Consider the following 55,718-nt stretch of genomic DNA (forward strand, 5'->3'; position numbering starts at 1 on the left):
ACAGACGGAGAGCTCCCGCTCGGCCGAGGCGAAGGGATCGTCAAGGGCATCCATGTAGAGCCGGCCCATAACGTTCAGGATGAGCACGCGGGCGCCCTTGCGGGTCTCGACCACGGTGGCCCCGCGGCCCGGCGTGCCCGGTGGATAGTTGGCCGGACGGACCAAACGGGTCTGCCGCTGGATGAAGACGAGGGCCTCGCGCTGATCGAAGGAATGGTTGCCGAGCGTCACCGCGTCGGCCCCCGCCTGGAGGAGCTCGTCGCAGATCGCTTCCGTCAGGCCGAATCCGCCGGCGGCGTTCTCGCCGTTGATAACCACGCAGTCGAGGCGCCAGCGCTCACGAAGGGACGGCAGGCGGTCCGAGATGACGGTCCGGCCGGGGCGGCCCACCACGTCGCCGAGGAAGAGAATGCGCATCGCGGGACGTCAGGTCCGTATCAGCGGGACCGGCCCCGCTTCGGTAACGAGATGATCGAGGGGCTGGTCGTGCGGCTCGGAAGGAACCGTGTCCACGGCCTGGACCGAGAAGGCGATCCCGATGGTGAGCACGGGACCGTTTCGCGAAAGGCGCTCAATGGCTTGGTCGTAGTAGCCGCGTCCATAGCCGATGCGATGACCACGCCGGTCATAGGCCGCCAGCGGCACGAGGAGCGCGGTGGGATCGAGGGGCGGCAGATCGTCGTGCGGTTCGCTGAGCCCGAAGCGACCGGCGACGAGAGCCTCACCCTCGCGCCATTCCCGGAACACCAATCCGTTGGGCGTGACCTTCGGCAGGGCGATGCGCTGGCCACGCGCGAACAGGAGGCGGGCGAGGGGGCGTGGATCGACCTCACTGCGGATGGGCCAGAAGGCCCCGACGATCTCGACCTTGGCGAGCGCCTCGATGGTCATGACCGTCTCGGCAATCTGCAGCGAACCGATGCGGCGATCCTCCTTTCGGAGAGCGTCGCGGCGGGCCAGAGCCTCGTTGCGCAGGGCCGCCTTGCGGGCGGGAACGGATGTTTCGGAGGGAGAAAGATCTAAGTGCGGAGCCACGTGAGCCGTTGGAGTGTCGATCCCGGGAAACCTACAATGTAGGTGGGCGCCGTGTTGGCCAAGTCCAGGGACAAGGCCAGGGACAGCTCCCTGGGGAGTCGATAAGGCCCCGGGGAAAAGTTCTCCTGACGGACCCGGCAGCCCCGCCTTCCCCATGTAGCGTCGGCCTGCGGCCCGCGCCAGGGGGGCGCTGGTTCGACTCGCAGAATTCATGGGCGAGATCGGCGCTGAGACGAGCCGCCGCCCAACATTCCGGCGCTCGAGATCGTTAGCCGGCCGAAATGACGTGCGCTAGGCGCTCGACCCGCTCGGCACAGCGGACGAGCTCCTCGGCAAGCCGCTCTTCCTCGGCCGCCCGGACCGCTTCGGCCGATTCCACTGTCTCCCTGAGAGCGGCGGCTTCCTGCTCCAGCGCGGCGAGACGTCCCTGTACCTCCTGCAATTCATCTGCCTGCATCAAGGCTGCCATCACGTGGAGGCGCATGTCGCCGATCTCGCCGAAGGTCCGGCGCATTTCGCTGATCCGTCCATCGAGCCCTTCCGCGAGGGCGGTCAGGTGCGCCTCCTCGCCGTCGGCACACGCCATCCGGTAATTCTTGCTGTCGATGGTGACGTTGATCTGGGGCATCGGGCGTCGGGTCACTGGAGCGTTGCGATTTCAAACTTAGCGGAGGGCGCGGGCCTGTGTCAGCACGCCCTCGACGGCGTCGATCGCTCGTCCGAGGCGATGGTCGACATCGGCCGAAGTCGCCTCGACCTCCGCGAGGCGCGCGCTGGCCGCATCGAGTTCGGCGGCGAGCCTCGCCCGGTCCTCGCCCATGATCGCGAGCTCGGTTTCCAGGTCGCTGGGGTCGCGCTCGGCCTCGAAACGTTGCGCGACCGCGCCCTCCAGCCGTGAGAGCACGGCTTCAAGACGCTGCAGCGCCAGATCGATGGTCTGGCTCACGGAGGAATGCCCTTCTCTTCTACCTGCTGCTATCGGACGAAGTCGTTCGCGCCATGCCCGGACACCTGTACGGTATCCACCGGGAAACGGTTTTCCACCCCCTGCGCCGCGCCATGTAACCTTTGCCTCGATTTGTCACCATGTTAGAGACCGGCCGCTCGCAGACCGGCTATACGGCAGCACGCGACGCACTCAGGGGAGAGGGCAGGGACCTGTCAGCCACCCTGGGTTCGTCTTGCCGCGCGCTACCTCGGTCTTCGGCTGCGATCGCGCGCCCGAGCCTGCGCGGCAGTTCATCTGTCGTTCAATCGGGACTCGCACAGAGCGGGCGACGGATCGAGGCCTGCCGTTCGGGCGAGCCGCGACGATCAAATGGCTGGAGGGTGCTGCGTGGCCGGCGCCCGATTATGGGAAGGACTCACGCCGTGTCGGTGAAGGTTGCCATCAACGGGTTCGGACGCATCGGCCGCAACGTTCTGCGCGCCATCCATGAGGCCGGCCGCCAGGACATCGAGGTGGTGGCGATCAACGATCTCGGCCCCGTCGAGACCAATGCCCACCTGCTTCGCTTCGATTCGATTCACGGCCGGTTCACCGCCAAGGTCGAGGTCGACGGCGACTTCATCGTCGTCGACGGCAAGCGCATCAAGGTCACGGCCGTGCGTAACCCGGCCGAGCTGCCACACCGCGAGCTCGGCGTCGATATTGCCCTCGAGTGCACGGGCATCTTCACCTCGAAGGACAAGGCAAAGGCGCACCTCGATGCCGGAGCCAAGCGCGTTATCGTCTCGGCGCCCGCCGACGGCGCCGACCTGACCGTGGTCTACGGCGTCAACCACGACAAACTGACCGCCGACCATCTCGTCATCTCGAATGCGTCCTGCACCACCAACTGTCTCGTCCCGGTGGCCAAGGTGCTCAATGATCTCGTCGGGATCGAGCGCGGCTTCATGACGACGATCCACTCGTATACGAACGACCAGCCGTCGCTGGATCAGATGCACAAGGACCTTTATCGGGCCCGTGCCGCGGCGCTCTCGATGATCCCGACCTCGACCGGCGCCGCGAAGGCTGTCGGCCTCGTGCTGCCGGAACTTAAGGGCAAGCTCGACGGCACCTCGATCCGCGTGCCGACCCCGAACGTCTCGGCCGTCGACCTCGTGTTCACCGCAAAGCGCCAGACCACGATCGAAGAGATCAACACCGCGATCCGAGCCGCTGCGGACGGCCCGCTGAAGGGCGTGCTGGCCTACACCGACCAGCCGAACGTCTCGATCGACTTCAATCACGATCCTCACTCGTCGACCTTCCACCTCGATCAGACCAAGGTCATGGACGGCACCTTCGTGCGCATCCTGTCCTGGTACGACAACGAATGGGGCTTCTCGAACCGGATGGCCGACACGGCCGTGGCCATGGGCAAGCTTCTCTGAGCCGCATCGCCGTATCCTGACGGATCGAACGTTCCCGAGGACGAAGCGAGACCAGCATGGTGTGCTTGACATGACAGAGACCTCCCCCTCCGAACGCGGCTTCATTCCAGGCACCTCAGCGCTCCCGCCCCCGGCGTCCGCGCCGGCGGCAATCCCGGCCGCTCCGACCACCGCACCCTCCGTGGTGGTCGGGAAGGCGGAGCCCCTGCCGTCGTTCGGCAGTACTCCGGGGAGCGATCAGCTCGCCCGGATCGAGGACAAGTGCTCACGGATCGAGGACAAGTACGCCCGCTCCGAGGCGTTGCTGTCGCGCGTGGAGGAGAAGGTCGAGGGCGCCGCCGGCCGCATGAACGAGGCGGCCCGCCAAAGTGATCTCTCCGCTCTGCGAAGCGAGGTCCGCGCCATCGCGGACCGCACACGCGGCCTGCCCGGCTCCGGCGCACTCGTGCTCACCGCCGTCATCACCGCCGTTCTCACGGTCGCGCTGACCATCGCGGCTCAGCGCTTCCACCTGGATGCGATGCTGCCCCCGCGCTGATCGCCCCGTCCCGCCCGTCTAATGTCAAGGCCCCGATGACCGCTTTTCGCACCCTCGACGATGCCGGCCCGCTCCAGGGCAAGCGCGTGCTCCTGCGCGTGGACCTGAACGTGCCGATGGAGGGTGGGCGTGTCACCGACGCCACCCGCATCGAGCGGATCGTGCCGACCATCAACGAGATCGCCGGCAAGGGCGGTCGCGTCGTGCTGCTGGCTCATTTCGGACGCCCGAAGGGCAAGCCCGTCGCCGCAGAATCGCTGAAGCCCGTAGTCGAAACCTTGAGCCGAAAGCTCGGCCGTCCCGTCGCCTTCGCGGAGGATTGCGTGGGCTCGGCGGCGGCGGACGCTGTCGCGCGCCTGCAGGACGGGGACGTCGCCCTCCTCGAAAACACCCGCTTCCATGCCGGAGAGGAACAGAACGACCGGGCCTTCGCCGAGCAGCTCGCTACCAATGGCGACCTTTACGTCAACGAGGCCTTCTCGGCCGCGCATCGCGCACACGCCTCCACCGAGGGCTTGGCCCATCTGCTGCCGGCCTATGCGGGTCGCCTGATGCAGGCGGAGCTCGACGCTCTGACCAAGGGGCTCGAAGCCCCGACCCGCCCGGTCATCGCCCTCGTCGGCGGTGCCAAGGTCTCCTCCAAGATCGACCTTCTCCAGAACCTCGTGGCGAAAGTCGACATGCTCGTTATCGGCGGCGGTATGGCCAACACCTTCTTGCACGCGCAGGGTAAGGCAGTCGGCAAGTCGCTTTGCGAGAAGGATCTCGCCGACACCGCCCTGCGCATCGTCGAGGCGGCCAAGGCGGCCAAGTGCCGGATCATCCTGCCGGTCGACGCGGTCTCGGCCTCCGAGTTCAAGGCCAACGCTGCGCACGAGACGATCCCGGTCGACGCCGTGCCGGAGACCGGCATGATCCTCGATGCCGGTCCCGCCTCAGTGGCTGAGATCAACGCGGCCATCGACGAGGCTGCCACCCTGGTCTGGAACGGCCCGCTGGGGGCCTTCGAGCTGACCCCGTTCGATGCCGCCACCGTAGCGACCGCCCGGCACGCGGCCGAGCGGACCCAGGCCGGCAAACTCGTCTCGGTGGCCGGCGGCGGCGACACGGTCGCGGCGCTCAATCATGCGGGCGTGGGCGAGACCTTCTCCTACGTTTCTACCGCGGGCGGCGCCTTCCTCGAGTGGCTCGAGGGCAAGGAACTGCCCGGCGTCGAGGCCCTGCGGGCCAGGGGCTGATCGCATCCGCGACGCGGTCTTTTGCGGGATGATAGCCTCCGTCACGCGACGCGGCGTCCCCGGAATGCTGTCATGCGAGAGTTGCAACGGATCCGCAAAGGTCCGAAAAGACGAACGAATTCGGAAGGCTCGCGTTTTCTGGCGCGACGATTGGTGGATCGCCTTGGCGGCGATCGTATCTGAGGAGAAACCCATGGCCCGCATCACCCTGAGGCAACTCCTGGACCATGCCGCCGAGCATGAATACGGCGTGCCGGCGTTTAATCTGAACAACATGGAGCAGGGCCTCGCCATCATGGCGGCGGCGGATGCGACCGACTCTCCGGTGATCCTGCAGGCGAGCAAGGGCGCGCGCGCCTATGCCAACGACATCGTGCTGGCCAAGCTTATCGACGGCCTCGTGGAGATTTATCCTCATATTCCCGTCTGCATGCACCTCGACCACGGCAGCGACGAGGCCACCTGCGCCACGGCGATCCAGTACGGCTTCACCTCGGTGATGATGGACGGGTCGCTGAAGGCCGACGGCAAGACCCCGGCCGACTACAACTACAATGTCGAGATCACCCGCAACGTCACCAAGATGGCCCACTGGGCCGGCGTCTCGGTCGAGGGCGAGCTCGGCGTGCTCGGCTCCCTGGAAAGCGGCCAGGGCGAGGCCGAGGACGGCCACGGCGCCGAGGGCGTGCTCAGCCACGACCAACTCCTCACCGATCCCGACGAGGCCGTGAAGTTCGTGGAGGCCACCAAAGTCGACGCGCTCGCGGTCGCCATGGGCACCTCGCATGGCGCCTACAAGTTTACCCGCAAACCCGACGGCGACGTCCTGGCGATGAACGTCATCGAGGAGATCCACCGCCGCCTGCCCACGACCCACCTCGTGATGCATGGATCCTCATCGGTGCCGCAGGACCTTCAGGACATCATCAACCAGTATGGCGGCGAGATGAAACCGACCTGGGGCGTGCCGGTCGAGGAGATCCAGCGCGGCATCAAGCATGGCGTTCGCAAGATCAACATCGACACGGACAACCGGATGGCGATGACGGGCCAGATTCGGAAGATTCTGGCCGAGAACAAGGCCGAGTTCGATCCGCGTAAGTACTTGAAGCCTGCCATGGAGGCGATGACCAAGCTGTGCAGGCAGCGCTTCGAGGAGTTCGGTACCGCCGGCCAGGGTTCCAAGATTCGCCCGGTTTCCGTGGCCACCATGGCCAAGCGTTATGCCAACGGCTCCCTCGATCCGAAGATCGGCGCATTGAGCTGAGGCGCCGGAAGGACCCTGTATGTCGGAACCCCGCACCCGCCTCGCCCTGCTCAGCCCCCACCGGGTCGAGGCCGGTGATGCCGACGCGCTCGGCGCGGCGATCACGGCCGCCTGTGCGGCCGGCGACGTCGCGGCCGTCATCCTGAGGCTGGCCCCGGTCGACGAGCGCAGCCTGGTCAATCTGGTCAAGCGCCTTGCCCCGGCTGCGCACGAGGCCGGCGCGGCCGTGGTCGTCGCCTGCGCGCATTTCGACGGCGACCTCGTCAGCGTCTCCGCCCGCGGCGGTGCCGATGGTGTTCACCTCGACAAGGCTCGGGATGGCGACCTGCGCGACCTGCGCGAGCGCTTGGCCGACGGACGAATCCTGGGGGCCGGCGGTCACGAGCAGAAGCACGCCGCGATGGAGGCCGGCGAGGCCGGCGTCGACTACGTCATGTTCGGTGGCCTCTACCCGGATGGGATGTCTCCCGATTCCGAGACAGTCCTGGATCGCGCCGTTTGGTGGACCGAGATCTTCGAGACGCCCTGCATCGCCGTTGCAGACGCTGTCGACCAGATCGGTCCACTTCTGGCGACCGGCGTGGAGTTCCTCGGCCTGGAGAGTGGCCTCTGGATCGGCGAGCACGCCGACGTAGCCGGAATCCAAGCACGGGTTGCCGCCGCCGGGGAGACGGCCGCGTGAGGGTGGCGTTCAGCCTGTTGGCTCTGATGCTCGGCCTGTCCGAGGTCCGGGCCGCGTCGTCTCTGTCGCCGGAAGCGGCCAAGCCTGCGACACGCGAGGTCTTTTCCGCCCCGCTAAAGGAATTGCCGACTCCCTATTCGCCTAATGCCATGCGGGCGGTCCCCTTCACGGCGAAGCCCAGCGACAAGGCAGCCGATACAGCCTTTGGCGCCTACCAGCGCGGGCAATACACCACCGCGTTTCGTGAGGCGACGAAGCGGATCGCGGCTGACCCGAAGGATGCGGCGGCGATGACGCTGCTGGGTGAGCTTTACAATCAGGGCCTCGGCATCAAGCAGGATCCGGTCAAGGCGGCGGAGTGGTACCGACTCGCGGCGGCCCAGGGCGACGTGCACGCAATGGCGTCGCTGGGCCTGATGTCGATCGACGGGCGGGGCGGCGCCAAGGACATGAAGGCCGGCCGACAATGGCTCGAGAAGGCCGCCGGGAACGGTGACACGACGGCAGCCTACAATCTCGCCTTGATTCTCCTCGGGACGGGCTCCGAGCCGGATCAGGCCCGGGCCGCCACCCTGTTCCGCAAGGCGGCGGACGGGGAGATCGGCGCGGCCCAGCACGATCTCGGCGTCCTCTACCTGCAGGGGCGCGGTGTGCAGAAGGATCCGACCCAGGCCGCCGAATGGTTTCGGCGTGCGGCGGATAACGGTGATCTGGCCGGCGAGGTCGAATTCGCCATCCTTCTCTTCAACGGGACGGGCCTCCCGAAGGACGAGACCCGTGCGGCGCGCTACTTCCAGCATGCCGCTGCCCGCGGCAATGCCATCGCGCAGAACCGGATCGCGCGGCTGTTCGTGGTCGGGCGCGGCGTTCAGAAGAATCTGGTCGAGGCGGCAGCCTGGAATCTCGCGGCATCCGCACAGGGTTTGTCCGACGGCTGGCTCGACGAGAACCTGAAGGGCCTGGAGCCAGCCGAGCGACAGCGCGCCGAAGCGCTGGCCGCGGATCGCGCGAAGGTCAATTAGCTGCGTCCCGTGGGGCAGACCCGCTTTCGATAGGGGTGAGCCGGCGCGCAAACGTGCTATGGCCGCGCCGAATGTTACGTGAATCGACGTTCTTTGAATCGGCCTGGACCTGAAGATCGATGATCAGCTCACCTCTCATGACCGTCATGGTCGACGCCGTGCGCAAGGCGGCCCGCGGTCTCAAGCGCGACTACGGCGAGATCGAAAATTTACAGGTCTCTCGCAAAGGCCCCGGAAACTTCGTCTCAGCCGCCGACCGCAAGGCCGAGGAAGTCTTGAAGGATGCCCTGATGAAGGCACGTCCGGGCTATGGGCTCATCTTGGAAGAATCCGGCAACGTTGAGGGCGCAGACAAGAGCCACACTTGGCACGTCGACCCCCTCGACGGGACTACGAACTTTCTTCATGGCATCCCGCACTTCGCGATTTCCGTCGGGCTGGAGCGTGAGGGGCAGATCGTCGCCGGCGTGATCTACGATCCGGCCAAGGATGAACTGTTCGTGGCCGAGCGCGGCAAGGGTGCCTATCTCAACAATCGTCGCCTGCGCGTCTCCGGGCGCACCGACATGGCCGATGCCCTGGTCGCCTACGGATCACCCTATCTCGGCCGCGGCGATCATCCGAAGCTCCTGCGGGAAGTCGCCGCCGTGATGGCCGTGACCGGGGGCGCCCGCCGCTTTGGCTCCGCCGCCCTGGATCTTGCCTACGTCGCCTGCGGCCGCTCGGACCTGTACTGGGAGCGCGATCTGCAAACCTGGGATATCGCCGCGGGGATCATTCTTGTGCGCGAGGCCGGCGGCTTCGTCACCAGCGCCGATGGGGGTGCCGAGCCCCTGGCAGCCCGCTCGGTCGCCTGTGGCAATGAGATTCTGCACGGTGAGCTCGTGAAGCTCCTGCGCCGCGCCAACGCCTGAGGGGCGCCCTCGCGCGCTTCCTCGCCTCCACTCTCCTCGACAAGGGCTCCCCCATGGAAACCCGCCGCCACATCGCGTTGAAGGACTCGATCCGGTCCATCCCGGATTACCCGAAGCCCGGCATCGTGTTTCGCGACATCACCACGCTTCTCAGCGACCCGCGCGCGTTCCGCCGGGCGGTTGACGCGCTGGTACATCCGTACGCGGGGGGACGCATCGATCAGGTGGCAGGCATTGAGGCGCGTGGATTCATCCTAGGCGGCGCGGTGGCACACCAGCTCTCGTCCGGCTTCGTTCCAATCCGCAAGAAGGGCAAGCTTCCGCACACGACGGTATCGATCGCCTACGCCCTAGAGTACGGCACGGACGAAATGGAAATCCACGTTGATGCCATCAAGCCGGGCGACCGGGTGCTTCTGGTGGATGACCTGATCGCCACCGGGGGGACGGCCTGTGCCGCGGTGAATCTGTTGCGCCGGATCGGCGCCGAAGTGGTGGCAGCCTGCTTTGTCATCGATCTGCCGGAAATCGGCGGCGCGCAGAAGCTGCGCGACCTCGATGTACCGGTCCGGACCCTGATGGAATTCGACGGCCACTGACCTTCGCCCCTTCGGGGACACGCGCGGGGCAGGTGGGTGAGGGTACGGGACCTATCCTGACCCCTCACCCACCTTGACCCAGCGTCAGCCGTCGGCGGGCAGCCTCTCTCTCCGAAGAAGAAAAAGGCGCGCGGACGCTACGCCGCTGCTAAGCTCGTGAACAGGCCGCGCCCGTCGGTCCCGCCGACGAGATCCTCTACGAAATTCTCCGGGTGCGGCATCAGGCCGAGCACGTTGAGATTCTCGGAATAGATGCCCGCGATGGAATTCAGCGAGCCGTTACGATTGGCGTCTACGGTGAGGTTGCCACCCGCGTCCGCGTAGCGGAACGCCACCCGGCCATCGCCTTCGAGACGCGCAATGGTATCCGGGTCTGCGAAGTAATTGCCTTCGCCGTGGGCCACGCAAACGTCTATGACCTGATTCTCGGCATAGGCCGAGGTGAAACGGGTGTCGGCACGCTCCACCCGGAGCAGCTGGCGATGGCAGATAAAGCGCCGGTCCACGTTCCGCATCAGGACGCCGGGCAGCAGGCCAGACTCGCACAGGATCTGGAAGCCGTTGCAGATGCCGAGCACCAAGCCGCCCCGCGCGGCGTGCGCGCGGACGGCATCCATCGCAGCTGCGCGACCGGCAATGGCGCCGCAGCGGAGGTAATCGCCGTACGAAAATCCCCCAGGCAGCACGGCCAGATCGGTACCGGCCGGTAGCGCGGTATCCGTGTGCCAAACCTTCACGACCTCCGCACCCGATTGGGTCAGGGCTCGGGCCACGTCCGCATCGCGGTTGGAGCCTGGAAAAACGATGATGGCAGCGCGCATCAGGCGATCTCGATGGCGTAATTCTCGACGACCGTGTTCGCGAGCAGCTTCTCGCAGGCGCTCTTCAGCAACGTCTCTGCAGCCGCGCGGTCCTCCCCCACGATTTCGATATCGAAGACCTTTCCCTGGCGGACGCTGTCGATACCGGACAGGCCGAACGAAGTCAGGGCCGCCTCAATCGCCTTGCCCTGCGGGTCCAGCACGCCGGTCTTCAGGGTGACGATGATGCGTGCTTTCATGGGTGCGAACTCGTCTGGTGTCGGGGCACCCTGCCGATAATCGGGAAATGCCAGGCAAGCAACGCGAAATGGCCCAAGAGCGGCCGCGCATAGACGTCGAAGCTGTGGTTTTCCGATCAGCGTGTTGTGGGATCTGGTCCCCGCAGAGGCTCGATGCTCGTCGCGCGCCGCCAGAGTTGCAGCATCACCCAAGCTGCAAAGAGGCTGAACAGCGCCATCAGCACATGCCCCACCGTGTCGCCGAGGTCGAAGAGGCCGGCTAGAGCCCAGCCCGCCGCGATGGCGACGGCGAACACCTCTGTGCCGACGAGAACCATCATGCTCAGGATGGTGATGAGATTGCGCGTGTTCACTAAAGCGTCGCCCCGTTACCAGCTTCACGCGCGGGAGACCCGGCGCAAACATGATCGAGGGCGACGTAGCGCGAACCGGACGGGTCGCGCAACGTCGCCCTCGTTTCGACCCCGACCTTCAGCGTGGGGCGCGCTTGGCCAGGATACGCTGAAGCGTCCGGCGGTGCATGTTCAGGCGACGCGCCGTCTCGGAAACGTTTCGTCCGCACAGTTCGTAGACACGCTGGATGTGCTCCCAGCGCACCCGGTCCGCTGACATCGGGTTCTCCGGCGGGTCAGCCCGCTCGCCCGGCTGCGCCATCAGCGTCCCATGGATCTCGTCGGCGTCGGCTGGTTTGGCTAGATAGTCGAACGCACCGAGTTTCACGGCCGTGACCGCCGTCGCGATATTGCCGTAGCCGGTGAGAATAACCCCCCGTGCGTCCGGGCGGCGCTCCTTCAGGCGAGCGATCACGTCGAGCCCATTGCCGTCGCCGAGTCGCATGTCGATGACCGCGAAGGCCGGCGGACGGACGTCGACCATCGAGACGCCTTCGGCGACGCTTTCGGCAACTTGCACCTCGTAGCCGCGCATCTCCATGGCACGGGCCAGCCGGGTCGAGAACGGCTTATCGTCATCGACGATCAGCAGAGTGCGATCCTGGAAAGCGGCAAGGGGATCATTGTCGGCGAGCTGAGCGATCTCGGCACTCGGCGCCGTGGTTCCAGTCTGCGTCAGCATCCGACGCTCCTCCGTAGTTCACGAACCATCTTCGATAGGGTTCTGCTGTGGTCCTCATATAGGTGTCGCACCCGTTTCCGTCAGGGGTTGCCCACTACTCAATTGCGCATGATCGACCGTCGAGGCGCCTCGCTCAAAGATGTGACGCGCCCAGCTGACACGAACCACGGCGCCCGTCGCCTCGTGTTGCGAGACGTTCGACAACGTCAGCTGCGCGCCGGAACGTTCGATCAGGGTCTTGGCGATGAAAAGTCCGAGGCCTAGACCGGCGCCGGTGCTGTCCGGGCTGCGGGAGCGATCCGGGCTCCGGGTCGTCACGTAGGGCTCGCCGGCCCGGAGCAGGACCTCACTCGAGAAACCGGGTCCGTCGTCCCGGATCTCCAGCCAAACCCGCTCGAGGGTCCAGCGCGCCTCGATGATGACCCGCTCGGTGGCAAAGTCGACTGCGTTATCCACGATGTTGGCCAGGCCGAACATCACGCCCGGATTGCGCCGGCAAACCGGCTCCGGACCCTCTCCATGGTTGGAGACGTCGAGGATGATGCCCATGGCACGCTGCGGCTCGACGAGCTCCTCCACGAGGTGGCTGAGACTGACCGTCTGCAGGAAGCCGGCCTCGTCGCTGTCGAGCGACGTCAGCTTCGAGAGGATACCACGGCAGCGATCGACCTGGTCGCGCAGGAGCGCAAGGTCCTCCCGCACCGAAGGGCTGGCGGTCGTCGCCAATTGACGGGTCAACTCCTTGGTGACCACCATGATGGTGCCGAGCGGCGTACCGAGTTCGTGAGCGGCTGCGGCCGCGAGCCCGTCGAGCTGTGACAGGTGCTGTTCGCGGGCCAGCACCAGTTCCGTGGCGGCCAAGGCCTGCGCCAGTTGGCGCGTCTCCTCCGCGACCTTCCAGGCATAGACGCCCGTGAAGGCGGTTCCGAGCAGGATCGCGGTCCAAATGCCCGAGATGTACAGGAAAGGCAGTTCCAACCGCCCGTCGGCAAACCAGGGCAGGGGGCGGTGCACGAGGGCGAGCAGGGTCGCGAGGCCGATCGCCAAGAGACCGAGCGCCAGGGTCCGTTCGGGCGGCAGGGCGGTTGCCGAGATCAGCACAGGCGCAAGGAACAGCAGCGAGAACGGGTTCTGCAGTCCGCCGGTCAGGAACAGCAGGGCGGCGAGCTGGATGATGTCGAAGGCGAGCAGCAGGGCCGCGGAATCGTCGCTCAAGCGGTAGCTCGCGGGAAAGCGGATGCGCAGCGCGAGGTTCAGCCAGGACGATGTGGCGATGACGAGGAAGCACCAGCCGAAGGGCAACGGCAGGCCCAATCCGAATTGCGCCCCGACCACCGCCGCACTTTGCCCGGTGATCGCGAGCCATCGCAGGCGCACGAAGGTGTCGAGACGCAGATGCCGTGCGTCGCGGACGAAGCCGTTGCTGCTCATGTCGATCATGTCAGGGGAACGATAGGGCCCGACTGTCTCGCGTCTATCCCTCCGGGTTCGGACATCCGCTCTTGTCGACATCGCTTTTGCGCTAAACCGAGGGGAGCGAATCCGCAGAGGTCGATGTGGAGCGCCGAGCCGACGGCGCATTTCGCAGGCAGCTCGGGGAAGCGACGCCCGTGAAATGGGGAATGGTCCGTGAACTTGTCCTACCTCTGGTACGAGGCCGCCCGACTGATGACGACGCCGGCGCGACTTGTCGTCGACGTCGCCAGGCACGGCCTGCAGAACCCCGCCAATCCGCTCGCCTACTCGCCCTATGCCCGCTCGTTGGCGGCCGCCTGCGAGATGTTCGAGCGGGTCACGCGGCGCTACGGCAAGCCGTCCTTCGGCTTCACCAGCGTCACCATCGACGGAACGAGCGTCCCGGTCAGCGAGCGAGTGGTGTGGGAGCGTCCCTTCTACCGGGTGATCACCTTCGATCGAAGCTTCTTACGCGGCCCCACGGCGCCACAGCCGAAGCTTCTGATCGTCGCGCCGATGTCGGGCCACTACGCCACGCTCCTGCGCGGCACCGTGGAGGCCATGCTACCCGACCATCAGGTCTTCGTCACCGATTGGGCCGATGCGCGCATGGTGCCGATCGGAGCCGGGCGGTTCGATCTGGATTCCTACATCGACTACCTCATCGACATGTTTCGCGACCTCGGACCGGAGCTTCACGTCATGGCCGTGTGTCAGCCGGCCGTGCCGGTCCTGGCGGCGGTCGCCGTGATGGAGGCGCAGGGCTACGCACCGGTGCCGCGCTCGATCACGCTGATGGGTGGTCCCATCGACACGCGGCGTTCACCGACCGCCGTGAACTGTGTGGCTCAGGAGCGCGGGACGGCTTGGTTCGAGCGCAACTGCATCACCACCGTGCCCGCCGGCTATCTCGGCGTCTGGCGCAGCGTCTATCCGGGCTTCTTCCAGCTCTCCGGATTCATGGCGATGAATCTCGACCGTCACGTTAACGCCCACGCCGAGATGTTCGACCACCTCGTGACGGGGGATGGCGATTCGGCTGAGAAGCACCGCGAGTTCTACGACGAGTATCTCGCCGTGATGGATCTGACGGCCGAGTTCTACCTGCAGACGGTGAAGACGGTCTTCGTCGATCACGCCCTTCCGAGGGGATCGATGATCCATCGTGGCGCCCGCGTCGACCTCGGCGCGATCCGTAGCTGTGCCATTCTCGCCATTGAGGGCGAGAACGACGACATCTCCGGCGTCGGCCAGACCCAAGCTGCCCTGGACCTCACGCCGAACCTTCCTCCGCAGCGAAAAGCCTATCATCTTCAGCAAGCTGTCGGACATTACGGGGTGTTCAACGGGTCGCGCTACCGCACCATCATCGCGCCCCGTATCGCCGGCTTCATTCGCCAGATGGGGGATTCCGAGGGGGGAGGAGTGGCAATCAGCCATCGGCCGGAACCCGACCTGTCGGGGGCGCCTGCCTGAGGATGGGGGCGCTCGGGTCGATGGCGAAGGGGCGCGACAGCGGCTAAGCTGGCGAGATGCGATTGGCGTTGCTGCGCGGGGCGGACCCGGATCACCTCGACATCCTGCACGAGGGCGAGACCCTCCGCGTCCTGCTGCGTCGCCGGCCGACAGCACGTCGTCTGACCCTGCGCGTCTCGAGTGCTACCGGCGAAGTGGTCATGACGCTTCCGACGCGCACCTCGGTCGGTGTCGCCCGAACCTTTGCCATCAGCCACGGGGGATGGATCGCGGCTCGGCTGGCGCGCATGCCCGAGCGGGTGCTGTTCGCGGCGGACGCTGTTCTGCCGATCCGAGGCGTGCCGCACAGGGTCCTGCATCGCGACCGACGAAGCGGGCTCACCCGGCTCGAGACGCTTGCCGAGGAGCCCGTCCTCTCGGTTGCCTGCGACGCGCCGCACATCGCGCGAAGAGTCACCGATTTCCTGCAGCGGGAAGCCCGGCGTGATCTGACCGAGGCGGTGGCGCGCTACACCGAGAAGCTGGGGCAGGGGCCGACGCGCATCACCTTACGCGACACGCGAAGCCGCTGGGGCTCCTGCACGGTGCGTGGCGAGCTGAACTTCTCCTGGCGGCTGATCTTCGCGCCACCGATGGTGCTCGATTATCTGGTGGCGCACGAGATGGGGCATCTCCGCGAGATGAACCACTCGGCACGATTCTGGACCCTGGTGGGGTCGCTCTGCCCGCATGTGGACGAAGCCGAGCGCTGGCTGAAGCGCAACGGCGCCACCCTGCACCGCTACGGCTGAGGTCGGCTCAACCGCGGACGCGGATTCCTCGGCCGCGTACGACTTGCTCGGCCGGCCAGGTCGGGCGGGGATCGACATCGCCCGGGTTCAGGGTGCGCGGCGCGACGCTGTCGCAGACTTCCCGCTGGCGCAGGATCACCGGCCGGCCGAACTCGTCCCGACGGCGGATGATGCCGCCGTCGCGGCAGAAGCCCGCGATCTCGGCCGAGCTTCCGCCGCGCCGGCCGCCGGGCGTGCGTGCCACCGGGCGATGCTCGATCACGAGGGGACCATCCCGGTTGAGGGAGCGCTCGACATAGGTCGTCTCGCCCACGGGGAGCGGCTCCGCGAGGGCTGGACCGGCGAGGGCGAGGGTGGCGAGGAGGAGGGGGGCGCGCAGTCGCATGGATCTGTCCGTTGTCGGGCAAGCGTGGCTGTCAGCACTAGAGGCTGTACGCGCGGCGCGATAGTCGGTTCCCGCAGGCCGGCCTTCGCTTGACATTCGATGGCCCAGCATGGTCGGAACACCCGTGTTTTCCGTTAACGGTTCGCGGGGCGGCGGGCCATGCGAAAGGGTCGACGCGTGGGGTTTCGAGGAATGGTGCAGCTTGCACGCGGCCTGGTCGCCCGGGGCGTCGCGGTGGGCCTGCTCGGTGCAGGGATCCTGCTCGCCGGCTTCGGGCCCGAGGGCGCAGCCGCCCAGGGGATGGTTCGCAACACGTTCGGCGATTGGCAACTGCGGTGCGAGACCCCGGCGGGCGCCAAGGCCGAGCAATGCGCCTTGGTGCAATACCTGGCCGCCGAGGACCGGCCGAACCTCACGCTGGTCGTCATCGTCCTGAAGACGGCCGACAACCGCGGCTATCTCCTGCGGGTGGTCGCGCCGCTCGGTGTCCTGCTGCCGTCTGGCCTCGGCCTGAAGATCGACAAGACCGATGTGGGCCGCGCCGGCTTCGTGCGGTGTCTGACGACGGGCTGTGTCGCCGAGGTCGTGATGGATGACGGCTTGATCAAGCAGTTCAGCGGGGGGGCGCAGGCCACCTTCATCGTGTTCCAGACGCCGGAGGAGGGTGTCGGCATTCCTCTGTCGATGAAGGGATTCGCCCAGGGCTTCGATAGCCTCAAGTGATGGGCTTCGCGGTGTGCGGGTGAGACGGTTGGTGCGAAGAATGCGGGATCTCGGCATGAATCTCAGCAGGGCGAAGGGCTGGCAGCGTTTGGGGCTCCTCCTGGCAGCAACCCTTGCGGCGAGCGGCGTCGGGGTCGGCCCCACCTCCGCGGAGGAGGGCAACGTCTTCATGAACATGCTGAAATTCGGCGGGACCACGGTGCCGCCGTCCCAGCCGGACGACACCGATCCGCCCTATTGCCCGACGGTGGCGGTCCCGGAAGGCGGCGCAGCGATCCAGAGCTATGCGGGCCGGGCCGGAGACGGCACCAGCCTCCGGCACCAGGTCACGATCGGTCGCCTGGCCCGGGAATGCGCCAAGCTTCAGGACGGCTCCGTGTCGGTGAAGGTCGGCGTCGAGGGGCAGGTTCTGCTGGGACCCGTCGGTAAGCCGGGTCGCTTCGAAGCTCCGGTCTCGATCAGCATCAAGGCCGGCGACAAGGTCGTGCTGTCCCGGGTCCGCCGGGTGCCGGTGACGGTGCCCGCGGGGGCGGCGCAGGGACTGTTCTCCTTCGTCGAGGACAATCTCGTCGTCCCGGCGGCGATGGCCCGCGACTACGACATCGAGGTTCGTCTCGGGGCTGCGCCGCAGAAGACGGCGCCGCGGAAAAAGAAGAAGCCCGCGGTCTCCGCCACGTCGGAGGATCGCGTGGCGGCGCCCGCCACGGATGCGGCCGAGTGAGCGGTGGGTCTGCGCAGGTGATGTCCTGACCGCATCCGGACGCCCCGTCGCCTTCTCGCTCGACGCCACGGATGATCCCCTCTTCGGTCACCGGCTTCGCCTCGCCGAGAATGGGCGCGGTCGCTGGATCGTGTTGATGTATCGAGCAAATCCGGTCGTACGTCCGCTGCGGCCGCTCCTGCGCCTGACCCGCGACGACGGCCGGCGCGAACTTTTCGTCCTGCCCGGGGCGGGGCAGGGGGCGGCCTGCTGGCTCGGCTTCCTGCCGGCGGATGCCGCGGCGATCGACCTCGCCATCGACGAACGCAGCGGCTTCGTGTTGGAACGGGTCGGCCTGCGTTCGGAGGCGAGCGTGTTCGCCGAATGCCTGCGCGTACGTCCGCTCCGGGCGATTTCCGCTTGTTATCAGAGGCTTAGGCGCAACGAGCGCCGCACCCGCGACATCCTCCGGGGGAGCTGCGGGGTAACGCCGGTCGCGGATTTCGCGGATTGGGCGCGCCAGCGGACCCGCGCCGATGCGGCTCCGGTGCCGGCCGGGCCGGCGGTTCGGCTGGTGATGCCGGCCGGGCCGGCGGACGCGGAGCGGGTCGCCGCCACGATCGCGAGCCTGAAGGCCCAGCGTTACGGGGTCTGGCGCCTCGTCGTGGGCTGGTCGGAGGCGGGGATCGCCATCCCCACGGACGATGCGCGGATCGCGCAACGCGTCTGGCCGGCCTCGGCCTGCCTCTGTGATTTGCTGAATGGTGACAGCGCTTTGGCGCTGCTTGCCCCGGGCGACACCCTCGATCCGGACGCCCTGGCGATCCTGGTCCGCGCCCTGGCGGAGCCGGACCGTCCGCAGATGGTCTATGCGGATGCCCAGGGCGAGGGCCCGGACCCGACGCCGGCGCTCAAGCCGGACTGGAGCCCGGACCTGGCGCTGACCACGGCCTATCCCGGCACCCCGACCCTCTATGCCGGGGGCCTGCTCGAACGCCTCAAGGCCATCCCGCTCGGCGCGCCGGACGCGTTCGCGGTTCGCCTCGGGCTCGCCGCGGTATACCACGCGGGTCGCGACGAGGTCGCGCATGTCCCGCGCGTTCTCGCGCGCGTGGCGCCTCCGCCGCCGGATTCAGCCGAGCGTCACGCGGCGATTCTCCAGACGCACCTTGCCGAGACTCGCCGTCCGGCGCGGGTCGAGGCACATCCGACGGGGTTCGACCTGCTCTGGGCGTTGCCGGAGCCGCCGCCGCTCGCCAGCGTCGTCATCCCGTCCCGGGATCGCCTGGACCTGATCCGGGTGGCCGCCGACGGGGTGCTCAACGGGACGGACTACCCGGCGATCGAGCTCGTCATCGTCGACAACGGCTCCACCGATCCGGCGGTGCTCGCCCATTACGAGACGTTGCGGCGGGATCCGCGGGTCCGCCTCCTGTCCTGTCCGGGGCCGTTCAATTTCTCCGCGATGATCAATGCCGGCGTGGCCGCGTCGCGGGGCGACGTGGTGGTCCTTCTCAACAACGACGTCGCGGTGCTGCGCGAGGACTGGCTCAGCGCCCTGGTGCGCCAAGCTTGCCGGCCGGAGATCGGCGCGGTGGGGGCGAAGCTCCTCTATGCGGACGGAACCCTGCAGCATGCCGGCGTGGTGGTGGGGCTCGGGGGCCGGGCCGGGCACATCCTGCGCCGGCGGCCGGCCGACACCCCCGGCATGCTCGGCCGGATGCGGGTCGCCCACGAGGTCTCGGCCGTCACCGCGGCCTGCCTCGCGGTCGGGCGGGCCAAGTTCGACGCGGTGGGCGGCCTCGACGCGGACAATTTCGCCGTCGACTTCAACGACGTCGATTTCTGCCTGCGTCTCGCAGCGGCCGGCTACCGGACGCTCTGGACGCCGCGGGCCGTGATGGCCCACCTCGAATCGACCAGCCGCGGACCGGCGGTCGGAGCGGCGCGGAAGCGCTTCGAGGCGGAGGCCGACCGCTTCGTGGCGCGCTGGCGCGACACCATCCGGCACGATCCCTACTACCATCCGGACCTGTCGCTGACGACGTTCGGAGAAGATCTAGAATAGGGAAGATCTTGACGAGGCAGGACCGTGAATAGGAGGCCCGACCCGGCGCTCGCCTTCGCGGGCGTGGCCCGGAGCCCGGTCTGGCGGCGCTGGGCGCTGGCCGCTGGGCACCTGCTCCGCCACCGGGGGGAGGGGATGGCGATCCTGCGGGCGCGGCTGGCGGGCAAGCGCGTCCGCGCCGGCCAGGCCGCGGCCGCTCTGTTCGGCCTCGACCATGCGGGACTCCTCTGCGGCCCGGCGGCGCAAGGCCGGCTGCTGCGGGCAACCACGACCACGACCACGACCACGACCGCGGGCGCGGCGCGTCCGCGCGAGACCGTCGCGGTCCTGTCCGTCGCGGATCTGGGGAGCGACCCGCCCTCCGGCGCCGACCTCCTCGTCCTCGCGGCGCCGGGTCATGCCCTGCTGCCGGGCGCCACCGCCCTTCTCGCCGCGGCGTTCGCGCGGTCCCCGGCGCACCAGCTCGCCTACGGCGATGCGCTGCTGGGGCCCGAGACCGGGCCGGCGATGCCGCTGCTGCGTCCCGCCTTCGACCCCGACTACGCCCGGGCGGTGCCGTATCTCGGCCCCGTGCTGGCGGTCCGGGCCTCGGCCCTCGCCGCCATCACCGAGACGGAGGGGCCGCTCACCGATGCCCTCGACCTCACCGAGCGGGTGGCGGAGCGGTTCGGGCGCGGGGCGATCGGGCACCTGCCGCGCCTCCTCTCGCGCAGCGAGGCGGCGGCGGACGGGGCGCAGGACCCGGCGGCGCGCGCCGCCACCCTGCGCCGGGCCCTGGACCGCCGGGGCGACTACGCCGTCGCGATCCGGGTGGAGGCGGACGGCGTGCTCACCCTGGCGCACCCCCTGCCGGAGGTGCCTCCGCGCGTCAGCCTCATCGTGCCGACCCGGGACCGGGTCGATCTCCTGCGGACCTGCATCGCCAGCCTCGTCGCCTGCACCGACTGGCCGGAGCGGGAGATCCTGATCTGCGACAACGACAGTCGCGTGCCCGAGACCCTGGCGTATTTCCGGGAGCTGGAGGCAGCCGGCCTCGCCCGAATCGTGCCCTGTCCCGGCCCCTTCGATTTCGCCGGCATGAACAACCGGGCCGCCGCGCAGGCGCGGGGGACGGTCCTGGCCTTCGTCAACAACGACGTCGCCGCCCTGCATCCGGACTGGCTGGAGCGCCTGGTGCGGGAGGCTCTGCGGCCGGATGTGGGAGCGGTGGGCGCCAAGCTCCTCGATGGGCAGGGTCGCATCCAGCACGGCGGGGTGCTGCTCGGGCCGGGCGGGCTCGTCACCCATGCGCACCGGTTCTTCCCCGGCGACGCGCCGGGCTACCTCGGCGGGCTGCGGGCGACCCGCGCGGTGGCGGCGGTCACGGCCGCCTGCCTCGTGGTGGAGGCGCGCAAGTTCGCGGCGGTCGGGGGCTTCGATGCGGGCGCCTTCGCGGTCGACTTCAACGACGTCGACCTGTGCCTGCGCCTCGGGGCGGCGGGCTACCGCACCCTGTTCGTCCCGGGGGCGGTGCTGCGCCACGACGAGGCCGCGAGCCGGCGCTGGACGGTCGCGGCCCGGGCGCGCCACGGGCGCGAAGTCGCGGCCTTCCACGAACGATGGGGGCCGCTGCTGGCGCAGGACCCCCATTATCACCCGGGGTTCGACCCCGATCTCGGCACCTACGCGCGGTTGCGCCCGGACTGGCCGGAGGCGGGCGCGGTGGATCTGCGATGAGCGTCGTGCCGGCTTCAGGTCCGGAAACCCACACGCAGCACCCCGTCATTCTAAGGCCGCGCAGCCGAGTTCAGGATCCGGACACGCAGGAAGTGCCGGATATGACGCTGCGTCGGCGGTTCTGGATTGCACGCCGCTGGCGCGCCCCTCCGGGGCCGGGCTCGCCTGCGGCGGCGCGGAATGACGGCGCGGTGCCATCCGCCAACGACCGCTGGTTCAGGAGTCGCCGTTCGAGAAACCCAGCCGGCCCGCGCGATCGAAACCCGCGGGGCCGGTCGGCGCGTCTTACTGGACGAGGCGGGGGCCGCCCGTCTGGACCTTCTCGTTCTCGGACATGATGCCGAGGCGCTTGGCCACTTCGGTATAGGCCTCGATCAGGCCGCCGAGGTCCTTGCGGAAGCGGTCCTTGTCGAGCTTGTCCGACGACTTGATGTCCCACAGGCGGCAGGAATCCGGGGAGATCTCGTCGGCGACGACGATGCGCATCATGTCGCCTTCCCAGAGGCGGCCGGTCTCGATCTTGAAGTCGACGAGGCGGATGCCGACGCCGAGGAAGAGGCCGGACAAGAAGTCGTTGACCCGGATGGCCAGCGCCATGATGTCGTCGATCTCCTGGGGGGTCGCCCAGCCGAAGGCCGTGATGTGCTCTTCCGACACCATCGGGTCGTTGAGCGCGTCGTTCTTGTAGTAGAACTCGATGATCGAGCGCGGCAGCTGCGTGCCTTCCTCGAGGCCGAGGCGGGTGGCGAGCGAGCCGGCGGCGACGTTGCGCACCACCACTTCGAGCGGGATGATCTCGACTTCGCGGATCAGCTGCTCGCGCATGTTCAGGCGGCGGATGAAGTGCGTGGGCACGCCGATGTCGTTGAGGTGCTGGAAGACGAACTCGGAGATCCGGTTGTTCAGTACGCCCTTACCGTCGATGACATCATGCTTCTGCGCGTTGAAGGCGGTGGCATCATCCTTGAAGTGCTGGATGAGCGTTCCCGGCTCCGGACCCTCGTAGAGGACCTTCGCCTTGCCCTCGTAGATGCGACGGCGGCGGTTCATAGGCGTGTACCGTGGTTTGAGGAAGTCCATGGGCCGTGACTCCTTGCGAGCGAACGATGCGGAATCCGCGGCGTGGCGGCCTGTGAGTGGGGCCGGGCCGAGAGACACGTCGTACGTCGAAAGCCTCCGCGACCGTGGCGCAAACTACCCGAAGGCGGCTGGCAGCACAACGCGCTGGCCGGATGGGACCCATGCCGTTCAGGGAGAGGCCGGGTGATAACGGGGAGTCCGTGCCGGAGGCAAGGGCGCGGCGGCCGAGGCCGGCCGGAGGAAGCGCCGCCGGGAGGGGGCGCGCCTTCGGGTCAGGGCGCCGGCGTCTTGGCCGGAAAACGGCAGAGGTCGGCGATGGGACAGCGATAGCATTCGGGCTTGCGTGCCTTGCAGATGTAGCGGCCGAACAGGATCAGCCAGTGATGGGCGTTGAGCCGGTAGGGGGCGGGCACAAGGGCTTCGAGCCCGGCCTGGACCTTGTCGGTGGTGGGGGCGACCACCAGCGGGATCCGGTTGGAGACCCGGAAGATGTGGGTGTCGACCGCGATGGCCTCCTCGCCGAAGGCGACGTTGCGCACCACGCTCGCGGTCTTGGTGCCGACGCCCGGCAGCACCTCCAGGGCCTCGCGGGTGCGGGGCACTTCGCCGCCATGCTCCTCCACCAGGATGCGCGACAGGGCGATCACGTTCTTCGCCTTGGTGTTGAACAGGCCGATGGTGCGGATGAAGTCGCGCACCCGCTCTTCCCCGAGGGCCAGCATCGCGGCCGGCGTGTCGGCGATGGCGAAGAGCGGCGCTGTGGCGAGGTTGACGCTGCGGTCGGTGGCCTGGGCCGAGAGCACCACCGCCACCAGAAGGGTGAAGGGGTTCTGGAATTCCAGCTCGGCGCGCGGCTCCGGATTGGCCGCGCTGAGCCGCGCGAAGATCTCCGACACCGCCTCCGGGCCGACGGGATCGGGCGTGGCGGGCGCCTCTGCGACGATCGGCGCGGCGAGGCGCGCGGAGATCGGCGATTTCCGGGGTCGGGTCGGCTGTCGGCTGGGCATCCCTGCGTTATATTCCCCGCATGGCGAGCGGCAATGACCACGTCCCTCCGATCGGCCGGCATCCGGACGGCCTCGATCCCGACAGCATGGATCGGCCTGTCTTCCAGGCCACCATCCGGCCGCACCAATCCCTGAGCCCCGACGGCTTCCGCAACGTGATGATCGGGTGCTGCGCCGTCTCCCTCGTGACCTCGATCGCCTGCGTCCGGGCCGGGTTCTGGCCCGTGGCCGGCTTCTTCGGCCTCGACATGATCGCCCTCTACGTGGCGCTGAAGGCGAGCTTCCGGCGCGGTCGCTCCTTCGAGGAGGTGGCGATCACCCCGATCGAGGTGATGCTCGCCCGGGTGACCCACCGGGGCGAGCGCCGGGAATGGCGCTTCAACCCCCTCTGGACCAAGCTCACCCGGGTCGAGGACGACGAGTACGGCATGCAGACCCTGACCCTCGAATCGCGCCGGGAATTCGTGGTGGTCGCCCGCGACGCCTCGCCGCCGGAGCGCGAGGTGATCGCCGAGGGCCTGACCCGCGCGCTGGCGCAGGTGAAGAAGGGCTATTGAGATGAGTCGGCGCGGGCGCGGATGGCTGGCCGTGCTGATCGGCGCGGGGCTGGCCAGCGCCGGTTTTTCGCGGGACGGCGCGGCGGCGCCGGCACAGGTCACCGTCCGCTTCGTGGCGCCGGAGCGCTACACCGACGCCGACGACCGCTACGGCTCGGGGCCCGGCCTGCGCGGCACCCTCGCGGAGATCCGCCGCATCATCGAGGCCTCGGCCCTGCGGGTGATGGGACCGGACGAGACGCTGGTGGTGGACGTCCTCGACATCGACCGGGCCGGCTTCGTGCGCCCGGACCTGAACATCCCCTCGGGCCTGCGGATCGTCAGCGACGTGACCCCGCCGGCGATCCGCCTGCGCTACGACCTGCGGCGGGGCGGCCGCCGGATCGCCGGGGGCGAGGAGCGCCTGACCGACATCAACTTCCTGTTCGGCGCCCGCGCCGCCGCGGCCTTCGGGAGCTTCGGCTACGAGGAGGCCCTGCTGCGCGACTGGGCCCGCACCCGGCTCTCCGGGCGCGCCGGCGGTCCGGGGCCGCGGCCCGAATAGGGGCGCCGCCCCGTGGCGGCGGGGGCCGCCACATGACCAAAACGTCATGTTTCCGCCAGCGTCGCGCAACCCGCCGCTTCCCATGCTCCGGGCCATCGACCCGGCGAGGAGGGATGCGGCATGAGCGTTGCCGGACAAGGCGGTTTCGCGCGGACGGGCGAGCCCCTATCACTCCGTCCCATGCGTCTGCTCATCATCGAGGACGACCGCGAGGCGGTCGCGTACCTGCTCAAGGCGTTTCGCGAGGCCGGCCACGTGCCGGACCAGGCGTCCGACGGCCTCGACGGCTACGCCCTGGCCCAGGAGGGCGACTACGACGTGCTCATCGTCGACCGCATGCTGCCCAAGCTCGACGGCCTGTCGCTGATCCGCTCGCTCCGCGAGCAGGGCGTGACCACGCCGGTCCTGATCCTCTCGGCCCTCGGCCAGGTGGACGACCGGGTGAAGGGCCTGCGCGCGGGGGGCGACGACTACCTGCCCAAGCCCTACGCCTTCTCCGAGCTCCTCGCCCGGGCCGAGGTGCTGGCCCGCCGCCGGGCCGGGCCGGGCACGGCCGCGGAGGCCACCGCCTACCGGGTCGGCGACCTCGAGCTCGACCGCCTGTCCCACCGCGTCACCCGGGCGGGCCACGAGATCGCGCTGCAGCCGCGCGAATTCCGCCTGCTCGAGTACCTGATGCGCCATGCCGGCCAGGTCGTGACCCGGACGATGCTGCTGGAGCATGTCTGGGACTACCATTTCGACCCGCAGACCAACGTCATCGACGTCCACGTCTCGCGCCTGCGCGCCAAGGTCGACAAGGATTTCGAGCACCCGATCATCCACACCGTGCGCGGCACCGGCTACGTGCTGCGCGTCGACGAGGCGCGCGGCCCCGGCCCGGCGTCGTGACGAATCTCGACGACGCCCCGGCCGGGCGCCTCGGCAACCTGTTCCGGACGACGGCCTTCAAGCTGTCCTTCGCCTATCTGGTGGTGTTCGCCACTTTCGCCCTGCTGGCGCTCGGCTACGTCGCCTGGAACGCCAGCCGGGCGCTCGACGACCAGATGGTCTCCACCATCGAGGCCGAGATCAACGGCCTGTCCGAGCAGTACAAGGTCGGGGGCCTGCGGCGCCTGATCTCCGCCGTGGAGCGGCGCGCCGGCGAGCCCGGGGCCTCCCTCTACCTCGTCACCAACGCGGCGGGCGAGCGCCTCGTCGGCAACATCGACGCCCTGCCCACCGGGCTCATCGTCGATCCCGGCCAGACCGAGGCCAACTACGCCCGCATCGGGGGCGCGCGCGACGTCGAGCACCGGGCGATCATGCAGATCTTCGTCCTGCCCGGCGGCTTCCGGCTCCTCGTCGGCCGCGACGTGGCCGAGCGCGACCGGCTGCGGGCGGTGATCGGGCGGACCTTCGGCTCGTCCGTGGGGCTGGTGGTCGTGCTGGGCGTGATCGGCGCCTGGTTCATCGCCAGCCGGGTCCTGAAGCGCGTCGACGCCATGACCGAGACCACCCGCCGGATCATGGCGGGCGACCTCGACGGGCGCCTCGCGGTGGCGGGGACCGGCGACGAGCTCGACCGGCTGGCGCGCAACCTCAACGCCATGCTGGAGCGCATCGGCGAGCTGATGCGCGGCCTGCGCGACGTCTCCGACAACATCGCCCACGACCTCAAGACGCCCCTGACCCGCCTGCGCAACCGGGCCGAGGAGGCCCTGCGCACGGCCGAGACGCCGGACGCCCTCCGGGCCGCGATCGAGGGGGTGATCGAGGAGAGCGACGGGCTGATCCGGATCTTCAACGCGCTCCTGATGATCGCCCGGCTGGAGGGCGTGAACGCCCGCGAGGACTTCCAGACCTTCGACGTCGCCGCCGTGGTCCAGGCCGTGGCCGAGCTCTACGAGCCCCTGGCCTCCGAGCAGGGCCTCGCGCTGCACGTCGAGACGGAGGGCGCGCCCCTGACCCTGCGCGGCAGCCGCGAGCTGATCGGGCAGGCGCTGGCCAACCTCATCGACAACGCGGTGAAGTATGGCGGGGCCAGCGGCGAGATCCGCCTCAGCGCCGCGCGGATCGGCGACACCCTGCGCCTCGGCGTCGCCGATTCCGGACCGGGCATCCCCAGCGAGGCCCGCGGCCGGGTGCTGGACCGCTTCGTCCGGCTGGAGGAGGCGCGCTCCCGGCCGGGCTTCGGCCTGGGCCTGAGCCTCGTCAACGCGGTGGTGCGCCTGCACCAGGGCACGCTGGCGCTGGAAGACCATGCCCCCGGGCTCGCCGTCGTGATAACCCTGCCGGCCGGAGATCCGACGGGAGGGTAGGGCATGAACCAGGCCGCCGACGCGCAGAGCCGCCGCCTTCGGGCGCGCTTGTCCGCCGCCCCGGTCCTGTCCGATCCCGACGGGGCGGCGGCGCGCCTCGCCGAGGTGGCGCCCGCCTGGCCGGCGGGCTTCCTCGACGCGCCCCTGCGTGCCCTGCTCCTCGGCCTCGCCGACCATTCCCCGTTTCTCTGGCAGCTGGTCGCCCGGGCGCCCGAGCGCCTCGCGGCCCTCGTCGAGGCCGAGCCGGAGGCGGCCCTGGCGGCCCTCGTCGCCCGGCAGCGGGATGCGGGCCGCGGGCCCGACCTCGACGCCGTCGCCCGCGCGCTGCGGCAGAACCGGGCGGAGCACGCGCTCCTCGTCGCTCTGGCCGATCTCGGCGGGCTCTGGCCCCTGGCCACGGTGACCCAGGCCCTCTCGGACTTCGCCGACGCCTCGGTGCGGGCGGCCGTCGACGCCATGCTGCTCCAGGCCGCGGCGGCCGGGCGCTTCCTGCCCCGCGATCCGAGCGCACCCCAGGCCGGCTCCGGGCTCATCGTCCTGGCGCTCGGCAAGCACGGGGCGGGCGAGCTGAACTATTCGAGCGACATCGACCTCGTGGTCTTCTTCGACCCCGAGACCGCCCCCCTGAAGGCCGACCTGCCGCCGACGCCCTTCTTCAGCAAGCTGGCGCAGGGCATGGCCAAGCTGCTGCAGGAGCGCACCGCCGACGGCTACGTCCACCGGGTCGATTACCGCCTGCGCCCGGACCCGGGCTCGACCCCGGCGGCCCTCTCGCTCAACGCCGCCTACGTCTATTACGAGAACCTCGGCCAGAACTGGGAGCGGGCGGCCTACATCAAGGCGCGGGCGATCGCGGGCGACATCCCGGCCGGGGAGGCCTTCCTGGCGAACCTGCGCCCCTTCGTCTGGCGGAAGTACTTCGACTTCGCCTCCATCGCCGACGTGCACGCGATGAAGCGCCAGATCCACGCCGTGCGCGGCCACGACACGATCGCGGTGGCGGGCCACGACATCAAGCTGGGGCGCGGCGGCATCCGGGAGATCGAGTTCTTCGTCCAGACCCAGCAGCTCGTCTTCGGCGGGCGCCGGCCCGAGCTGCGCGGGCGCGGCACCGTCGCCATGCTCGACGGCCTGACCCGCGACGGCTGGATCGACGCCACCGCCCGCGACGACCTTACGGCGGCCTACGGCTTCCTGCGCACGATCGAGCACCGCCTGCAGATGCTGCGGGACGAGCAGACCCAGCGCCTGCCGAGCGAGGCCGACGAGCTCGAGCGCTTCGCGCGGTTCGCGGGCTTCGCCACGCGGGACGCCTTCGAGGCCGCCCTGTTCCACCAGGCCCGCCGGGTGCAGGGCCACTACGCCCTGCTGTTCGAGGCCGAGCCCGACTTGTCCTCCGATGTCGGCGACCTCGTCTTCAGCGGCACCGGCGACGACCCGGCGACCCTCGCGACCCTGGAGAAGCTCGGCTTCCGCGAGCCCGAGCGGGCGGTGGAGACCGTGCGCGGCTGGCATTTCGGCCGGCGGCCGGCGGTGCGGACGCCCCGCGCCCGCGAGGTGCTGACCGAGCTGGTGCCGGTGCTGATGCAGGCGCTCGGCGGCACCGCCCATCCGGACGCCGCCCTCGACACCCTCGACCGGGCCTTCGCCCGGATGCCGGCGGCCCTTGAACTCCTCACCATCCTGCGCTCGAACGAGCGCCTGCGCCTGCTCTTCGCCGACCTCCTCGGTACGGCGCCGCGCCTCGCCGAGACCGTCGCCTTCAGCCCGCACGTCCTCGACGCGGTGATCGACCGGGATTTCGCCGATGCCAGCGCGGATGCCGAGGCCCTGGCGCAGCAGGTTCGCGCCCGCCTCGGTCAGGCGAGCGACCACGAGGACTTCCTCGACCGGATCCGCGACGCCGCCCGCCAGCTCCGCTTCCTCACGGGTGCCCGGCTCCTCTCCGGCATCCTCTCGCCCGAGGAGGCCGGCCGCGCCTTCGCGGGCATCGCCGACGCGGTGATCGCCGTGACGGTGGAGCGCGTCTCCGCGACCTTCTTCTCCGAGCACGGGGCGGTGCCGAAGGGACGCCTCGCGGTGCTCGGCCTCGGGCGCCTCGGCGCGCGCCAGCTCACCGCGGATTCCGACCTCGACCTCGTGCTGGTCTACGACTTCGACCCCGACGACCGCACCAGCGCCGGCCCGAAGCCCCTCGACGCGGCGGTGGCCTATAATCGTCTCGCCCAGCGCATCGTCGCCGCCCTCACGGTGCCGACCCGGCGCGGCCATCTCTACGAGGTCGACCTGCGCCTGCGGCCCGGCGGCGGCCAGGGCCCGGTGGCGGTGCAGTGGCGCAGCTTCCGCAGCTACCACGCCGAGGAGGCGGAGCTCTGGGAGCACATGGCCCTGACCCGCGCCCGGGTGATCGCCGGCGATGCGGGCCTCGGCGCCGAGCTCGACGGCGAGATCCGCGCCGTCGTCGCCCGACCGCGGGACCCCGCCGACGTGCGGCGCGCGGTGCGGGAGATGCGCGCCCTCGTGGAGCGGGAGAAGGGCCATCGCGGCCCCCTCGACCTCAAGCTCGCCCCCGGCGGCCTCCTCGACCTCGACTTCCTGGCCCAGGCCCTGATGCTCGGGCTGGCCCACCGGCGGCCGGACCTCGTCGGTCTCGGGGCCTGCGCGGTGTTCGCGAAGGCCGCCGAACACGGCGACCTCGCCCGCCCCGCGGCGGAGCGCCTGATCGAAGCCTACCGCCAGTTCGACGACGTGCTGCACTGGCAGCGCCTGATGGTGGAGGGCGACCCGGCCGAGGCCTCGCCCGTGGCCCTCTCGCGCCTCGCCGTGGCCATGGGTTCACCGGATTCGAACCGGCTGGTCGCCGGGCTCGACGAAGCGCGCATGGAGATCCGCGCGCTGTTCGAGCGCCTGATGGCGGGGTGAGGACGAGGGGGCGGGCCGATGCCCTCCGTCCCGGCAGCGCGATCACCGACGGCAGCGCACCGTCATTCCGGGGCGCCACAGGCGAGCCCGGAATCCAGAGCCGCAGACGATGGAAAGTCCTGCACCACCTGTGTCTCTGGATCCCGGACTCCGCTGCGCGGCTCCGGGATGACGTGGTGCTGCGCGTGGGTTGCCGACGAGCGGATCGGTCCCTTCAATCCCCCTGCCTGCCAGAGGCCTCCGCCCCGAAAAGACCTCAGACCGTCTCCGGCACCGCCTCGGGCGAGCGCGGGGTGGCGCCGGCGGCGTCGCGAAGGGAGGCGACGGTTTCCTGGGCGGCGGCGTCGACGAGGTTGCGGCGGTTCTCCGCGGTCGGGATCGGCAGCCGCACCATCACGATGGTGCCGAGGCCCTCCTGGGAGCGGATGCGCAGGGCGCCGCCGTGCAGTTCGGCCATCGAGCGCGCGATGGCGAGGCCGAGCCCCGAGCCCTTGTGGCTGCGGGTGAGGTTGGTCTCGACCTGCTGGAACGGCGCGCCGAGGCGGCGCAGGGCCGATTTCGGGATGCCGATGCCGGTATCCTCCACGTAGATGTGGACGTTGGAACCGGCCGGCCGCGCCTTGATGATGATGCGGCCGTCGCCGGGGGGCGTGAACTTCACCGCGTTCTGCACGAGGTTGGTGAGGATCTGGTGCAGGGCGCGCTCGTCGGCCAGCACGGTCAGGTCCTCGACCACGTCCACGTTGATCGTCAGGGATTTGGCCCGGGCCGCCTCGCCCACGAGCTTCAGGGTGCCCTCGATCGCCCCGGCCACCGCGATCTCCCGCGGGGCGAGCTTCACCGTCTGGGCCTCGATGCGCGACATGTTGAGGATGTCGTCGATCACCGAGAGCAGGTAGTCGCCGCTGGTGCGGATGTCCCGGCAGTAATCGGTGTAGCGGGGCGAGCCGAGGGTGCCGTAGACCTCGCTCTCCATCAGCTCGGCGAAGCCCATGATGGCGTTGAGCGGCGTGCGCAGCTCGTGGCTCATGTTGGCGAGGAATTCGGACTTGGCCTGGTTGGCGCCCTCGGCCTGCGCCTTCTGGTCGAGGTAGCGCTCGGCGAGGTCGGCGAGCTGCTGGGTCTGGAGCTCCAGGGTCCGGCGGGAGCGCTTGAGGTCGCGCACGGTCTCGATCAGCTCGCGCTCGGACTGGACCAGCTGCTCCTGGTGGCGCTTGAGGCTGGTGATGTCGGTGCCCACCGAGACGTAGCCGCCGTCCTTGGTGCGGCGTTCGCTGATCTGGAGCCAGCGCCCGTCGGTGAGCTCGGCCTCGAAGGTGCGGGCGGTGGCGCCGCTCGGCTCCAGGTCCCGCAGCTCGCGCCGGACGGGGGGCAGCACGCCCCGGCCCATGATCTCGGCGTAGCGCCGGCCCGGAATCGCGTCCTCGGGGCTGAGGGCGTGGAGGTGGCGGAACTTCGAATTGCAGAGGACGAGGCGGTTGCCGGTGTCCCAGAGGACGAAGGCCTCGGAGATGGCCTCCACCGCGTCGCGCAGGCGCATGTCGGCGGTGGCGTTCAGTTCGGCGAGATTGCGCTGCTCGGTGACGTCGAGGGCGATGCCCACGAGGTGGCGGCCGCCGTCGATGGTGTCCGGCACGATCTCGGCCCGCATCCGCATCCAGACCCAGTTGCCGGTGGCGCCGCGCACCCGGAACTCGTGGTCGACGGTGGACTGGCTGGCCGCGAGATGGCGCGCCAGGCTGTAGAGGTCGCCGTCGTCGGGGTGCACTAGGGCGTTCACGTCGCCGAAGGACAGGAACTCGCGCTCGCGGTGATAGCCGAGGAGCGCGTACATCGAATCGGACCAGTAGATCCGTCCGCGCGGGATGTCCCAGTCCCAGAGGCCGCAGCGGCCGCGGCCGAGGGCGGTGTCGAGGCGCTGCTTGATCTCCTCGCAGACCCGGTCGACGGCGTAGGCCCGGCGGGTCTGCAGGGCGTAGGCGATGCCGGTGCCGATGATGACCAGGGCGGCGGCCCCGAGGAGGATCGCCTGGTTGCGCATCCGGGTGGTCCAGGCGGCGGTGATGGCGGTGAGCGGCTGGAGCACCGCCACCTGGCCCCGCCCGCCGGGCAGGTTGCGCAGGGCCGCGATCACCACGGAGCCGTCCGCCAGGGTCACGGTCATCACGCCCGCGCTCTCGCCCAGGGTGGAGAGCGCCTGCATCTCCCCGAGATGCTGGGTCAGGGTGCGGCGGGGGCCGGGCAGGGGCGGATTGGCCGCCACGATGACGTCGTTGGGGGAGATCAGCAGGATCTGACGGCCGGCATGGAGCAGGCCCGGCGGCAACAGGGCGCCGAGGTTGCGGTGGGCCGCCTCGCCCTTGGCCTCGCCGTCGATGTCGATTCCGGCGAAGGCCGCCGCGGCGAGGCGGGTCACCGCCTCCACGTCCGTGGTCGCCGCCCGGATCACCTCCTCGCGCTGGGCCTGCAGCAGCATGGCCGCCACCGCCCCGAGGCAGATCAGGAACGTGGCGAAGAGGGCCGGCAGGGCGAAGCGCAGCCAGGTCTCGGCACGCACGAAACGGACATGGGCGGCGTGTTGCGGCCGGTGGATGCCAAGAATCGTATCCGCACGCGCGGAGAGGGAAGCGGAATCCGCCTCCAGCATGGACTAACTCCGCCGTTGGGATTGTAGCACCGGGAAGGCGGGCCGCCCCGCTTTCCGAATCGTATACGATTCAACATTTCCGGTGGGGTTTTGTCCACGCGTTTTTTCCGGCCACGCTTGACTCCCGTTGCGAATCCGAGGTGCGGAATCGACGCCGGGGCGGGCCGAAAAAACGATTCTCTTCAGGCACTTGCTAGCCGGCGAGGGTCCGCTCCAGGATGTCCCCGACGTCCCGTGACAGACCGGCAACAGCGCGAATTTTCAGCAATGTGGTCTCGGCGCGGCCGCGCCGCTCCAGTTCCATCATCCGCCACGATCCGAAGGCCGTCAGGAGGCGCGCGGCCACCTGCGGGTTGGTCTTGTCGAGGGCCAGAACCGTCTCCGCCACAAGGGCATAGCCCGCGCCGTCGGGCCGGTTGAACTGGGTCGGGTTGCCCATGCTGAAGCTGCCGATGAGGGACCGGACCCGGTTCGGATTGCCCATCGAGAAGGCCGGGTGAGTCTGCAGGCGGCGAATGCGGTCGGGGGTTTCGGCCTCCGGGATGCCGGCCTGGATCGCCAGCCACTTGTCGAGGACCAGGGGTTCGGCGCGGTAGGCCTCTGCGAATCGGTCGAGCGCCGCTTCGCGCTCGGGACCCGGAACCTGGGACAGGACCGAGAGGGCGGCGAGCCGGTCCGTCATCGTCGTCGCCGCGTCCATCTGGTGTGCGGCGAGCAGGCTCGCCGCGGCCGGATCGGCCGCCGCCACGAGGTCGAGGGCCGCGTTGCGGAGGGCGCGCCGGCCGGCGGCCGCGGCCTCGGGGCTGAACGGCGTGCCGGGCGCGTCCGCCAGCGCGTCGCGCAGGGCGAGGAGCTGCGGCTTCAGGCGCGTCCCCAGCGCCCGGCGCAGGGCGTGCCGGGCCCAGTGGATCGCGTCCGGGTCGATCTCCGTGGCGATCTCGTTGGCGACGTCGGCCTCGCTCGGCAGGGCGAGGACCAGGGCGGCGAAGGCCGGGTCGATGAGGGCCTCGTCCGCCAGGAACCCGGCGAGGGCCGCACCGAACCCGTCCGCCCCGGCCTCCGGCAGGGTGCCCGACCGCGTCCCCTGCACGAGGAGGCGCATGGCCACGCTCTGGGCCGCCTGCCAGCGGTTGAAGGGGTCGGTGTCGTGGCGCAGCAGCGTCAGCGCGTCGGCATCCGGCATCTCGATCTCGACCCGCACCGGGGCGGAGAAGCCGCGAAACAGCGAAGGCACGGGGCGCACGGGGACGTCGGTGAAGGTCAGGCTGTCGCTGGCCTGGTCGAGCACGAACACGCCGTCGGCGACCCGGTCGCTCGCCGCCCCGGCGAGGGGGCCGTCCGGTCCGATCAGGCCGAGGCGGATGGGGATCACCAGGGGCGGGGCCTCGGCGCTGCCGGGCAGGCTCTGGCGGAGGGCGAGACGGTAGGTCCGCGCCTCGGCGTCGTAGTGGCCCTGCACGGCGACCCGCGGCGTGCCGGGGCGCTCGTACCAGCGGGCGAAGGCGGTGAGGTCGCGGCCGGAGGTGGCTGCGAAGGCGGCGAGGAAATCCTCAACCGTGGCGGCGGTGCCGTCGTTGTCGGTGAAATAGCGGTCCATCCCGGCACGAAAGGCGTCCGCGCCGAGGAGCGTGCGCAACATCCGCACGATCTCGGCGCCCTTCTCGTAGACGGTGGCCGTGTAGAAGTTGTTGATCTCGGTGTAGTGCCGCGGCCGCACCGGGTGGGCCAGCGGCCCGGCATCCTCGGGGAACTGGCGTGCCCTCAAGGTGCGGACCTCGCCGATGCGATGCACCGCGCGGGAGCGCATGTCGGAGGAGAATTCCTGGTCCCGGAAGACCGTCAGGCCCTCCTTGAGGCAGAGCTGGAACCAGTCGCGGCAGGTGATGCGGTTGCCGGTCCAGTTGTGGAAGTACTCGTGCGCGATGATCGCCTCGATGGCGGCGTAGTCCGCGTCGGTGGCCGTCTCGGGGGATGCCAGGACGTAGCGGTCATTGAAGATGTTGAGGCCCTTGTTCTCCATCGCGCCCATGTTGAAGTCCGAGACCGCGACGACGTTGAAGACGTCGAGGTCGTAGGCGCGGCCGAAGGCGGTCTCGTCCCAGGCCATGGAGCGGGCCACCGCGTCGAGGGCGTAGTCGGCCCGCTCCGCCTTTCCGGGCTCGACATAGACGGCGAGCTCCACCGAACGGCCCTCGCTGGTGGTGAAGGGGCGCCGCACGGCGTCGAGGCGGCCTCCCACCAGGGCGAAGAGGTAGGCGGGCTTCGGGTGGGGATCGTGCCAGGTCGCGAAGTGGCGCCCGGGGCCGGCCGCGCCGGACTCCACGCGGTTGCCGTTGCCCAGCAGCACCGGCGCCGCGTCGCGATCGGCCTCGATCCGCGTGGTGTAGACCGCCATCACGTCGGGCCGGTCGAGGAAGTAGGTGATCCGCCGGAAGCCGTCGGCCTCGCACTGGGTGCAGTAGACCCCGTTCGAGCGGTAGAGCCCCATCAGCTTGGTGTTGGCGCTCGGGTCGATCCGGGTCTCGATGCCGAGGGTGAAGGGGCCCGCCGGCGGCCGGTGCACGGTCAGGCCGGCCGGCGAGACGCTGTAGGCCTCGGGCGCGAGGTCGGCGCCGTCGAGGGTGAGGCGCTCCAGCACCAGGTCCTCGCCGTCGAGGACGAGGGGCGCGCCCGGGCGCCCGGCCGGGTTGGGGGCCAGGGTCAGCCGGGCCCGGACCCGGGTGGCGGTGGGATGGAGCGCGACGTCGAGGTCCACCGTGTCGATCCGGTAGTCGCTGGGGCGGTAATCCTCCAGGCGGATCGGGATCGGGGCTTCGGTGCGCATGCGGACTCCTCGGGCTGAGCCCCCACTGTGCGGGGTGCGCCGCGGCGGCGCAACGCGCGCCGGCTCCGGCGCGTTGACGCGCATCCCGCGTTGACGCGTGCGTGCGCCGGACCACATAGGCGCCAGTCCCTCGGAGAGCTCCAACCCATGCGATTCCTGCACACCATGGTCCGCGTCGCGGACCTCGACCGCGCCCTCGACTTCTACGTGAACACCTTCGGGCTGCAGGAGGTGCGGCGCGTCGACAACGAGAAGGGCCGCTTCACCCTCGTGTTCCTCGCCGCCCCCGACGATGCCGGCACGGCCAAAGAGACCCAGGCGCCCGTGATCGAGCTGACCCACAACTGGGACCCGGAGACCTATTCGGGCGGGCGCAACTTCGGCCACCTCGCCTACGAGGTCGACGACATCTACGCGTTCTGCGCCAAGCTGCAGGCGGCCGGGGTCACGATCAACCGCCCGCCCCGCGACGGCAACATGGCCTTCGTGAAGTCCCCCGACGGCATCTCGATCGAGCTGCTGCAGAAGGGCCCGGCCAAGCCGCCGCAGGAGCCCTGGTCCTCCATGGAGAACACCGGCTCCTGGTAGCGTCCACCCGGGACGGACGACCCCGCGCGGGGCCGTTCGTCCCGGTCCAGATCCCCAGTGTCGGTCCCCGCTCTCAGGCGCCGGTCTCGGGCACGGGCGTGATGCCGAGCTGGCTCAGCTTGGCCGCCACGATCTCGATCGGCCGGCGCAGCTTCAGGCTCATGACGGAGACCGGGATGCCCTCGCGGGCCATCTCGGTGAGTTGCTGGACGGATTCGAGCGTCCAGGCCGTGTCGTTCGTCGCCATCGCGTCCTCCTGATCCGTTGCGGTCCGGGATCCCGTCGGACCCGGGACCCCGGATGGTCCGTGGCGGCGCCGGACCCGCCGGCGCGCCAGCCCTGGACACCTGGCGCGAGGCGCGGGCTCCGCAAGCGGCGAGGCCAAAATCCGGGCATGCCGCTCCGTGCGGCAGCGCCCGTTCCCCGCCCGGCGACGTCCGGGGCCTTGACCCCCGGGCCGTGCCCGGCGCACACCCGCGCCGGATCAGTCGGCCGGGCGGCCGCTCCGGCCCGCAAGGTCCGGGGAGGAAAGTCCGGGCTCCATGGAGAGACGGTGCCGGATAACGTCCGGCGGGGGCGACCCCAGGGACAGTGCCACAGAGAGCAGACCGCCACGGACCGGCGCGAGCCGATCCGCGGTAAGGGTGAAAGGGTGCGGTAAGAGCGCACCGCGGACGCGGCAACGCGGACGGCACGGCAAACCCCACCGGGAGCAAGACCGAATAGGGGCGACACGGCGGGCCTTACGGTCCGTCAGGCCCTCTCTCCAGGCCCGTCGCCCGGGTTGGTTGCTCGAGGCGATCGGCAACGATCGTCCCAGAGGAATGGCCGCCACGTCCGGGGACCGCGAGGGTCCCGGGCCCTACAGAACCCGGCTTATAGGCCGACTGATCCGCCTGAAGGTTCATCGCGGGCGGCGTCCGCCCGGGACGTCTTGCCCGGCCCGGCCGGCGGACCGTTTGAGGCGCCGGACTGCCCGCGCGCGATGAGAAACGGCCGTCGGTGCCCCATCCCCGGTGGTTGCGACGGCGCGCACCGGCAGACCGCTTTGCGCGGGAAAACTTACGCTCGGTTAACCTTGCTGAGGTCTGATCGTCCCGAGCCGCTCCCCCTCGGCCAGGTTCGTTGACGGCGCTCAGAGGCCCATGGTACCCCGATTCATCCCGTCAACGGCGATTTTCGGATCGACGGACGCACCCTGTCCCAGGCAGGCCGGTGTCCGCATGCGCGGTCGCGTCACGCGTCGACCCGGAGACGCCCCGTCTCTCCGAGCCGCGCCTGCGCGCTCCAGCCCCGTGGAAGGGACGCATGCGCCGCATCAGTCCGGTCGAGTCCTCGCTTCGTCCCTCCGCCCATGCGGCGTCCGTCCCCGGGCGCGCGCGACCGCCGCGCGCCGGGGCGCCCCGATGACGCGCGCTCCCCGCGAGGCGCGGGTGAACCGGGTGCCCAACGGGGCGCCGCACGTCCCCGTCCTCCTGGCGGAGGTCCTCGATTCCCTCGATCTGCCGGGCCGGGCGCTGGCCGTCGACGGCACCTTCGGGGCCGGCGGCTACACCCGCGCGATGCTCTCGGCCGATCCGTCCGTTCACGTTCTGGCGATCGATCGCGACCCCGGCGCCATCGCGGGCGGGGCACCCCTGGTGGCCGAGGCCGGCGGGCGCCTGACCCTGGTGCCGGGCCGCTTCGGCGGGCTCGACGCCTGCGTTCAGGGCGCCGGCCATGCCGCCGCCGACGCGGTCGTCCTCGATATCGGCGTTTCGTCGATGCAGATCGACCAGCCCGAGCGCGGCTTCTCCTTCCGCAACGACGGCCCCCTCGACATGCGCATGGAGCGTGCCGGGCCGAGTGCCGCCGACCTCGTCAACGAGTCCGAGGAAGCCGACCTCGCCGACATCATCTTCCACTACGGCGAGGAGCGCCGCTCCCGCGCCGTCGCCCGGGCGATCATCGAGGCGCGCCGCAAGGGCCGCATCGAGACCACCGCGGCTTTGGCCGACATCGTCGCCAGCGTGGTCTGGGTGGATCCCGCCAGCGGCATCCACCCGGCGACACGGACCTTCCAGGGCCTGCGCATCGCGGTCAACGACGAACTCGGCGAGCTCGTGCAGGCGCTCCACGCCGCCGAGCGCATCCTGCGGCCCGGCGGCCGCCTCGCGGTGGTGACCTTCCATTCGCTGGAGGACCGGATCGTGAAGCAGTTCTTCTCGGCCCGCAGCGGCCGGGCGGCCCAGGCCTCCCGCCACCTGCCGAGCCTGGAAGCGCCGGCCCCCCGCAGCTTCGCGGCCGTGACCAAGGGTCCGGTGCTGCCGACCGAGGCCGAGACCGCCGCCAATCCCCGTGCCCGCTCGGCCAAGCTGCGCGCGGTGGAACGCACGGACGCCCCCGTGCCCGCCCCCCTGGCCGCCATCGAGACCCTGGCCGCGCTGCCCGCGCGGACCGGTCGGAGCGGAGGAGCACGCCGGTGATCCGTTTGCTCAACCTGATCGCGGTGCTCGGCCTGATCGGCTCGGCGATCTACGCCTACTCGATCAAGTACGACACGCTCTACCAGGCCGGGCAGGTCTCGAAGGCCCAGACCCAGCTCAAGAAGGAGCGCCAGGCCATCGCGGTGCTGCGCGCCGAGTGGCAGCTCCTGACCCGGCCCGACCGGCTCCAGGCGGCGGTGGACCGCTACCTCGCCCTCGAGCCCATCGGCACCGCCCATCTCGGCCGCCTCGCCGACCTGCCGGCGCGGCCCGACCGCGGCGACGAGATCGGCCGGCTGCTGGCCGCCACCGCGACGCCGAAGGAGAAGCCGGTGGCGGGCCGCGGCGGCGACGAGCCGCGCACCACCGGCAGCATCACGCCGCGCACCACCACGACCAGAACCCCGACCACGACTTCGAGGTAGTGCCCGTGTCCGAAGTCCCGCCGCCCGGCCGAGACCCGATTCCCGCCCGAGACGCCGATTCCGCCGCCGCGTCGACCCCCGCGCCGGCCGAGCCCACTGCCGTCGCGGCGCCGGACGCGATGCCCGTCGAGCGGACGCGGCTGGAGCCGGCCGCCGAGGGCCTCGCGCCACCGCCCGTGTCGCGGCGCGCCTGGGTCATCCGCAACGCGCGGGCGATGTTCCACCTCGCCATCGAGCGCTCCTACACCCGCGTCGGCCTCGTGGGCCTCGCCTTCACGCTGGTGTTCGGCACCATCGCCGGCCGCCTGATCCTCGGGGCGGCCTTCCCGGAGGCCGACAACGGCGACCGCCGGATCGCGGCCGCCGCCACCACGGCGATCCGGCCCGACATCGTCGACCGCAACGGCGAGATCCTCGCCACCGACATCCGCACGGTCTCGATCTTCGCCGAGCCGCGCAACATCTACGACAAGGACGAGGCGGTCGAACTCCTCACCGCCGTGCTGCCGCAGATCAACGCCACCGAACTGCGCGCCAAGCTCTCCACCAAGAAGGGCTTCGTCTGGGTCAAGCGCGAGATCACGCCGAAGCAGCAGGCCGAGGTCCACCGCCTCGGCATCCCGGGCATCGGCTTCCTGCCCGACCACAAGCGCGTCTACCCGAACGGCGTGGCCGCGGCCCACATCCTCGGCGTGACCAACCTCGACAACATCGGCATCGCGGGCATCGAGAAGTACATCGACAACCAGGGCAACAAGGCCCTCAACGATTTCGGCCTCGTGGCCAAGCAGACCGACCTCGCGCCGATCCAGCTCTCCATCGACCTGCGCGCGCAGTTCGCCGTGCGGGACGAGCTCGCCTGGGGCCTGGAGCACTTCAAGGCCAAGGCCGCCGCCGGCATGATCCTCGACGTCCAGACCGGCGAGGTCATCGCGCTCGCCTCCCTGCCGGACTTCGACCCGAACGACCCGGCCGATGCGCTCAACCCCGACCGCATCAACCGCATGAACGTCGGCGTCTACGAGATGGGCTCGACCTTCAAGGCGATGACCCTGGCGATGGCGCTCGATTCCGGCAAGTACAACGTCAACTCGACCTTCGACACCCGCGGCGGCGTGCTGAACTGGGGCCGCCAGAAGATCCACGAATATCACGGCACCAACCGGGTCATCACCATGCCGGAGGTGTTCACGCACTCGTCCAACATCGGCTCGGCCAAGATGGCCCTCGGCATCGGCGTGCCCGGCCACAAGGCCTTCCTGAAGAAGATGGGCCTGACCGACCGCATGCGGACGGAGCTGCCCGAGAGCGCCGAACCCCTGGTGCCGCCGCGCTGGACCGAGATCAACACCATCACCATCGCGTTCGGCCACGGCCTCGCGGTGGCGCCGATCCAGGCGACCGCGGCGGTGGCGGCCATCGCCAATGGCGGCTTCCTGATGACCCCGACCTTCCTCAAGACCACGCCCGAGGCGGCGATGGCCAAGGCCACCCGGGTGCTCAAGCCCGAGACCAGCGAGGCCATGCGCTTCATCATGCGCCTCAACGCCGTCGAGGGCTCGGCCAAGAAGGCCGCGATCCCGTACTACTTCGTGGGCGGCAAGACCGGAACCGCCGAGAAGGTGATCCACGGCCGCTACGTGAAGAACCGCCTGTTCACGACCTTCATGGCCGCCGCCCCCATGAACAACCCGAAATACCTCTTCGTCACCATCATGGACGAGCCGCAGGGCCTGCCGGAATCCGGCGGCTACGCCACGGCGGCCTGGAATTCCGGCGTCGTCACCGGCCGGACGATCGAGCGGGTCGCGCCCATCCTGGGCCTGCCGCCGCAATTCGATTCGCCGGCGAAGCCCTTCCCCCTCATGGTGAAGCTCGGCGCCTACCATGCCACGCAGGTGGACGGGCGATGAGCGGGCCGACCCTCGGCGGGCTCTTTCCCGAGGCGGAGGCCGGCCTCGCCGGCTTGCCGGTCGCGGGGCTCACGGCGGACTCCCGCAAGGTCGCGCCGGGCTTCGTCTTCGTCGCCGTGCCCGGCACCGTCGCGGATGGCCGCCGCTTCGCCGCGGACGCCGCGACCGCCGGCGCCGTGGCGGTGGTGAGCGAGGGCGCGCGGCCGAAGGGGCTCGACGGGCGCGTGCCCTACGTCGCCGTGGCGGACGTGCGCCGCAGCCTCGCCCGCGCGGCCCGGGCCTTCTCGGGCCGGCAGCCGGCCCAGGTGGTGGCGGTGACGGGGACGAGCGGGAAGAGCTCGGTCACGGATTTCGTGCGCCAGATCCTCGCCCGCCTCGGCGCCGAGGCCGCGAGCCTCGGCACGGTGGGCATCGTCACCAACCGGGGCGCCACCTACGGCTCCCTGACCACCCCCGACCCCGTGACCCTGCACGCCACCCTGGCGCGGCTGGCCGAAGACGGCATCGCCTACCTGGCCATGGAGGCCTCCTCCCACGGGATCGAGCAGCGCCGCCTCGACGGGGTCGAGCTCGCCGCGGTGGGCTACACCAATCTCGGGCGCGACCACCTCGACTACCACGCCACCATGGACGATTACCTGGCGGCCAAGCTGCGGCTGTTCACGACCCTGGCGCAGCCCGGCATCCCGGCGGTGATCAACCACGACGGCGCCTATGCCGACGTCGTGGTGGCGGCCGCCGCCGCCCGCGGCCTCGACGTCCACACCACGGGGTCGAAGGGCGACACGGTGCGGCTGGTCTCCGCGCGCACCGAGGGCTTCCACCAGCACCTCGCCCTGCAGGCGCCCGGTCCCTCGGGCCGGCTGCAGGACTACGCCGTGCGCCTGCCGCTGGTCGGCGGCTTCCAGGTGGAGAACGCGCTGCTCGCCGCCGGCCTTGTCCTGGCGACCCCCGCCGGCCGGGCCGACCCGGCGGGCGTGATCGCCGCCCTCGACCACCTCACCGGCGTGCCGGGCCGGATGGAGCGGATCGGCGAAGCGAATGGCGGCCTGTGCCTCGTGGACTACGCCCACAAGCCGGAGGCCCTTGAGGGCGTGCTGACCGCCCTGCGCCCCTTCGCGACGGGGCGCCTGCGCCTCGTCTTCGGCTGCGGCGGCGACCGCGACACCGGCAAGCGCCCGATCATGGGCGCCATCGCGGCGGACAAGGCGGACGTCGTCATCGTTACCGACGACAATCCGCGCAGCGAGGACCCGGCGGCGATCCGCGCCGCGATCCTGGCCGCCGCCCCGGGCGCCATCGAGATCGGTGACCGGGCCGAGGCGATCCGTACCGCCGTGCGGGCCCTGGAGCCCGGCGACGTCCTCGTGGTGGCCGGCAAGGGCCATGAAACCGGCCAGATCGTGGGGTCACAGGTTCTGCCCTTCTCGGACCACGACGTCCTCCGGGCTGCGATCGCGGAACGCTCAGCATGACCCAAACGACCCCGCCCGGCACGGCCCCGCTCTGGAGCGGCGAAGCCCTGGAGGCCGCCACCGGCGGCACCCTCCTGGGCGCGCGCAGGCCGATCACCGGCGCCTCGATCGACACCCGCACGCTGGAGCCGGGCGACCTGTTCTTCGCCATCCGGGGCGAGGCCCGGGACGGGCACGACTTCGTCGCGGCCGCCCTGGCGCGGGGTGCCGGCGCGGCCGTGGTCGCCGCCGACCGGGCGCAGGCCTTCGCCGAAGCCGGGCCGGTGCTGGCGGTGGCGGGGGCGGGCGACGACCCGGTCCTCGACGCCATGCGGGCGCTCGGCGCCGCGGCCCGCGCCCGAACCGACGCGGGCATCGTCGCGGTGACGGGGTCGGTCGGCAAGACCGGGACCAAGGAGGCCCTGCGCCACGTCCTGTCCGCGCAGGGGGCGACCCACGCCTCCATCGCCTCCTACAACAACCACTGGGGCGTCCCCTTGACCCTGGCGCGGATGCCGGCCCAGACGCAGTTCGGCGTGTTCGAGATCGGAATGAACCACGGGGGCGAGATCGTGCCGCTCACCGCGATGGTGCAGCCCGACATCGCCCTGATCACGACGGTCGAGCCCGTCCATATCGAGCACTTCGCCTCCGTGTCGGCCATCGCCGACGCCAAGGGCGAGATCTTCTCGGGCCTGAAGGCCGGCGGCACCGCGATCCTCAACCGCGACAACCCCCACTATGCCCGCCTCCTCGCCCATGCCCAGGCCTCGCGGGCGGGCCGGGTCGTCAGCTTCGGCGAGCACCCGGAGGCGGATGTCCGCGCGCAGCGCATCGTCCTGCGCCCCGACCTCTCGGTGGTGGATGCGGTGGTGATGGGCATCCCGGTGACCTACCAGCTCGGCACGCCGGGCCGGCACACGGCCATGAATTCCCTCGGCGTGATGGCGGTGGTGCATGCGCTCGGGGCGGACCTCGCCCGCGCGGCCCTGTCGCTGGCGGCCCTGCGCCCGCCCGTCGGCCGCGGCGAGCGCACCGCCCTGGCGATCGGGGCGGGCGAGGCCTTCCTGGTCGACGAGAGCTACAACGCCAACCCGGCCTCCATCCGCGCCGCCCTGGCGACGCTCGCCGGCATCGAGACCGGCCCGCGCGGGCGCCGCATCGCGGTGCTGGGCGACATGCTCGAACTCGGGCCCGAGGGCGAGGCCCATCACCGCGACCTCGCCGGACCGGTGGAGACGGCGAAGGTCGACCTCGTCTTCACGGCCGGCCCGCTGATGCGAAACCTGTTCGAGGCCCTGCCGGTGAGCCGGCGCGGCGCCTGCGCGGCGACCTCGGCCGACCTCCTCGAGCCCGTGCTCTCCGCGCTCCGTCCCGGAGACGCCGTGATGGTGAAGGGCTCGAACAGCATCCGCATGGGCCGGATTGTGGAAGCGCTCAAAGCCCGTTACGCGAACGCCCAAGCCGAACCGCCGCACGCCGTCGCGCGCTGAGGCGACCGTCATCACGGCCGGGGAGGGGGCGCGGCGCGCCCCCGGTCTCCGGCCGATTCCGAATCGAACCACGGCCGGGTGCTGGATGCTGTATCTCCTGTCGGACTTGAGCGGCACCGTCTCCGCCCTCAATGTCTTCCGCTACATCACCTTCCGCACCGGCGGCGCGCTGTTCACGGCGGGCCTGTTCGTGTTCTGGTTCGGGCCGCTGATCATCTCCTCGCTGCGCCTGCGCCAGGGCAAGGGCCAGCCGATCCGTGAGGACGGCCCCCAGTCGCACCTGCTGACGAAGCGGGGCACTCCGACCATGGGCGGCCTGATGATCCTGGCCGGCTGCGTGGTGGCGATCCTGCTCTGGGCCAACCCGCGCAACCACTACGTCTGGGTCACCCTGGCGGTGACGCTGGGCTTCGGCGCGATCGGCTTCTACGACGACTACCTCAAGGTGACGAAGCAGTCGCACAAGGGCTTCTCGGGCAAGTTCCGCCTGCTGCTGGAAGCCTGCATCGCCATCGCGGCCTGCGTGCTGATCGCGGTCTACTCGCCTCCGACCCTGCAGAACCAGCTCGCCTTCCCGATCTTCAAGGACGCGCTCCTGAACCTCGGCTGGTTCTACGTGCTGTTCGCCGCCTTCGTGATCGTCGGGGCCGGCAATTCGGTGAACATGACCGACGGCCTCGACGGCCTCGCCATCGTGCCGGTGATGATCGCCTGCGGCACCTTCGGCGTCATCGCCTACCTCGTCGGCAACGTCTTCACGGCGGGCTACCTCCAGGTGAACTACGTCCGCGACACCGGCGAGCTCGCGGTGGTCTGCGGCGCGGTGATCGGGGCGGGGCTGGGCTTCCTCTGGTTCAACGCGCCCCCCGCCCAGGTCTTCATGGGCGATACCGGGTCCCTGGCGCTGGGCGGTCTCCTCGGCACCATCGCGGTGGCGACCAAGCACGAGATCGTCCTGGCCATCGTGGGCGGCCTGTTCGTGCTGGAGATGATGTCGGTCATCATCCAAGTCGCGTCATTCAAGCTGACGGGCAAGCGGGTCTTCCGCATGGCGCCGATCCACCACCATTTCGAGCAGAAGGGCTGGAAGGAGCCGCAGGTCGTGATCCGCTTCTGGATCATCGCCGTGATCCTGGCCTTGGCCGGCCTCGCCACCCTGAAGCTGCGCTGATCCGCATGACGCCCGTCACCACCTTCGCCGGCCAGAAGGTCGCCCTGTTCGGCCTCGGCGGCTCCGGCCTCGCCACCGTCCGGGCGCTGATCGCCGGGGGCGCCGACGTGCTGGCCTGGGACGATTCCCCGGAGAGCACGGGCCGCGCCCGCGACCAGGGCATCACCGTCTTCGACCTGAACGAGGCGGACTGGAGCGGCTTCTCGGCCCTCATCCTCGCCCCCGGCGTGCCCCTGACACACCCGGCGCCGCACTGGACGGTGGAGAAGGCCGGCGCGGCCGGCATCCCGGTAATCGGCGACATCGAGCTGTTCTGCCGGGAGCGCCGGGCGCGCGCACCGGGCGCGCCCTTCGTCGCCATCACGGGCACCAACGGCAAGTCCACCACCACGGCGCTGATCGCCCACATCCTCGCCTCCGCCGGGCGCGACGTGCAGATGGGCGGCAACATCGGCACCGCGATCCTGTCGCTGGCGCCGCCGGCGCCGGACCGCATCCACGTGATCGAACTGTCGTCGTTCCAGATCGACCTGACGCCGAGCCTCGACCCGAGCCTCGGCATCCTCCTCAACATCACGCCGGACCACCTCGACCGCCACGGCACGCTGGACGCCTACGCCGCCATCAAGGCGCGGCTGGTGGCGGGCGCGGAATGCGCGATCGTCGGCGTCGACGACGACCTCAGCCGCGCCATCGCCGACGACCGCGTCGGTCCCCTCGTGCGCATCCACGTGGGAACGCCCGAGGCGGGCTTCGACGGCCTGTCCGCCCGCGACGGGACGGTGTTCGACGCCGATGGCACGCCCCTCGCCGATCTCGGCGGGATCGGGTCGCTGCGCGGGGCGCACAACTGGCAGAACGCGGCGGTGGCCGCGGCCTGCGTCCGCGCCCTCGGGATCGATGACGCCGAACTCGTCGCCGGCCTGCGCAGCTTCCCCGGCCTGCCGCACCGGATGGAAGCCGTCGGCCGGCGCGGACGCGTGCTCTTCGTCAACGACTCGAAGGCCACCAACGCCGATTCCACCGAGAAGGCGCTCACCGCCTTCCGCGACGTTCACTGGATCCTCGGCGGCAAGGCCAAGGAGGGCGGCATCGCCCCCCTGGCGCCCCTCTTCGATCGCGTCGCCCACGCCTACCTGATCGGTGCGGCGAGCGACGCCTTCGCCGCCACCCTGGAGGGCCGGGTGCCCTACACGGCCTGCGGCACCCTCGCGGTCGCCACCGCCCGGGCGGCCGAGGCCGCCGCCGCGTCGGAGGCGGCCGAGCCCGTGGTGCTGCTCTCGCCGGCCTGCGCCTCCTACGACCAGTTCCGGAGTTTCGAGGATCGTGGGGATCAGTTTCGGAATCTGGTGCGCGCGCTGCCCTGAGGCCGGCCGGGCGCGGAATCGCGATCCAAATTCTCAATCATTCTGGCGTCCCATCCTGCGGGTGTAGCGCGGTCCCGCCCTGTCGGCGGCGCGGGGATGGGTTGAGTGCATGGCGTCCACGATGGCACCCGGCGCGTCGCGCTGGCAGGCGGGAGCCTGGGCCCACATCCCCGTCCTGAAGGTGCTCCGACGCCTGGCGACGCTGCTCCTCGTCGCCTTCATCTTCTTCGCCTGCTTCGCCTTCTCGGACACCTCGCCCTACGACGTGGTGGCGATCCCCACCATCGTGCTCTGGCTCTGCCTCGGCCTGCGCCTGCACCGGGGCATGGTGCCCCTGATCGGGCTGCTGATCCTCTATGTCGGCGCGATCACGGTGGCGCTGATGCCCTATGTCGACCAGCCCCTGTCGGTCACCTGGACGATCCAGCTCGCCTACCTCGCCATCACGGGCGTGTTCTTCGCGATGCTGTTCTCCGACGACACGCAGGCGCGGATGGAGCTGGCGCTCAAGACCTTCGTGGCGAGCTGCCTGTTGTCCAGCGCCTTCGGCATCGTCGGCTACTTCGGATACATCCCGACCGAGGACCTGTTCTACAAGTACGGCCGCGCCTCGGGCACCTTCCAGGATCCGAACGTCTTCGGTTCGTTCCTCACCCTGGGCGCCCTCTACCTGATGCACGGCCTCCTCCTCGGTACCAGCCGGCGCCCGGTCCTCTCGTCGGCGATCCTCATGGTGATCGTGGCGGGCATCTTCCTGTCGTTCTCGCGCGGTTCCTGGGCGGGCTCGCTCATCGCCGTCGCCGTGATGGTCGGCAGCGTCTACACCACCACCCCCTCGGCGCGCCTGCGCCGCCGCATCGTCACCCTGACGGTGCTGGCCCTCGTCGCCACCACGGTCGCCATCGTCGGCCTGCTCTCGATCGGCGACACCGCAGAGATGTTCTCCCAGCGCGCCGCGGTCACGCAGGACTACGACACCGGCGAGACCGGGCGCTTCGGCAACCAGCTGCGCGGCCTCAACATGCTGGTGGACGAGCCGCTCGGCATGGGTCCCCTGCGCTGGCGCCTGATCTTCGCCCTGGAGCCGCACAACACCTATATCGGCAGCTTCGCCAATGGCGGCTGGCTCGCCGGCGTCGCCTTCGTCGGCCTCGTGCTGACGACGAGCGTGGTCGGCTTCCGGCTGATGCGCCACGACACGCCCTATCGCCGCCACGCCCAGATCGTCTGGCCGGCCCTGCTGATGTTCTTCCTGCAGGCTCTCCAGATCGACATCGAGAAGTGGCGCCACGTCTACATGATGCTGGGCATGATCTGGGGCCTGGAAGCCGCCCGCCTGCGCTGGCGCGCGGGCGGGGCACGGGGCTGACGCGGCTGGGCGCGGGCGGGGGGCTCAGCCCCCCGCGGGCTCCGATGCCTCTGGCTCCTCCGGTTCCGGATCGGCCGTCCAGGCCGTGGCGAAGGCCGCGAGGTGGCGGGCATCCGCGAAGGCCAGGACGGTGACCGCCCGGTCGGCCGGCATCGCGCCGGGATAGGGCGCCAGCAGCACCTTCTCCTCGGAGAACCGGGCGCCCGGCGCGTGCTCGGCGAGCCAGGCTTCGGCCTCCGGGGAGAGCCGGCTCGGATCGGCCGGGTCGCGCGCCCGCGCGTCGCCGCGCAGCACGAGGACGTAGGAGCCGAGCGCCGGATTGCGCTGCTGGACCGCTTTCACGATGTCGAGAAACATGCCGATCGGGTTCCGATTGTGCTCAGTGCAGCTTCACGCGCGACTCGGTGCGCCGGGTCAGCGCCCGGGCGACCGCGTCCAGGGTCGTCTTCACGGTGCCGTGCAGGGCCTGCTCGTGCATCTTGTACAGCGAGCGGTACATCATCCGCGCGAACAGCCCGGCGATGAACATGTTCTTGCCCTTGATGAACCCCATCAGGCTGCCGACCGTCGAGTATTCGCCCAGCGAGACCAGCGAGCCGAAGTCGCGGTACTTGAAGGCTTTCAGCGGCTTGCCGGCCATCTTGTCGGGGATGATCTTGATGAGGTGCGAGGCCTGCTGGTGGGCCGCCTGCGCCCGGGGCGGGATCGGGGTATCCGAGCCCTTCTCCACGAGATAGGCGCAGTCGCCCATCGCGAAGATGTCCGGGTCGCGGGTGGTCTGCAGGGTCGGGGTCACCACGAGCTGGTTGTTGCGCGTGGTCTCGAGGCCGCCGATCTCGTGCAGGAACGGCGGCGCCTTCACGCCGGCGGCCCAGACCACCAGTTCGGAGGGGATGAAGCCGCCATCGGCGAGCTGGACCCCGTCGGGCCGGACCTCGGTGACGCGGGCGCCGGTGCGGACCTCGACGCCGATCTTGGCGAGGAGCTCCATGACGTCGCGGGACATCCGCTCCGGCACTGCCGGCAGGATGCGGCTCGCGGCCTCCACCAGGGTGATCTTCAGGTCCTTGGCCGGGTCGATGCGGTCGAGGCCGGTGGCCGCCACGTGGCGGGTGGTGCGGTGGAGTTCGGCGGCGAGCTCGGTGCCGGTGGCGCCGGCCCCGATCACGGTGACGTGGAGCTGGCCCGGCCGCACCGGCCCCGGCTGGGTGTGGGCCCGCAGCATCCCGTTCACCAGGCGCTGGTGGAAGCGCACCGCCTGGCTCTGGGTGTCGAGGGCGATGGCGTTCTCCTGCACGCCGGGCGTGCCGAAATCGTTGGTGGTCGAGCCCACCGCCATCACCAGCGTGTCGTAGGGGATCTCGCGGATCGGCGTGACCTCGCGGCCCTCGGTGTCGTGGCTGGCCGCGAGGTGAATCACCCGCTTGGACCGGTCGAGGCCGGTCATCTCGCCGATCCGGTAGCGGAAATGATGCCGGTGGGCATGGTGGAGGTAATCGACCGCGTGGTGGCCGACATCGAGGCTGCCGGCGGCGACCTCGTGCAGCAGCGGCTTCCAGATGTGGGTCCGCGCCCGGTCGACCAGGGTGACGTGCGCCTTGTGCGTGCGACCGAGCTTGTCGCCCAGCTTCGTGGCGAGCTGCAGGCCCGCCGCGCCGCCGCCGACGACCACGATGCGATGCAGATTGTCCTCGGTTTCGCCCGGTACCATGTCGCTCAGGTCCTCGTGTGCCGCGATTGTACGGATGCGTGCCCCCACGGCGAGCGACGCATCGTCATCCAGGGGTTCAGCTTAGAAGGATTGCCGGTGGACCGCCATTCCCGTCACGCCGGCGCGCCCGGCTGGCGCAGGGGATGGGCCCGGGCGAAGGCGTCCTGGGCGAGGCAATCCTCGGCGATCCGGCGGACCGTCGGGAAGGGGCCCGTGTCGACGCCGAAGATGCCGGTGCCGACCCAGAGGCTGACGAGGCAGAGATCGGCGTGGCTCACCGCGTCGCCCTGCGCGTAGCGCCCGGTCCCGGGCTCCTGGGTGAGGCGTGTCTCCAGGGTCTTCAGGCCGGTCGCCATCCAGTGGCGCACGAAGTCGAGCATGCGCTCGCGCGGCAGGTCGTAGCGCTCCATCAGGAAGTTGCGCACCCGCGGCACGTAGAGCGGATGGGTGTCGCAGGCGACCACCTGGGCCAGGGAACGGGCGCGGGCCCGCGCGCGGGGCTCGCCGGGCAGCAGCGGGGTGGCCGGATGGATGTCCTCGAGGTAGTCGAGGATGGCGAGCGACTGGATCAGCGGCGGCCCGTCGCCGTCGAAGAGCGCCGGCACCGCCCCCTGCGGATTGATCGCCAGGAAGTCCGGCTTGAACTGCTCGCCGGCATCGAGGTCCAGGAAGACCTCCTCGTAGGCGATGCCCTTGAGGTTGAGGGCGACCCGGACCCGGAACGCCGCGGCCGAGCGCCAATTGCCGTACATCTTCATGCGCGCAACGTTTCCTCTTGGCGGAATCTTATCCGTCTCTTATCGCCCCGGACCACACCCGACATCGCGTCCGCCCGCAAGCCCGTTCTGCCGGCGAATGGCCATCGCGGGCACGATTTGGCAGCGCCGTGATCCTCGCGCATAGGAGAAGGCGAGGTGTCCATCCTCGGCCGATGAGTGACGCGATGCAGATCGAAACGCCCTACCTGATGTTCCTCGGCGACGTGCCCGATCGTCTCGCCGCCAAGACCGCCTACGGCATCAAGGACTGGCGTCCCGAATGGTGCGTCGGCCAGCTGCGCCTGCCCGGCTGCGCCGCCGACCTCGGGATCCCGGACCTCACCCTGGTCGAGGCCGTGACGAAGGGCTGCCGCACGATGGTGATCGGCGTGGCCAATGCGGGCGGCGTCCTCCCCGAGCACTGGGTCGCCGAGGTGGTGGCGGCCCTGGAGGCCGGGCTCGACATCGCCAGCGGGCTGCATGCCCGTCTCGGGGCGGTGCCGGCCATCGCCGAGGCCGCCGAGCGCCACGGGCGGCAGCTGCACGACGTGCGCCACACCTCCGAGACCTTCGCCACCGGCAAGGGCACCAAGCGGCCCGGCCGACGCCTGCTCAGCGTCGGCACCGACTGCTCGGTGGGCAAGAAGTACACCGTGCTCGCCCTGGAGCGCGGCATGCGCGAGCGCGGCCTCGACGCGGATTTCCGCGCCACCGGCCAGACCGGCGTCTTCATCTCCGGGCGCGGCGTCGCCATCGACGCGGTGGTGGCCGACTTCATCTCCGGCGCCGTCGAGTGGACCGCCCCCGCCGCCGCGCCGGACCACTGGGACCTGCTCGAAGGGCAGGGCTCGCTGTTCCACCCCTCCTTCGCCGGCGTGAGCCTCGGGCTGCTGCACGGGGCGCAGGCCGATGCCTTCGTGGTCTGCCACGAGCCGACCCGCACGACGATGCGCGGCGTCGAGCACGCGCTTCCGACGATCCGGCAGGTCATCGATCTCACCGTCCAGCTCGGCCGCCTGACGAACCCGGACATCCGTCCGGTGGGCATCGCCGTCAACACGCAGGACCTGGCGGAGGGGGCGGCCCGCACGCTGCTCGCCGACCTCGCCCGGGACCACGACCTGCCGGCCACCGACCCGGTCCGCTTCGGCGTCGAGGCCATCGTCGACCGGATCGTGTCCGAGTTTCCCCCCGCCGCCACGGGGGCGAGCGCGTGACCCGGCGCCTCGACGTCGCGGTCGAGTCGTTCCCGATCGCCGGGGCCTTCACCATCGCGCGGGGCAGCCGCACCGAGGCGGTGGTGGTGGTCGCCACCGTCTCCGACGGGGAGGGCCGGGCCGGCCGCGGCGAGTGCGTGCCCTATGCCCGCTACGGCGAGACCGTGGAGAGCGTCGTCGCGCTGATCCGGGACCACGCCGAGGCGATCGCCATGGGGGCGACCCGGGCGGACCTGCAGGTCGGCATGAAGCCGGGGGCCGCCCGCAACGCCCTCGATTGCGCCCTGTTCGACCTGGAGGCCAAGCAGCTCGGGCGCCCCGCCTTCGCGATCGCCGGCCTGTCGGCACCGCAGGTCGCCACCACCGCCTACACCCTGAGCCTCGGGGATCCGGAGAGCATGGAGGCGGCGGCGCGCCAGGCCGCGCACCGGCCCCTGCTCAAGGTGAAGCTCGGCGGCGTCGGCGACCCGGAGCGCATCGCCGCCGTGCGGCGCGGCGCACCGGATGCGCGCCTCATCGTCGATGCCAACGAGGCTTGGCGCCCCGAGACGATCGAGGCCAACCTCGCGGCCTGCGTCGCGGCGGGCGTCGGCCTGATCGAGCAGCCGCTGCCCGCCGGCGAGGACGCGCTCCTCGCCGAGATCGCTCGGCCGATCCCGATCTGCGCCGACGAGAGCCTGCACGACCGGGCCGGCCTCGACGCCCTCAGCCGGCGCTACGATGCCATCAACATCAAGCTCGACAAGGCCGGCGGCCTCACCGAGGCGGTGATGCTGGCCCACGAGGCGCGGGCGCGGGGCTTCTCCCTGATGATCGGCTGCATGGTCGGCACCTCCCTGGCCATGGCGCCCGCCATGCTGCTCGCCCACCACGCGGACTACGTCGACCTCGACGGTCCGCTGCTCCTGGCCCGGGACCGGGAGCCGGGCCTGCGCTTCGAGGGCAGCCTGATCCATCCGCCCGAACCAGACCTGTGGGGGTGAAGGCGGCGCGTCTCCCCGCGAACGGCCCGCGCACTCGGCGGGCCGATCACCCCTTCACGACGGCGCGCAGGAGATAGACCAGCGCCGTGAAGGTCACGAGGCTGGCGGCGTAGAAGGCGACGAACCAGAGCAGCCGGCGGCCCTTGGCCCCGGAGGATCGTCCGCTCAATGCCCGTAGCCCCCGGATGCGATGTCCTCCGCCACCTTCCCGCGGAAGACCCAGTAGGCGTAGCCGGTATAGGCCAGGGTCAGCGGCATCACCACGGCGTAGCCGACGAGGGCGAATTGCAGGGCGCTGACCGCGTTGGCCGCCTGCCAGATCGTGTAGTGCGGCGGCACGATGTAGGGGAACAGGCTGATGGCGAGGCCGAGGAAGCCGAGCAGGAACAGCGCGATGGTGAGGAGGAACGGCGCCACGTGGCGGCCGTCGCGGATGCCCTGGAAGATGCCCCAGGCCACCAGGGCCGTCACCACCGGAACGGGCGCCACGTAGAGGATGTTCGGCCAGGAGATCCAGCGCCACTGGATGTCGAGACCGAGGAACGGCACCCAGGCGCTCACCACCGCCATCGACACGATGGTGGCGGCCAGGAACTGCAGGCTCTTGCGCCGGGCCCAGATCTCGAGCTCGCCCGAGGTCTTCATCACGCACCAGGTCGCGCCGAGGAGGCCGTAGCCGCAGACGAGGCCGATGCCGGTGAGCACGCTGAAGGGGGTGAGCCAGTCCAGGGTGCCGCCGGCGAAGCCGCGGCCCTCGACCTTGAAGCCCTGGACGAAGGCACCGAGCACCATGCCCTGCGCGAAGGTCGCCAGCAGTGAACCGTAGTGGAAGGCGTTGTCCCAGATGAACTGCGAGCGGTCCGCCTTGAAGCGGAATTCGAAGGCGACGCCGCGGAAGATCAGGGCGATCAGCATCAGGATGATCGGAATGTAGAGCGCCGGCAGGAGGATGGCGTAGGCGACGCTGAACACCGCGAACAGGCCCCCGCCGCCGAGCACCAGCCAGGTCTCGTTGCCGTCCCAGATCGGGGCGACCGAGAGCATCATCCGGTCGCGCCAATTGCCCTTCCGCGCCGCCGTGAACAGGATGCCGACCCCGAGGTCGAAGCCGTCGATGACGACGTACATCGCCACCGCGAGCGCCAGCAGGCCCGCCCAGACCACGGGCAGCCAGAAGGCGGCGCCCTCGTATTCCATCCCGTAGCCGAACATCCGCTGGATCCCTCGCCGCGTCGCGAACCATCTACCCCCTTACGGGGGCCCGCGTTCCCCGCGTTGGGCCAGCGTAGCGCGATCCGCGTGGGTTTGCGCGCCCCGCCACGGGACTTTTCTGTCGCTGTCCGAGAGGGTGTCGCGGGAGACGGGCGAGGCGGTGAAGGCCCGCCGCCCGATCTCCGCGGCGCCCTCGCGCAGGGCGGCGTCGCGCAGGGGCGCGGGCAGCGCGTCCCAGGCCGCCGCCGCCGCATCGGCCACCGCCGGTGGCGCGGGCGCGCGCTCGCCCTGGCGCTGAAGCGCCAGCCAGGACAGGACGCCGATCACGAGACCGGCACGGATGAGGAAGGACATGGGTCTCGTCCCGGACGCGCCCCGGCCGGGGCGCGAACACCGTCGGACGCGACCGGTAAAGACCCCCTGACGCGCCGCCCGCAAAGCGCCGGAATGGTGAACACAAGCTTATCCCGATGTCCTTCGAGGCTTTTTCGTGTCGTGCCCCGAAAAGGTCTTTCGGAGCGACCGGTCATGGTTACGTCCCGGAAAGCATGCGGAGACAATCGGACTGTCTAGCGCAAGACTCGCTTAAGTCGGCTCTGCGAAGTTGCCCTCAGTCGAGTTTTCGTCGAGCCAAGGGGCGTCGGGGATGGCCGTCGGGCCCTATCCGCGCTGTGCGTGTCGGTATTGCGTATCTACGGTGCCCTGGCTTCCCTCATCGATGTCCGCCTCGCGGGGCTCGTCCATGAGTCGGTGAAAGAGGATGGCGGCGTGCGCTTCCGGCACGAGCGCTTCCTGGTCTCCCGCCTTGCCACCGGCCTGATGATGATGCTGGGCCTGCCGCCCTACCTCGTGCTGCGCGGGGTGCCCACCGGCGTCGAGGCTCTGGCCATCGCCAGCCTGATGCTGCCGGTCTTCGCCGCCGTCCTCCTGTCCCGCACAGGCATCCTCTGGCTCGCCCACGCCATCTCCTCGGCGGGCCTGACCGGCGTGGTGGTCTGCCTCGCCATGATGACGGGGGGCGCCAATTCCGCCGCCGCGATCTGGCTGGTGGCGATCCCCCTCGAGGCCGTGGTCTCGGGCTCGCGGCGCGCCACCCTGGCCGCCGCCATCATCGCGGCCCTGGGAGCCCTCGCTGTGGCCCTGCTGCCGCCCCTCGCCGAGGGCACCCCGCTGCCGGAGTGGTCGCGCGCCCTGGCGATGCCGGTCTTCGCCATCACGGCGATCGGGCACATCGCGGCCCAGGCCCTCGAACATTTCCGCCACGAGGGCCGCTGGCTCGCCCGCCTGCGCGACAACGAGCGCCGCGACCGCATGCTGCTCTCGGCCATCGACGACCTCGTGACCTGGCACGACCCCAACGGCCGCGTCCTCGAGGCCAGCGCCTCGGCCACCCGCTTCCTCGGGGCCGAACCGGCCTCCCTGCACGGCCACGGCCTGCTGGAGCGCGTCCATGTGGGCGACCGCCCCCTGCTGCTGCAGGCGCTGAGCGACGTCGCCGCCCATGGCCGCCCGGCCCGGGTCCAGTTCCGCCTGCACCTCGACAGCGCCGCGGCCCGCGCCGAGACCGCGCCGCAGGTGATCTTCGCCGAGATGCGCATTCACCGGATCGACGCCCAGACGGCGGAGACGGCCTCGCCCGGCCGCCCGCGATCCAGCGTCGTCGCGGTGACCCGCGACGTCACCGAGCACCGCCGCCATGCCGAGGAGCTGGAGCAGGCCCGCGCCGAAGCCGAGCGGGCGGACGAGGTCAAGAGCCGCTTCCTAGCCAATGTCAGCCACGAGCTGCGCACGCCGCTCAACGCCATCATCGGCTTCTCCGAGGTGCTCTCGGGGGAGGGCGGGATGGCGACCGATCCGGAGCGCACCCGGGAATATGCCGGCATCATCCGGAATTCCGGCCAGCACCTGCTGGAAGTCGTCAACACGCTCCTCGACATGTCGCGGATCCAGAGCGGCCATTTCGACTACGCCCCGGAGCCCTTCGACCTCTCGGCCCTGATCCAGACCTGCTGCAACCTGATGCAGCTCAAGTTCGACCAGGCCGGCATCGCCCTGGTGCGCGACGCGAGCGTCGCGCCGGTGGAGATCACCGCCGACCTGCGCGCCTGCCGCCAGATGGTCATCAACCTCCTGTCGAACGCGGTGAAGTTCACACCGCGGGGCGGGCGGGTGGAGGTCGGCCTGCGCGGTTCGGCCAAGCACCTCGACCTCATCGTCGCCGATACCGGCATCGGCATCAGCGAGGCCGACCTGCCCCGCGTCGGCAGCCCGTTCTACCAGTGCGCCGGCGGCTACGAGCGCACCCACGAGGGCACCGGCCTCGGCCTCTCGGTGGTGCAGGGCCTCGTCGGCCTGCACGGGGGGGCCATCACCATCGAGAGCACCCGGAGCGAGGGCACCACGATCATCGTCACCCTGCCGCGCGCCTGCCGGGTCGGCACCGGCGCCGTCCCGGCGGCCCCGATCCGCACCCGCCTGCGCCCGTCGGTCTCGGGCGGCAGCCTCGTCGGTGCCGTGAACGACGGTCCCGTGCCGATGCGCCGGCCCATGGGCCTGTTCGAATCGAGCCCCGAGACGGTGCGCGAGAGC

The 55,718-nt window shown here is 70.3% G+C and carries 52 protein-coding genes and 2 other RNA genes (2 of these 54 cut by a window edge); 32 read left to right on the top strand and 22 right to left on the bottom strand.

Annotation, left to right across the window (positions count from 1 at the left end; genetic code table 11):
• The 5 genes from ASG63_RS13265 to ASG63_RS13280 all read right to left on the bottom strand — a co-directional run.
• A protein-coding gene (locus ASG63_RS13265; protein ID WP_056216868.1) for a TIGR00282 family metallophosphoesterase crosses the window boundary here: on the bottom strand, nucleotides 1-417 show its 5' portion. 405 nt of this gene lie to the left of the window's left edge; 417 of the gene's 822 nt are visible here — the first part of the coding sequence; it begins with the start codon at nucleotides 415-417; its stop codon lies off the left edge, out of view.
• Between the two features lie 9 nt (nucleotides 418-426).
• Complete coding sequence (locus ASG63_RS13270; protein WP_056216872.1) at nucleotides 427-1,035, bottom strand: 5-formyltetrahydrofolate cyclo-ligase; 609 nt, start codon at nucleotides 1,033-1,035, stop codon at nucleotides 427-429.
• Nucleotides 1,025-1,182: non-coding RNA, 6S RNA (gene ssrS / locus ASG63_RS24225), on the bottom strand. Before ssrS ends, ASG63_RS13270 begins: the two co-directional genes overlap by 11 nt.
• Nucleotides 1,183-1,303: 121 nt before the next feature.
• Nucleotides 1,304-1,663, bottom strand: a complete 360-nt coding sequence (locus ASG63_RS13275) for a cell division protein ZapA (protein WP_056216876.1) — start codon at nucleotides 1,661-1,663, stop codon at nucleotides 1,304-1,306.
• A 36-nt stretch (nucleotides 1,664-1,699) separates the two neighbouring features.
• Complete coding sequence (locus ASG63_RS13280; protein WP_082559297.1) at nucleotides 1,700-1,981, bottom strand: DUF4164 domain-containing protein; 282 nt, start codon at nucleotides 1,979-1,981, stop codon at nucleotides 1,700-1,702.
• Nucleotides 1,982-2,406: 425 nt separating this feature from the next.
• Between ASG63_RS13280 and gap the strand changes: the two genes are divergently transcribed.
• The 8 genes from gap (at nucleotide 2,407) to ASG63_RS13320 (ending at nucleotide 9,674) form a co-directional block, all read left to right on the top strand.
• Nucleotides 2,407-3,414 (top strand): type I glyceraldehyde-3-phosphate dehydrogenase, encoded by a 1,008-nt coding sequence (gene gap, locus ASG63_RS13285; RefSeq protein ID WP_056216883.1) that lies wholly within the window; start codon nucleotides 2,407-2,409, stop codon nucleotides 3,412-3,414.
• Between the two features lie 70 nt (nucleotides 3,415-3,484).
• The gene (locus tag ASG63_RS13290; protein WP_056216888.1) at nucleotides 3,485-3,952 is read left to right on the top strand and encodes a hypothetical protein; all 468 of its coding nucleotides are present in this window, start codon (nucleotides 3,485-3,487) and stop codon (nucleotides 3,950-3,952) included.
• A gap of 35 nt (nucleotides 3,953-3,987) precedes the next feature.
• Nucleotides 3,988-5,190, top strand: coding sequence for a phosphoglycerate kinase (locus ASG63_RS13295; RefSeq protein ID WP_056216891.1), 1,203 nt, complete (start codon nucleotides 3,988-3,990; stop codon nucleotides 5,188-5,190).
• A gap of 193 nt (nucleotides 5,191-5,383) precedes the next feature.
• Complete coding sequence (gene fba / locus ASG63_RS13300; RefSeq protein ID WP_056216895.1) at nucleotides 5,384-6,457, top strand: class II fructose-bisphosphate aldolase; 1,074 nt, start codon at nucleotides 5,384-5,386, stop codon at nucleotides 6,455-6,457.
• Nucleotides 6,458-6,476: 19 nt separating this feature from the next.
• On the top strand, nucleotides 6,477-7,139 hold the full coding sequence (locus ASG63_RS13305) for a thiamine phosphate synthase (RefSeq protein WP_056216900.1): 663 nt from the start codon (nucleotides 6,477-6,479) through the stop codon (nucleotides 7,137-7,139).
• A gap of 26 nt (nucleotides 7,140-7,165) precedes the next feature.
• Nucleotides 7,166-8,161, top strand: a complete 996-nt coding sequence (locus ASG63_RS13310) for a tetratricopeptide repeat protein (RefSeq protein WP_056217433.1) — start codon at nucleotides 7,166-7,168, stop codon at nucleotides 8,159-8,161.
• 119 nt (nucleotides 8,162-8,280) lie between these two features.
• Nucleotides 8,281-9,075 carry an inositol monophosphatase family protein gene (locus tag ASG63_RS13315; RefSeq protein WP_055955245.1) on the top strand — a complete coding sequence of 265 codons (795 nt, stop codon included), beginning with the start codon at nucleotides 8,281-8,283 and terminating at the stop codon, nucleotides 9,073-9,075.
• 53 nt (nucleotides 9,076-9,128) lie between these two features.
• Entirely contained in the window at nucleotides 9,129-9,674 is a 546-nt protein-coding gene (locus ASG63_RS13320; protein ID WP_056216903.1) for an adenine phosphoribosyltransferase, read from the top strand.
• 137 nt (nucleotides 9,675-9,811) lie between these two features.
• Here ASG63_RS13320 and purQ read toward each other — a convergent pair whose 3' ends face one another.
• The 5 genes from purQ to ASG63_RS13345 all read right to left on the bottom strand — a co-directional run bounded on the left by purQ (nucleotide 9,812) and on the right by ASG63_RS13345 (nucleotide 13,248).
• Nucleotides 9,812-10,495 (bottom strand): phosphoribosylformylglycinamidine synthase subunit PurQ, encoded by a 684-nt coding sequence (gene purQ, locus ASG63_RS13325; RefSeq protein WP_056216907.1) that lies wholly within the window; start codon nucleotides 10,493-10,495, stop codon nucleotides 9,812-9,814.
• Nucleotides 10,495-10,734 (bottom strand): phosphoribosylformylglycinamidine synthase subunit PurS, encoded by a 240-nt coding sequence (purS, locus tag ASG63_RS13330; RefSeq protein WP_056216911.1) that lies wholly within the window; start codon nucleotides 10,732-10,734, stop codon nucleotides 10,495-10,497. The genes purQ and purS overlap by 1 nt, the downstream gene beginning before the upstream one ends.
• Nucleotides 10,735-10,850: 116 nt before the next feature.
• On the bottom strand, nucleotides 10,851-11,087 hold the full coding sequence (locus ASG63_RS13335) for a hypothetical protein (RefSeq protein ID WP_056216916.1): 237 nt from the start codon (nucleotides 11,085-11,087) through the stop codon (nucleotides 10,851-10,853).
• Nucleotides 11,088-11,205: 118 nt separating this feature from the next.
• On the bottom strand, nucleotides 11,206-11,808 hold the full coding sequence (locus tag ASG63_RS13340) for an ActR/PrrA/RegA family redox response regulator transcription factor (RefSeq protein WP_056216919.1): 603 nt from the start codon (nucleotides 11,806-11,808) through the stop codon (nucleotides 11,206-11,208).
• Nucleotides 11,809-11,862: 54 nt separating this feature from the next.
• Nucleotides 11,863-13,248 carry an ActS/PrrB/RegB family redox-sensitive histidine kinase gene (locus tag ASG63_RS13345; RefSeq protein ID WP_056216922.1) on the bottom strand — a complete coding sequence of 462 codons (1,386 nt, stop codon included), beginning with the start codon at nucleotides 13,246-13,248 and terminating at the stop codon, nucleotides 11,863-11,865.
• A 189-nt stretch (nucleotides 13,249-13,437) separates the two neighbouring features.
• Here ASG63_RS13345 and ASG63_RS13350 point away from each other — a divergent pair, with 189 nt between their 5' ends.
• Both ASG63_RS13350 and ASG63_RS13355 read left to right on the top strand, forming a co-directional pair.
• A complete protein-coding gene (locus tag ASG63_RS13350) occupies nucleotides 13,438-14,739 on the top strand; it encodes a polyhydroxyalkanoate depolymerase (RefSeq protein WP_056216927.1) in 1,302 nt (433 codons plus the stop codon).
• A 56-nt stretch (nucleotides 14,740-14,795) separates the two neighbouring features.
• Nucleotides 14,796-15,530, top strand: a complete 735-nt coding sequence (locus ASG63_RS13355; protein ID WP_056216930.1) for a M48 family metallopeptidase — start codon at nucleotides 14,796-14,798, stop codon at nucleotides 15,528-15,530.
• Nucleotides 15,531-15,537: 7 nt separating this feature from the next.
• Here the strand turns inward: ASG63_RS13355 and ASG63_RS13360 are convergent, their stop codons facing one another.
• Nucleotides 15,538-15,915 carry a hypothetical protein gene (locus ASG63_RS13360; RefSeq protein ID WP_056216934.1) on the bottom strand — a complete coding sequence of 126 codons (378 nt, stop codon included), beginning with the start codon at nucleotides 15,913-15,915 and terminating at the stop codon, nucleotides 15,538-15,540.
• Nucleotides 15,916-16,107: 192 nt separating this feature from the next.
• Here ASG63_RS13360 and ASG63_RS13365 point away from each other — a divergent pair, with 192 nt between their 5' ends.
• The 4 genes from ASG63_RS13365 (at nucleotide 16,108) to ASG63_RS13380 (ending at nucleotide 21,122) form a co-directional block, all read left to right on the top strand.
• The gene (locus ASG63_RS13365; protein ID WP_108039224.1) at nucleotides 16,108-16,638 is read left to right on the top strand and encodes an invasion associated locus B family protein; all 531 of its coding nucleotides are present in this window, start codon (nucleotides 16,108-16,110) and stop codon (nucleotides 16,636-16,638) included.
• 55 nt (nucleotides 16,639-16,693) lie between these two features.
• Nucleotides 16,694-17,359, top strand: coding sequence for a hypothetical protein (locus ASG63_RS13370; RefSeq protein ID WP_056216937.1), 666 nt, complete (start codon nucleotides 16,694-16,696; stop codon nucleotides 17,357-17,359).
• 136 nt (nucleotides 17,360-17,495) lie between these two features.
• A complete protein-coding gene (locus ASG63_RS13375; RefSeq protein ID WP_244479896.1) occupies nucleotides 17,496-19,406 on the top strand; it encodes a glycosyltransferase family 2 protein in 1,911 nt (636 codons plus the stop codon).
• A 24-nt stretch (nucleotides 19,407-19,430) separates the two neighbouring features.
• Complete coding sequence (locus tag ASG63_RS13380; protein ID WP_056216941.1) at nucleotides 19,431-21,122, top strand: glycosyltransferase family 2 protein; 1,692 nt, start codon at nucleotides 19,431-19,433, stop codon at nucleotides 21,120-21,122.
• Between the two features lie 285 nt (nucleotides 21,123-21,407).
• Here the strand turns inward: ASG63_RS13380 and purC are convergent, their stop codons facing one another.
• Together purC and nth are read right to left on the bottom strand one after the other, a co-directional pair.
• Complete coding sequence (gene purC, locus ASG63_RS13385; RefSeq protein WP_055955211.1) at nucleotides 21,408-22,202, bottom strand: phosphoribosylaminoimidazolesuccinocarboxamide synthase; 795 nt, start codon at nucleotides 22,200-22,202, stop codon at nucleotides 21,408-21,410.
• 272 nt (nucleotides 22,203-22,474) lie between these two features.
• Complete coding sequence (gene nth, locus ASG63_RS13390) at nucleotides 22,475-23,209, bottom strand: endonuclease III (RefSeq protein WP_082501105.1); 735 nt, start codon at nucleotides 23,207-23,209, stop codon at nucleotides 22,475-22,477.
• A gap of 20 nt (nucleotides 23,210-23,229) precedes the next feature.
• Between nth and ASG63_RS13395 the strand changes: the two genes are divergently transcribed.
• From ASG63_RS13395 to ASG63_RS13415, 5 genes are all read left to right on the top strand, one after another.
• Entirely contained in the window at nucleotides 23,230-23,766 is a 537-nt protein-coding gene (locus ASG63_RS13395; protein ID WP_056216945.1) for a DUF2244 domain-containing protein, read from the top strand.
• A 1-nt stretch (nucleotide 23,767) separates the two neighbouring features.
• Nucleotides 23,768-24,310 (top strand): DUF3016 domain-containing protein, encoded by a 543-nt coding sequence (locus ASG63_RS13400; RefSeq protein ID WP_082559300.1) that lies wholly within the window; start codon nucleotides 23,768-23,770, stop codon nucleotides 24,308-24,310.
• Nucleotides 24,311-24,490: 180 nt separating this feature from the next.
• The gene (locus tag ASG63_RS13405; protein ID WP_056216948.1) at nucleotides 24,491-25,201 is read left to right on the top strand and encodes a response regulator transcription factor; all 711 of its coding nucleotides are present in this window, start codon (nucleotides 24,491-24,493) and stop codon (nucleotides 25,199-25,201) included.
• On the top strand, nucleotides 25,198-26,610 hold the full coding sequence (locus tag ASG63_RS13410; protein WP_056216951.1) for a sensor histidine kinase: 1,413 nt from the start codon (nucleotides 25,198-25,200) through the stop codon (nucleotides 26,608-26,610). The genes ASG63_RS13405 and ASG63_RS13410 overlap by 4 nt, the downstream gene beginning before the upstream one ends.
• A gap of 3 nt (nucleotides 26,611-26,613) precedes the next feature.
• Complete coding sequence (locus ASG63_RS13415; protein WP_056216955.1) at nucleotides 26,614-29,532, top strand: bifunctional [glutamine synthetase] adenylyltransferase/[glutamine synthetase]-adenylyl-L-tyrosine phosphorylase; 2,919 nt, start codon at nucleotides 26,614-26,616, stop codon at nucleotides 29,530-29,532.
• A 256-nt stretch (nucleotides 29,533-29,788) separates the two neighbouring features.
• On the opposite strand, the gene ASG63_RS13420 is transcribed toward ASG63_RS13415, so the two are convergent.
• Nucleotides 29,789-32,179 (bottom strand): PAS domain-containing sensor histidine kinase, encoded by a 2,391-nt coding sequence (locus ASG63_RS13420; RefSeq protein WP_056216959.1) that lies wholly within the window; start codon nucleotides 32,177-32,179, stop codon nucleotides 29,789-29,791.
• A 193-nt stretch (nucleotides 32,180-32,372) separates the two neighbouring features.
• Nucleotides 32,373-35,003 carry an aminopeptidase N gene (gene pepN, locus ASG63_RS13425; RefSeq protein WP_056216963.1) on the bottom strand — a complete coding sequence of 877 codons (2,631 nt, stop codon included), beginning with the start codon at nucleotides 35,001-35,003 and terminating at the stop codon, nucleotides 32,373-32,375.
• A 147-nt stretch (nucleotides 35,004-35,150) separates the two neighbouring features.
• On the opposite strand from pepN, the gene gloA reads away from it, so the two are divergent.
• Nucleotides 35,151-35,591, top strand: coding sequence for a lactoylglutathione lyase (gloA, locus tag ASG63_RS13430; protein WP_056216966.1), 441 nt, complete (start codon nucleotides 35,151-35,153; stop codon nucleotides 35,589-35,591).
• Between the two features lie 73 nt (nucleotides 35,592-35,664).
• Here the strand turns inward: gloA and ASG63_RS25970 are convergent, their stop codons facing one another.
• Entirely contained in the window at nucleotides 35,665-35,838 is a 174-nt protein-coding gene (locus ASG63_RS25970) for a hypothetical protein (protein ID WP_156649706.1), read from the bottom strand.
• A 237-nt stretch (nucleotides 35,839-36,075) separates the two neighbouring features.
• Here ASG63_RS25970 and rnpB point away from each other — a divergent pair.
• From rnpB to ASG63_RS13470, 9 genes are all read left to right on the top strand, one after another.
• An RNA gene (rnpB, locus tag ASG63_RS14240) (RNase P RNA component class A) lies at nucleotides 36,076-36,486 on the top strand.
• 511 nt (nucleotides 36,487-36,997) lie between these two features.
• Nucleotides 36,998-38,056 (top strand): 16S rRNA (cytosine(1402)-N(4))-methyltransferase RsmH, encoded by a 1,059-nt coding sequence (rsmH, locus tag ASG63_RS13435; RefSeq protein ID WP_056216969.1) that lies wholly within the window; start codon nucleotides 36,998-37,000, stop codon nucleotides 38,054-38,056.
• Complete coding sequence (gene ftsL, locus ASG63_RS13440) at nucleotides 38,053-38,481, top strand: cell division protein FtsL (RefSeq protein ID WP_056216973.1); 429 nt, start codon at nucleotides 38,053-38,055, stop codon at nucleotides 38,479-38,481. The genes rsmH and ftsL overlap by 4 nt, the downstream gene beginning before the upstream one ends.
• A gap of 119 nt (nucleotides 38,482-38,600) precedes the next feature.
• Entirely contained in the window at nucleotides 38,601-40,394 is a 1,794-nt protein-coding gene (locus tag ASG63_RS13445) for a peptidoglycan D,D-transpeptidase FtsI family protein (protein ID WP_056217450.1), read from the top strand.
• Nucleotides 40,391-41,869 (top strand): UDP-N-acetylmuramoyl-L-alanyl-D-glutamate--2,6-diaminopimelate ligase, encoded by a 1,479-nt coding sequence (locus ASG63_RS13450; RefSeq protein ID WP_056216976.1) that lies wholly within the window; start codon nucleotides 40,391-40,393, stop codon nucleotides 41,867-41,869. The genes ASG63_RS13445 and ASG63_RS13450 overlap by 4 nt, the downstream gene beginning before the upstream one ends.
• The gene (locus tag ASG63_RS13455; protein ID WP_056216979.1) at nucleotides 41,866-43,341 is read left to right on the top strand and encodes a UDP-N-acetylmuramoylalanyl-D-glutamyl-2,6-diaminopimelate--D-alanyl-D-alanine ligase; all 1,476 of its coding nucleotides are present in this window, start codon (nucleotides 41,866-41,868) and stop codon (nucleotides 43,339-43,341) included. The genes ASG63_RS13450 and ASG63_RS13455 overlap by 4 nt, the downstream gene beginning before the upstream one ends.
• A gap of 85 nt (nucleotides 43,342-43,426) precedes the next feature.
• Nucleotides 43,427-44,512, top strand: coding sequence for a phospho-N-acetylmuramoyl-pentapeptide-transferase (gene mraY, locus ASG63_RS13460; protein ID WP_056216982.1), 1,086 nt, complete (start codon nucleotides 43,427-43,429; stop codon nucleotides 44,510-44,512).
• Between the two features lie 5 nt (nucleotides 44,513-44,517).
• Nucleotides 44,518-45,879, top strand: coding sequence for a UDP-N-acetylmuramoyl-L-alanine--D-glutamate ligase (gene murD / locus ASG63_RS13465; RefSeq protein WP_056216985.1), 1,362 nt, complete (start codon nucleotides 44,518-44,520; stop codon nucleotides 45,877-45,879).
• Between the two features lie 109 nt (nucleotides 45,880-45,988).
• Nucleotides 45,989-47,248 carry an O-antigen ligase family protein gene (locus ASG63_RS13470; protein ID WP_056216988.1) on the top strand — a complete coding sequence of 420 codons (1,260 nt, stop codon included), beginning with the start codon at nucleotides 45,989-45,991 and terminating at the stop codon, nucleotides 47,246-47,248.
• Between the two features lie 24 nt (nucleotides 47,249-47,272).
• On the opposite strand, the gene ASG63_RS13475 is transcribed toward ASG63_RS13470, so the two are convergent.
• The 3 genes from ASG63_RS13475 to maiA all read right to left on the bottom strand — a co-directional run bounded on the left by ASG63_RS13475 (nucleotide 47,273) and on the right by maiA (nucleotide 49,717).
• A complete protein-coding gene (locus ASG63_RS13475; RefSeq protein WP_056216991.1) occupies nucleotides 47,273-47,605 on the bottom strand; it encodes a hypothetical protein in 333 nt (110 codons plus the stop codon).
• 22 nt (nucleotides 47,606-47,627) lie between these two features.
• On the bottom strand, nucleotides 47,628-48,959 hold the full coding sequence (locus ASG63_RS13480; RefSeq protein ID WP_056216997.1) for an NAD(P)/FAD-dependent oxidoreductase: 1,332 nt from the start codon (nucleotides 48,957-48,959) through the stop codon (nucleotides 47,628-47,630).
• 113 nt (nucleotides 48,960-49,072) lie between these two features.
• The gene (maiA, locus tag ASG63_RS13485; protein ID WP_056217001.1) at nucleotides 49,073-49,717 is read right to left on the bottom strand and encodes a maleylacetoacetate isomerase; all 645 of its coding nucleotides are present in this window, start codon (nucleotides 49,715-49,717) and stop codon (nucleotides 49,073-49,075) included.
• Nucleotides 49,718-49,902: 185 nt separating this feature from the next.
• Here maiA and dgcN point away from each other — a divergent pair, with 185 nt between their 5' ends.
• Together dgcN and dgcA are read left to right on the top strand one after the other, a co-directional pair.
• Nucleotides 49,903-50,934: an N-acetyltransferase DgcN gene (dgcN, locus tag ASG63_RS13490; RefSeq protein ID WP_056217005.1), complete on the top strand. Its 1,032-nt coding sequence runs from the start codon at nucleotides 49,903-49,905 to the stop codon at nucleotides 50,932-50,934.
• On the top strand, nucleotides 50,931-51,917 hold the full coding sequence (gene dgcA / locus ASG63_RS13495; RefSeq protein ID WP_056217008.1) for an N-acetyl-D-Glu racemase DgcA: 987 nt from the start codon (nucleotides 50,931-50,933) through the stop codon (nucleotides 51,915-51,917). Before dgcN ends, dgcA begins: the two co-directional genes overlap by 4 nt.
• A gap of 46 nt (nucleotides 51,918-51,963) precedes the next feature.
• Here dgcA and ASG63_RS26835 read toward each other — a convergent pair whose 3' ends face one another.
• From ASG63_RS26835 to ASG63_RS13505, 3 genes are read right to left on the bottom strand one after another with little or no spacing between them, the layout of a single operon-like run.
• Complete coding sequence (locus ASG63_RS26835) at nucleotides 51,964-52,086, bottom strand: hypothetical protein (protein ID WP_274534737.1); 123 nt, start codon at nucleotides 52,084-52,086, stop codon at nucleotides 51,964-51,966.
• On the bottom strand, nucleotides 52,083-53,129 hold the full coding sequence (cydB, locus tag ASG63_RS13500) for a cytochrome d ubiquinol oxidase subunit II (protein ID WP_056217013.1): 1,047 nt from the start codon (nucleotides 53,127-53,129) through the stop codon (nucleotides 52,083-52,085). Before cydB ends, ASG63_RS26835 begins: the two co-directional genes overlap by 4 nt.
• A gap of 39 nt (nucleotides 53,130-53,168) precedes the next feature.
• The gene (locus tag ASG63_RS13505) at nucleotides 53,169-53,483 is read right to left on the bottom strand and encodes a hypothetical protein (RefSeq protein ID WP_056217016.1); all 315 of its coding nucleotides are present in this window, start codon (nucleotides 53,481-53,483) and stop codon (nucleotides 53,169-53,171) included.
• Nucleotides 53,484-53,804: 321 nt separating this feature from the next.
• Between ASG63_RS13505 and ASG63_RS13510 the strand changes: the two genes are divergently transcribed.
• Nucleotides 53,805-55,718: the 5' portion of a sensor histidine kinase gene (locus ASG63_RS13510; RefSeq protein WP_056217019.1), read on the top strand. The gene runs 27 nt beyond the window's last position; 1,914 of the gene's 1,941 nt are visible here — the first part of the coding sequence; its start codon is at nucleotides 53,805-53,807; its stop codon lies off the right edge, out of view.

The sequence above is a fragment of the Methylobacterium sp. Leaf94 genome (assembly GCF_001426045.1).
Taxonomy (GTDB): Bacteria; Pseudomonadota; Alphaproteobacteria; order Rhizobiales; family Beijerinckiaceae; genus Methylobacterium.

Excerpts from the sequence above, each read along its gene's own strand:
- ASG63_RS13275 (WP_056216876.1), bottom strand. The coding sequence starts at position 1,663 with ATGCCCCAGATCAACGTCACCATCGACAGCAAGAATTACCGGATGGCG.
- ASG63_RS13290 (WP_056216888.1), top strand. The coding sequence starts at position 3,485 with ATGACAGAGACCTCCCCCTCCGAACGCGGCTTCATTCCAGGCACCTCA.
- ASG63_RS13295 (WP_056216891.1), top strand. The coding sequence starts at position 3,988 with ATGACCGCTTTTCGCACCCTCGACGATGCCGGCCCGCTCCAGGGCAAG.
- fba (WP_056216895.1), top strand. The coding sequence starts at position 5,384 with ATGGCCCGCATCACCCTGAGGCAACTCCTGGACCATGCCGCCGAGCAT.
- ASG63_RS13305 (WP_056216900.1), top strand. The coding sequence starts at position 6,477 with ATGTCGGAACCCCGCACCCGCCTCGCCCTGCTCAGCCCCCACCGGGTC.
- ASG63_RS13310 (WP_056217433.1), top strand. The coding sequence starts at position 7,166 with ATGCTCGGCCTGTCCGAGGTCCGGGCCGCGTCGTCTCTGTCGCCGGAA.
- ASG63_RS13315 (WP_055955245.1), top strand. The coding sequence starts at position 8,281 with ATGATCAGCTCACCTCTCATGACCGTCATGGTCGACGCCGTGCGCAAG.
- ASG63_RS13320 (WP_056216903.1), top strand. The coding sequence starts at position 9,129 with ATGGAAACCCGCCGCCACATCGCGTTGAAGGACTCGATCCGGTCCATC.
- purQ (WP_056216907.1), bottom strand. The coding sequence starts at position 10,495 with ATGCGCGCTGCCATCATCGTTTTTCCAGGCTCCAACCGCGATGCGGAC.
- purS (WP_056216911.1), bottom strand. The coding sequence starts at position 10,734 with ATGAAAGCACGCATCATCGTCACCCTGAAGACCGGCGTGCTGGACCCG.
- ASG63_RS13340 (WP_056216919.1), bottom strand. The coding sequence starts at position 11,808 with ATGCTGACGCAGACTGGAACCACGGCGCCGAGTGCCGAGATCGCTCAG.
- ASG63_RS13345 (WP_056216922.1), bottom strand. The coding sequence starts at position 13,248 with ATGATCGACATGAGCAGCAACGGCTTCGTCCGCGACGCACGGCATCTG.
- ASG63_RS13355 (WP_056216930.1), top strand. The coding sequence starts at position 14,796 with ATGCGATTGGCGTTGCTGCGCGGGGCGGACCCGGATCACCTCGACATC.
- ASG63_RS13360 (WP_056216934.1), bottom strand. The coding sequence starts at position 15,915 with ATGCGACTGCGCGCCCCCCTCCTCCTCGCCACCCTCGCCCTCGCCGGT.
- ASG63_RS13365 (WP_108039224.1), top strand. The coding sequence starts at position 16,108 with ATGGTGCAGCTTGCACGCGGCCTGGTCGCCCGGGGCGTCGCGGTGGGC.
- ASG63_RS13370 (WP_056216937.1), top strand. The coding sequence starts at position 16,694 with ATGAATCTCAGCAGGGCGAAGGGCTGGCAGCGTTTGGGGCTCCTCCTG.
- ASG63_RS13375 (WP_244479896.1), top strand. The coding sequence starts at position 17,496 with ATGTATCGAGCAAATCCGGTCGTACGTCCGCTGCGGCCGCTCCTGCGC.
- purC (WP_055955211.1), bottom strand. The coding sequence starts at position 22,202 with ATGGACTTCCTCAAACCACGGTACACGCCTATGAACCGCCGCCGTCGC.
- nth (WP_082501105.1), bottom strand. The coding sequence starts at position 23,209 with ATGCCCAGCCGACAGCCGACCCGACCCCGGAAATCGCCGATCTCCGCG.
- ASG63_RS13395 (WP_056216945.1), top strand. The coding sequence starts at position 23,230 with ATGGCGAGCGGCAATGACCACGTCCCTCCGATCGGCCGGCATCCGGAC.
- ASG63_RS13400 (WP_082559300.1), top strand. The coding sequence starts at position 23,768 with ATGAGTCGGCGCGGGCGCGGATGGCTGGCCGTGCTGATCGGCGCGGGG.
- ASG63_RS13405 (WP_056216948.1), top strand. The coding sequence starts at position 24,491 with ATGCGTCTGCTCATCATCGAGGACGACCGCGAGGCGGTCGCGTACCTG.
- ASG63_RS13415 (WP_056216955.1), top strand. The coding sequence starts at position 26,614 with ATGAACCAGGCCGCCGACGCGCAGAGCCGCCGCCTTCGGGCGCGCTTG.
- ASG63_RS13420 (WP_056216959.1), bottom strand. The coding sequence starts at position 32,179 with ATGCTGGAGGCGGATTCCGCTTCCCTCTCCGCGCGTGCGGATACGATT.
- pepN (WP_056216963.1), bottom strand. The coding sequence starts at position 35,003 with ATGCGCACCGAAGCCCCGATCCCGATCCGCCTGGAGGATTACCGCCCC.
- gloA (WP_056216966.1), top strand. The coding sequence starts at position 35,151 with ATGCGATTCCTGCACACCATGGTCCGCGTCGCGGACCTCGACCGCGCC.
- ASG63_RS25970 (WP_156649706.1), bottom strand. The coding sequence starts at position 35,838 with ATGGCGACGAACGACACGGCCTGGACGCTCGAATCCGTCCAGCAACTC.
- rsmH (WP_056216969.1), top strand. The coding sequence starts at position 36,998 with ATGACGCGCGCTCCCCGCGAGGCGCGGGTGAACCGGGTGCCCAACGGG.
- ASG63_RS13445 (WP_056217450.1), top strand. The coding sequence starts at position 38,601 with ATGCCCGTCGAGCGGACGCGGCTGGAGCCGGCCGCCGAGGGCCTCGCG.
- ASG63_RS13450 (WP_056216976.1), top strand. The coding sequence starts at position 40,391 with ATGAGCGGGCCGACCCTCGGCGGGCTCTTTCCCGAGGCGGAGGCCGGC.
- ASG63_RS13455 (WP_056216979.1), top strand. The coding sequence starts at position 41,866 with ATGACCCAAACGACCCCGCCCGGCACGGCCCCGCTCTGGAGCGGCGAA.
- mraY (WP_056216982.1), top strand. The coding sequence starts at position 43,427 with ATGCTGTATCTCCTGTCGGACTTGAGCGGCACCGTCTCCGCCCTCAAT.
- murD (WP_056216985.1), top strand. The coding sequence starts at position 44,518 with ATGACGCCCGTCACCACCTTCGCCGGCCAGAAGGTCGCCCTGTTCGGC.
- ASG63_RS13470 (WP_056216988.1), top strand. The coding sequence starts at position 45,989 with ATGGCGTCCACGATGGCACCCGGCGCGTCGCGCTGGCAGGCGGGAGCC.
- ASG63_RS13475 (WP_056216991.1), bottom strand. The coding sequence starts at position 47,605 with ATGTTTCTCGACATCGTGAAAGCGGTCCAGCAGCGCAATCCGGCGCTC.
- ASG63_RS13480 (WP_056216997.1), bottom strand. The coding sequence starts at position 48,959 with ATGGTACCGGGCGAAACCGAGGACAATCTGCATCGCATCGTGGTCGTC.
- maiA (WP_056217001.1), bottom strand. The coding sequence starts at position 49,717 with ATGAAGATGTACGGCAATTGGCGCTCGGCCGCGGCGTTCCGGGTCCGG.
- dgcN (WP_056217005.1), top strand. The coding sequence starts at position 49,903 with ATGCAGATCGAAACGCCCTACCTGATGTTCCTCGGCGACGTGCCCGAT.
- cydB (WP_056217013.1), bottom strand. The coding sequence starts at position 53,129 with ATGTTCGGCTACGGGATGGAATACGAGGGCGCCGCCTTCTGGCTGCCC.
- ASG63_RS13505 (WP_056217016.1), bottom strand. The coding sequence starts at position 53,483 with ATGTCCTTCCTCATCCGTGCCGGTCTCGTGATCGGCGTCCTGTCCTGG.